This is a genomic window from Isoptericola maris (assembly GCF_048065335.1).
Lineage (GTDB): Bacteria > Actinomycetota > Actinomycetes > Actinomycetales > Cellulomonadaceae > Isoptericola > Isoptericola rhizosphaerae.
In genome coordinates this window covers 165,166-222,187 of the sequence record NZ_JBLUNY010000002.1, presented here as the reverse complement: position 1 = coordinate 222,187, position 57,022 = coordinate 165,166, and the positions used below count along the sequence as shown (strand labels likewise).

Here is a 57,022-nt window from a genome sequence, read left to right as displayed (position 1 = left end):
TGCGCCACGGCCATGACTCCGCCCATGAGGCCCATGTACTTGCCGCGCTCGCGCGGGCTGATGATGTCGGACATCAGTACCGTCGCCAGCGACATCAGGCCGCCGGCCCCGATGCCCTGCAGGGCACGGAAGGTGATCAGCGCCGACATGTCCTGGGAGAACCCGGCCGCCGCCGCGGAGACCACGGTGATCACCAGCGCGACCTGGATGAGGGCCTTGCGGTTCGTGAGGTCCGCCAGCTTGCCCCACAACGGCGTGGAGACGGTCATCGTCAGCAGCATGGCCGTGACGACCCACGTGTAGGAGTGCTGCGAGCCGCCGAGGTCCGCGACGATGCGCGGCAGAGCGGTCGACGTGATCGTGGTGGCGAGCAGCGAGACGAAGACGCCGAGCAGGATGCCGGAGAGTGCCTCGAGCGTCTCGCGGCGGGTCATCGCGGGGTTGTTCTCGGCCGGAGCGTCGAGCGGCGCGGCCGGCCTCTCCGTGGTGCCGGGTGTGCCCGGCGCGGAGCTGGTGGTGTCGGTCATCGAGGCGGGACCTCCTGGGTCACGGAGCTGATGGCGGCCGCGACGTCGCGGATCCGGGTGATGGCGTCGGCGAGGTCGCCCGCGGACCAGTCCGCGAAGGCCTCGTCGACGAAGTCGTCGAAGTAGCGGTCCGACTCCGTGGCGAACGCGCGCCCGGCGTCGGTGAGCTCCAGGGTGCGAGCGCGGCGGTCCGCCCGGTCGACGGTGCGGCGCACGTAGCCTGCGTCGACCAGTGCGCTGACCTGGCGGCTCGCGACGGAGGCGTCGACGCGCAGCGCCTCGGCCACGTCGCAGAGCTGGACCGACCCGCGGTTCCGGATCAGCCGCACGATGCCGAGCCCGGCCCGTGGCCAGTCGAGGTCACGCGCGATCCGACTCGCCGCCGCCCGCTGAGCGCGTGCGAGCGACTCGAGCGCTGAGACGAGTGCTGTCGAGGCACCTTCTGACACGTCGACCCCTTTCATTGCCTCGGGCACCGTAGTGTAGATTGCTTGCACCAAGCAAGTGATCGAGGCGAGTCTGCCCGAGGCAGGACGTCCGCCGCCGAGGTAGTGGAGCGCCCCACCACCTCGGCGGCGGGCGTCAGGTGCGGCGGCGCACCTGTTCGGTCATGTCCTCGAGCTGCTTGCCCTTCGTCTCCGACACCTTGAACCACACGAAGACGAAGGACAACGCGGCGAAGAACCCGTACATGCCGTACGGGACGGCCGGCCCGAACGTCGACAGCATCGGCGGGAAGGTCAGCGTGATCGTGAAGTTCGCCAGCCAGTTCGCCGCCGCGCCGACGCCGAGAGCCGCCGCACGGATCCGGTTCGGGAACATCTCGCCGAGCATCACCCACATCAGCGGGCCCCACGTGGCGCCGAAGAAGACGACGAACGCGTTGGCCGCGATGAGCGCGATGGTCGCCCACGCACCCTCCAACGACAGCGACGACTCCCCGGTCGCCTGGTCCACGACGGCGTTGCCCTGGGTGAACGCCGCCGCCATCAGCAGCAGGGAGACCGCCATGCCCGCGGAGCCGATGAGCAGCATCGGACGCCGGCCCACCTTGTCGATGAGCGCGATGGCGATGAAGGTCACCGCGATGTTCGTCACCGCCGTGATCGTCGAGACGAGGAACGCCTGCGACTCGTCGAAGCCCACCGCCTGCCACAGCGTGGTCGAGTAGTAGAAGATGATGTTGATGCCGACGAACTGCTGGAAGATCGCCAGCAGGATGCCCACCCAGACGATGGACTTCAGGCCGAGGAACCCGGAGCCCTTGAGCGAACCGAGGTGGGCGCTCTCCTCGTCGACGGCGATCGACTTCTCGATCTCGGCGATCCGCTCGTCGACGTCCTCCTGCGGTCCGAGGACCGAGGAGAGCACCCGACGGGCCTCGTCGGTGGCACCTCGCGCGACGAGGTAGCGCGGAGACTCCGGCATCCGCAGCGCCAGCAACCCGTACACGACGGCGGGCACCGCCTCGACGAAGAACATCCAGCGCCAGGCCTCCCACCCCAGCCACAGCTCGTTCGCGGCACCACCGGCCGCGTTCGCCAGGAGCTGGTCGCTCAGCAGGGCGCCGAAGATGCCCACCGTGATGGCGAGCTGCTGCAGGGAGGCCAGGCTGCCGCGGATCGAGGCCGGCGAGATCTCGGCGATGTACGCCGGGGCGATGACCGACGCGATACCGATGCCGATGCCGCCGAGGAAGCGCCAGAGCGACAGGTCCAGCGCGGTCCACGCCAGGGCCGACATCACCGCGGAGAACAGGAACAGGGCGGAACCCAGCAGCATCACCTTGACGCGACCGATGCGGTCCGCGAGCCGGCCGGCGCCCCAGGCACCCAGGGCGCAGCCGAGCAGCGCCACCGCCACGACCAGGCCGGTGACCGTCGCCTCGAGCTCGAACTCACCCTCGATCGCCGACACCGCGCCGTTGATCACCGACGAGTCGAAGCCGAACAGGAAGCCTCCGACGGCGGCGGCGATCGACAGGCTGATCGCCTTGCGGTGCGCTGATCTGGCGCCGGCACCGGTCGGTGCTGCTGAGGTCATCTCAGGTCTCCTCCCACGCCCCGGTCCCGGGGCCTTCTCCTGGTGATGCTAGGAGTGATGCGGTGAGCGGGCACGGCGAGTGCCTTTGGCGACCGCCACAGGAGACGCGGTGCCCACCGACGCCGTCGTAGTACCTGACCGACCTGCGAGACTGGGTCGGTGAACGACCGACGTTTCCGTCGCCCGGCCATGCTCGACCCGCGCGATGCCGACGCCCTGCCGGGCGCGCTCGACCCTGCGCGGCGCGACGAGGTGGCCCACACCACCGCTCGCGCCGTCGTCCACCGCGCCCGCGCCGCCGAGGACCCCGAGGTGGTCGCACGGCTCGTCCGGCTCGTCGAGGACGAAGGCCTCGACGTGGTCGCCGAGCTCTGGTCGGACGCCGCGCCGGCCAGCCTGCCCGGTGCCCTCTGGCGGCTGTACGCGCTGCGCGAGTGGGTGCGGCGCGACCCGCGCACCATCGGCCTGCGCTACCGCCTCGGCGTCGACGTCGCGCCGGTGCAGGAGGTCGTGGCCGGAGTGCCGCGCCCGCCTACGCCGTCGGACCTGCGCGAGCTCGCGGACACGGTGCTGTCCGGGGTCTATGCCGGTGACCTGGCCGTCGCGCTGGAGCGAGCCGCGGCGTTCTGCCGGATCCTGGCGACCGGTGCGGCCTACGACGCCGACGCGCGGGAGGTCGCCGACCCGCAGGCGGCGGCGCGCATGACGAGCGGCGCAGCGGACCTGGTGGGGACCGCCGGCGAGCTCGAGCACGCGGCCGCGCTGTGGCGTGCGGGTTCGCTCGACTGACGGAAGCGGCCGTACGATGGACGGGCGACGTCGGGCCGCGGTAGCCCCGGGCTCCACCTCGAGCCGCTTCGAGCGGCCACGCGCCGAGAGGCGCTCCCGGTCCGGCGTCGCACTTCTGCGTCCGGGCGCGCCCACGCCGGACAGCCGATTTAGCCCGGTCGCGAGCCGGGACCTACTCTGTGACTGACCGAGCGTCCCTCCTCACCGGGAGCCTCACGTGCGCCTGCGCCTCACACCGCGCGACACCACCTTCTTCGACCTGCTGGCCGTGCTGGCCGGACACACCGTCACCGGAGCAACCCTGCTGGCCGAGCTCCTCGGAGCGTCGCGTCGTGAGCGCGAGGAGATCGTGGACCGCCTGACCGAGGCGGAGCACGAGGCCGACGAGGCGACGCACTCCATCATGCGGCGGCTCAACAAGACGTTCGTCACACCCTTCGGCCGGGACGAGATCTACAGCCTCGCCTCCGCGCTGGACGACTGCATGGACGCGATGGACGAGGCGGGGCACCTCATCGTCCTCTACAAGATCGACGAGCTGCCGATGGCCGTCTCCGAGCAGATCCAGGTGCTGCTGCGCTGCGCCGAGCTGACGGCCGACGCCATGCCCCGGCTGCGCAAGCTCGACCAGCTCCCCGAGTACTGGGTCGAGATCAACCGGCTCGAGAACCAGGGCGACAAGCTGCACCGCACGCTGCTCGCCCACCTCTTCGACCGTGTGGCCGACCCGATCCTGCTGATCAAGCTCAAGGAGGTCGTCGACATCCTCGAGGAGGCCACGGACGCCTTCGAGAAGGTCGCGAACCTCGTCGAGACGATCGTCCTCAAGGAGTCGTGAGCGTGGAGGTCGCCCTCGTCGTCGTGGTCGTGGTCGTCGCACTCGGCTTCGCCTGCACGAACGGGTTCCTCGACGCGGCGAACTCGGTCGCGACCTCCATCTCGACCCGGGCGCTCACGCCCCGCATCGCCGTCGCGATGGCGGCGGCGATGAACTTCGTCGGCGCCCTGCTCGGGACCGCCGTCGCCGAGACGATCGCGACGTCGGTCGTGGACCTCGACGGGGCGCCGGCCGTGGACGCGCTCGTCGTGCTGCTGTGCGCGCTGCTGGGCGCCATCGCGTGGAACCTCGTCGCCTGGTGGTTCGGCATGCCGACGTCGTCCACCCACTCGCTCGTGGGCGGCCTGCTCGGGGCCGGTCTCGCCGGCGGCATGGCGGTCCACGGCGAAGAGGTCTTCGACCGGGTGGTGGTCCCCCTGCTCGTGTCGCCCGTCATCGGGTTCGTGGGGGCGTTCGCGCTCATGGTCGCCCTGCTGTGGACGTTCCGGAACGCGGCGCCGTCCCGCGTGAACCGACGCTTCCGGATCGCGCAGACGGCGTCGGCCGCCGCCATGGCGCTCGGGCACGGCCTGCAGGCGGCGCAGAAGACGATGGGCGTCGTCTGGCTGGCGCTCCTCACGGTCGGCGCCGTCAGCCCCGTCGAGGGCATCCCGCTGTGGGTCAAGCTCGCGGCGGCGACCGCGATGGCGGCGGGCACGTACGCCGGCGGCTGGCGCATCATGCGGACCCTCGGACGGCGGATCATCGAGATCGACCCCGCGCGCGGCTTCGTCGCCGAGTCGGTCTCCGCGATCGTGCTGTACGTCAGCGCGATCGTGCTGCACGCCCCGGTGTCCACCACGCACACCATCACCGCCGCGATCGTGGGCGTGGGGTCCACCCGGCGGCTCTCCGCGGTGCGCTGGGGAGTGGCTCGGACGATCGCCGTGTTCTGGCTGCTGACCGCGCCCGCAGCGGGTCTGATGGCCGCCGGGGCCACGTGGCTCGTGCTGGGCTCCGTGGGCTGAGACCGGCTCAGAACACCGGCGGCGCGACCCGTTCGGCCGCGACCACCCGCGGTCCGCGTCGAGTCGTGGCGACGTGCGCGACGAGGGCCTCGCCGGGCTCCAGATACGGGTCCCGCCGGGGCAGGGCGTTGGCCACCGCGCGGCGCGAGTGCTGCCCGAGCACGTCGAGCACCGTCGGGAGCACGGGGCGGTGCGTGCACAGCACCGACGACCGGCCGGACTCCAGCAGGTCGCGGACGGCCCCGGCGACGCGGGCGGGCGAGCGTTCGTGCTGCGCCTCGCCGAGGTTGTCGCTGTACTCGGGACGCACGCCGGACGCCCGCACGTACGGGTCGATCGACGTCGCGCACCGTTCCCAGCGGCTGGAGACCACCGAGTCGACGCCGTAGGCGGCGAGCACCGGGACCAGCGCGGCGGCCTGCGCGTGGCCGACCGGCGTCAGGGGGCGCTCCTGCTCGGCGCCGTACCAGGCCGCGCGGGGCAGCGCCCGGCCGTGCCGGACGATGACGACGGCGTGCGTGGCGAGGTGGTCGTCGTGTGCGGCCTCGACGAGGGCGTCCAGCGGCCCGCGGTCGGTCGCGCGCGTGAGGCGCTCGGCGGCGACGTCGGCGTCGACCCACTCGCAGCGGTCGATCTCGCGCTTGTCCACCGGGGCGACGGGCGCCCGGGCGGCGAGCGGGTGGGCGTCGCGCTCGGAGGCGGCGCGGCGTGCCGCCCAGTAGTGCACGCGCTTCACGCGGCCTTCCGGGGTGAGGTACTGCAGGCCGGGCAGCGGCAGGCCGAGCACCACGGCGCGGCCCGTCTCCTCGGCGACCTCGCGCATCGCCGTCGTGGCGAGGGACTCGCCCTCCTCGTGCTTGCCCTTCGGCCACGACCAGTCGTCGTAGCGGGGCCGGTGCACGAGCTGCACCTGGAGCTTCTTGTGCCGGATGCGCCACACGAGCGCACCGGCGGTCTCGATCACGGGCGCATGCTGCACCGACGTCGCGCCGAGGGGGTCGACGAACGGTGTCGCGGTGCGGAGCCGGCGGGGCGACTGCGGTGCGGCGGCCATCGGGTGGGTCAGCGCGTCCTGGCGGGGCGGCGGCGGTGACGGCGAACGAGCTGCGACTGCAGGTCGACCAGAGGTTCGCCCTCCGGCCCTGTGGCACGCACCCAGGTGTCGTCCTGCTGCAGGTGCCAGGAGGCTGACTCGTCCGACATCGACTCGTCGATCAGCTCGAGGAGCTCGAGGATCTGGCTCTCGTCGCTGATGCGCACCAGCGCCTCGACGCGACGGTCGAGGTTGCGGTGCATGAGGTCGGCCGAGCCGATGAACACCTCCGGCCCGGTCTCCGGCCCCTCGCCGATCGCGGGTCCGGCGGAGTTGGCGAAGGCGAAGATCCGCGAGTGCTCCAGGAACCGGCCCAGGATGGAGCGCACCCGGATGTTCTCGCTCAGCCCGGGGACCCCGGGCCGCAGGGCGCAGATGCCGCGCACCACGAGGTCGACCTTCGCCCCGGCCTGCGACGCCCGGTAGAGCGCGTCGATGGTGGCCTCGTCGACGGCGGAGTTGACCTTCATCTTGACCCACGCCTCGTGGCCGGCGGCGGCGGCTGCGGCCTCGCGGTCGATGCGCTCGATCAGCCCGGACCGTACCGTGCGGGGCGCGACCAGCAGGCGGTGGAACCGGGACCGGGGCGCGTAGCCGGACAGCTGGTTGAACAGGCGGGTGAGGTCCTGGCCGACGTCGGGGTCGCAGGTCAGCAGGCCGTGGTCGGTGTACAGCCGGGCCGTCTTCGGGTGGTAGTTGCCCGTGCCCACGTGGCAGTAGCGGCGCAGCCCGTCGGACTCCTGGCGTACCACCAGCGAGAGCTTGCAGTGGGTCTTGAGGCCGACGATGCCGTAGACGACGTGCACGCCGGCCTGCTCGAGCTTGCGGGCCCAGGAGATGTTCGCCTGCTCGTCGAACCGTGCCTTGATCTCCACCAGCGCGAGCACCTGCTTGCCTGCCTCGGCGGCGTCGATCAGGGCGTCGACGATGGGGGAGTCGCCCGAGGTCCGGTACAGCGTCTGCTTGATCGCCAGGACCTTGGGGTCGGCGGCAGCCTGCTCGAGGAACGTCTGCACGGAGGTGGAGAACGAGTCGTACGGGTGGTGCAGCAGCACGTCGCGCTCGCGGATGGCGGCGAAGACGTCGCCCGGCATCGCGGACTCGACCTCGGCGAGCTGGCGGTGGGTGGTGGGGATGAACGGCGGGTAGTGCAGCTCGGCCCGGTCGATGTCCGCGATGACGTTCAGGCCGGTGAGGTCCAGCGGGCCGTCCAGCTCGTAGACCTCCTCCTCGACGACGCCGAGCTCGCGGACCAGCAGCTCCCGGATGCGCGACGAGATCCCGCCGGCGAGCTCGAGCCGGACCGGCGGGCCGAACCGGCGGCGCAGCAGCTCCTTCTCCATGGCCTGCAGAAGGTTCTCGGCGTCGTCCTCCTCCACCTCCACGTCCTCGTTGCGCGTGACGCGGAAGGTGTGGTGCTCGCGCACCTCCATCCCGGGGAAGAGGTGGTCCAGGTGCTGGGCGATCACTTCCTCGAGCGGCACGAACGACTTCTGCGTGCCGCCGGCCTGCGTCGGTGTGGGCGCGCTCGGGCGGCCGCGGTCGTCGACGGCGATGAAGCGGGGCAGCAGCGGCGGCACCTTGACGCGGGCGAAGTGCTCCTTGCCGGTCAGCGGGTTCATCACCACGACCGCGAGGTTGAGCGAGAGACCCGAGATGTACGGGAACGGGTGCGCCGGGTCGACGGCCAGGGGGGTGAGCACCGGGAAGATGTGCTTGCGGAAGAACTTGTGCAGCCGCTGCTGCTCCTTGTCAAGCAGCTCGTCCCAGTGCACGATCGTGATGCCCTCGGTGGCGAGCGCCGGCTGCACGTCGCTGCGGAACACGGCGGCGTGCCGCTCCATCAGTCGGTGGGCGTTCTCACCGATGCCCTGGAGCACCTCGCGGGGGTTGAGTCCCGAGGCCGCGGTGACGGCGATGCCGGTGGCGATGCGCCGCTTCAGGCCCGCCACCCGGACCATGAAGAACTCGTCGAGGTTCGAGGCGAAGATCGCCAGGAACCGGACCCGCTCGAGCAGGGGCAGCGACGAGTCCTCGGCCAGCTCCAGCACGCGCTCGTTGAAGGCCAACCAGCTGAGCTCGCGGTCGGCGAACCGGTCGGCCGGGAGCTCGATCGGCTCCGGCGGGACGATCTGGACCTGGTCGGTCGTGTCCCCCGAGTCCTCGGCGATGTGCTCGGCGATGTGGGCGGCGAGCTGGGGGTCCATGCGTGGCGGTCCTGCCTTCGCGGTCGTGCGTGTCTCGGAGGTGCTGGCGGTGGCCGCGGCGACGAACCGCCCGCGGGAGTCACGCCGGGCCGTACGCGGGCTGGACGCAGTCATGAGCCCATGTTGGCATCGTTTGACGAACGGTGGGTGACGGAGGACTCAGGCGGGCGCGTACTGGACGTCGATCGCGGCCCGCTCGAAGCCTGCTCGCTCGTAGGTGGCGAGCGCCGCGGGGTTGTCGCCGTCGACGTAGAGCACGGCCCGCGTGCAGCCCACGGCCGCCAGGTGGTGCAGTCCCGCCGCGGTGAGCAGCGCACCGAGGCCGCGGCCCTGCGCGGCCGGGTCGACGCCGACGGCGTAGATCTCGCCGTCACGCGAACCCTCCGGCTGGTCGGTGGGCACCTTCGTCCAGATGGAGCCGGCGAGGTGCCCGTCGGGGCCCTCCAGGAGCCGGAAGCCCTCGGCGTCGAACCACGGCTCGGCGATCCGGGCGTGCAGGTCGTGCACGGTGAGGCGGCCCTGCTCGGGGTGGTCGGCGAAGGCCCGGGCGTTGAGCGCGACCCAGGCGTCGTCGTCGGACCCGGCCCGGAAGTTGCGCAGCCGGTAGCCCTGGGGTGGCGTCGGCACGGCCGGGGCGTCGTCGAGCGGGAGCGCGAGGAAGAGGAGCTCGCGCACGCTCGTGTATCCGCGGGCGGCGGCGAAGGCCTGGGCGGCGGGCAGGTCGCCGTGCGCCCAGACGCGCAACGCCTTGCCCCGCTGGTCGGGTGCGCCGGACCGGTCGGGCAGGCGGGCGTCGCGCTCGGCCGTGCGCAGCAGGACGGAGCCGATGCCGGTGCGGCGGTGGTCGGGGTGGACGACGAGCTCGGCGCTCGCGACGTCGCCGCCACGGTCCACCTGCAGGTAGCCCGTGGTGGCTCCGGTCCGGGTCTGCACCCGGACGTGCGTGAGGTCCGGGTCGTCGTCCCCGAGGCGCAGCAAGGGCTGCTCCGAGAGCGGGGCCACGCCGTCGTGAGCCCCGGCGGCGGCGGCCAGGTCGCGCACGGCGTCCTGCGACGCGGCGGTCAGCGGGAGGATCTCGATCGGGAAGGGGAAGCGCACAAGACCATTGTCCATGCCGGGGCAGGGGGCGGTCAGCCCCCCGCCCCGGTGGACCGGTGTGTCAGTCCTCCGACGGCTTGGCCAGGCCCGCCTGGATGAGGTTCATGACCGAGGAGTCGGCCAGCGTCGTGGCGTCGCCGACCTCGCGGTTCTCCGCCACGTCGCGCAGGAGACGGCGCATGATCTTGCCCGAGCGGGTCTTCGGCAGCTCGGCCACCACGAGGATCCGCTTCGGCTTGGCGATCGGGCCGATCTCCTGGGCGACGTGGTCGCGCAGGGTCTTCTCGATGCGGGCGGACCCCTCGTCCGTGGCCGCCTCGTCGGCGTGCTCGCCTCGCAGGATGACGAACGCGACCACTGCCTGGCCCGACACCTCGTCCGCGGCGCCGACGACGGCTGCCTCCGCGACGAGCTCGTTCGACACGAGGGCGGACTCGATCTCGGTGGTGGACAGCCGGTGCCCCGAGACGTTCATGACGTCGTCGACGCGGCCGAGCAGCCAGATGTCGCCGTCGTCGTCCTTCTTGGCGCCGTCGCCCGCGAAGTAGATGCCGGGGAACCGCGACCAGTAGGTGTCCTTGAACCGCTGCAGGTCGCCCCAGATGCCGCGCAGCATGGCCGGCCAGGGTTCCGAGAGCACGAGGTACCCGCCGCCGCCGTCCGGCACGGGGCGCGCCTCGTCGTCGACGACCGTGGCGGCGATCCCGGGCAGGGGCACCTGGGCAGAGCCGGGCTTGGCCGCGGTGACGCCGGGCAGCGGGGAGATCATGATGGCGCCGGTCTCCGTCTGCCACCAGGTGTCCACGACCGGGGTCTTGTCCGACCCGATGACGCGGCGGTACCACATCCACGCCTCGGGGTTGATGGGTTCGCCCACCGAGCCGAGCACGCGCAGGGAGGAGAGGTCGAACTCCGCGGGGATCTCCTCGCCCCACTTCATGCAGGCGCGGATGGCCGTGGGCGCGGTGTAGAAGATGGAGACGCCGTACTTCTGGATGATCTCCCACCAGCGGCCGCGGTGCGGGGTGTCCGGGGTGCCCTCGTAGATCACCTGGGTGGCGCCGTTGAGCAGCGGGCCGTAGACGATGTACGAGTGGCCGGTGACCCAGCCGATGTCGGCGGTGCACCAGTAGACGTCCGAGTCCGCCTTGAGGTCGAACACGTGCTTGTGCGTGAACGCCGTCTGCGTGAGGTAGCCGCCGGTGGTGTGCAGGATGCCCTTCGGCTTCCCGGTGGTGCCGGAGGTGTACAGGATGAACAGGGGGTGCTCGGCGTCGACCCAGGCGGGCTCGTGGAACGTGTCGGCGGCCTCGACGGCGTCGTGCCACCAGACGTCGCGCCCCTCCGTCCACTCGACGTCCTGCTCGGTGCGTCGCACCACGAGCACGTGCTCGACGGTGGTGGCCGGTTCGCCGTCCTTGGGGGCGAGCGCCGCGTCGACGGCGGGCTTCAGTGCGCTGGGCGCCCCGCGGCGGTGCCCGCCGTCGGCGGTGATGACGAGCTTGGCGCCGGCGTCGGCGATGCGGCTGCGCAGCGCGTCGGCGCTGAACCCGCCGAAGACGACGGAGTGCGCGGCTCCCAGGCGGGCGCACGCGAGCATCGCGACGACGGACTCGACGAGCATCGGCAGGTAGATGACGACGCGGTCGCCGGACTCGACGCCCAGCGCGGCGAGGGCGTTGGCCGCGCGGGACACCTCGCGCTGCAGGTCGGCGTAGGTGATGGTGCGGGTGTCGCCGGGCTCGCCCTCGAAGTGGATGGCGACGCGGTCGCCGAGCCCGGCCTCGACGTGGCGGTCGACGGCGTTGTACGCGGCGTTGAGGGTGCCGTCGGCGAACCACTTCGCGACGGGGGCTTCGGACCAGTCGAGCGTCTGGGTGAAAGGTGTCTTCCAGGAGACGAGCTCGCGGGCCTGCCGGGCCCAGAACTCCACGCCGTCGGCGGCGGCCTCGTCGTACATCGAGGCCTGGGCGTTGGCCTGGTCGGCGAACTCCGGACTCGGCGGGAACGCGCGGGTCTCGTGGAGCAGGTTCTCGAGGCTCGGGCTGGTGGCTTGGCTGTCGGTCACTGGGTTCCTCCGCGTCGTCGCGTTCCGTCCGTGAGGGGCGTCCGAGGGCCGCCCTGTGGGGAGTGTAGACCCGCGTCGTGGTGCAGATCACGCCCCGCGGAGGCAATAGTAAGGGAAGCGGACTTACTGCTCCCGCCGATGCTCCCGCGCCGCTCCCGGGCGAGCGGTCGCTCTGCCCTCCCGAGCGGTCGCAGCCCGTTGCCGAGCGGTCCGACGCACGAGGGCGGCGCCCGGGTTCCTTCCACCGAGCGCCGCTCGCGCCGGACGGTTCGCGGGTAGCAGGCGCGTGGTCCTCGCGTCGTCGTACCGGGTCAAGCCCGCTCGACGAGTCCTCAGTGGACTGTCTGTGCGTGGGTCCCGTGCCCCGTCCTGTGAGCACCATGGAACGCCTGGCTGCGGGTGCCCGCAAGAGGAGCGGGTTGTCCGGTCCGACGGCGCCACCGCCGCCACAGAGCCCAGGTGAGCCCGGCGAGAGCGAGCGTCCCGACGACGGCGAGCACCGGCGTCGGGCGGATCGTGGGACGCAGCGCGACAGGCCTGGTGAAGGTGAGCGTGCCCCAGCCGTTCTGCGCGGCGAGCCGGCGCAGGGTGCGGTCGGGGTTGACGGCGAACCCGTGCCCGACCGCGGCGAGCATCGGGGCGTCCGTGATCGAGTCGGAGTAGGCGTAGCAGCGTTGCAGGTCGTAACCGCGCGCGGCCGCCAGCTCGGTGATGGCCGTGGCCTTGTTCTCCCCGTAGGCGTAGAAGTCGATCTCGCCGGTGAAGCGGCCGTCGGCGACCGCCATCCGGGTCGCCACGACGTGGTCCGCCCCGAGCATCGCCGCGATCGGTTCCACCAGCTCGGTGCCCGACGCCGAGACCACCACGACGTCGTGGCCCATCGCGTGGTGCTCCGCGATGAGGTCGACGGCCTCCGCGTAGACGTAGGGGTCGATGTGCTCGTGGAGCGTCTCGGCGACGATCTGCTCGACCTTGGCGACGTCCCACCCGGTGGCGAGCTCGGACAGGTGCTGGCGCATGCGCTCGGTCTGGGCGGCGTCGGCGCTGCTCGCCATGTACAGGAAGTGCGCGTAGGCGCTGCGCAGCACGTCGCCACGGGTGATGAGCCCGCCCGCGAAGAAGGGGCGGGAGAACGCGGCGGTCGAGCTCGTGGCGATGACGGTCTTGTCCAGGTCGAAGAACGCCGCGACCCGGTGCCCTGCTCGTGACCGCACCCGCCCGTGCGGCGGCGGGGGCGTTCCCGGCGACGAGGTGATCACCCGACAGAGCCTATGGCCTGTGACGCCGATCTCGATGGATCCCCCGGCCTCGAGCCGGGACTGCGTGCACAGGTATTGTGCATTAAAGGCGTGCACACTTATTCTGCACGCATGGATGCGAACCCTGAGCAGCCCTGGTCCCGCCTCGACCTCACCGCCGAGTCCGTCAAGGTCCTGGCCCACCCGCTGCGCTCCCGGCTGCTGAGCGCCCTGCGGCGCGGCGGACCGGCGTCGGCCACGGCGCTCGCCGCCGAGCTCTCGACCAACACGGGCGCCACCAGCTACCACCTGCGCAAGCTCGAGTCCGTCGGGCTCGTGGAGGACACCGGCGCGGGCCGCGGCAAGGAACGCATCTGGCAGGCCGCGACCGAGAGCCACGCCTGGTCCGCCGCGGACTTCGCCGAGGACGAGGACGCCCGCACCGCGCTCGGCTGGCTGGTGCGCGACTACCACCGGCAGTTCGACGTCGCGTACTCCCGCTGGCTCGACGTCGCCGACTCCTGGCCGACGCCCTGGCAGGAGGTCTCCGGGATGGGTGACGCCTGGGTCGAGGTGACGCCCGACCAGGCACGCCAGATGCAGGCCGAGCTCGACGCCGTCGTCGCCCGGTACGTCCGCGCCGGTGCGGACGACCCCAGCGCGCGGCGCCTGCACCTGTACATGACGTCGTTCCCGCTCGAGCCGGACGACGTCCCCGACGCCGAGGGCACCGGCTCATGACGGTGCTCACGCCGTCCGCCGCGCGCCGGGTCTTCCTGCTGCTGAGCGCCACCCGCTGGTTCCCCGTGGGTCTCGTCGTCGCGGCGACGACCCTGCTCCCGGTCGAGCGCGGGCTCACCGTGACGCAGACCCTGACGCTCGCGTCGATCACCGGGATCGTCGTGTTCGCCCTCGAGCTGCCCACCGGTGGCACGGCCGACGCGTTCGGTCGCAAGCCGGTGCTCGTCACCGCCGCAGCGACGCAGGTGGTCGCGGCGACGGCGTTCGCGGTGGCGGGCACCTTCTGGCAGTTCGCGGTCGCGGCCGCCGCCCTGGGCGCCTCCCGTGCGCTGGACTCCGGCCCGCTCGAAGCATGGTTCGTGGACGCCGTGCACGCGACCAGCCCGGGTGCCGACGTCGACCGGACCCTCGCGCGGCACGGCGTCGTCGTCGGCCTGTCCGTCGCGGCCGGCGCGCTCGTCTCGGGCGGCCTCGTGTGGTGGCACCCGGTGACGCTCTGGTCCGCGCTCACGCTGCCGTACGTGGTCTACGCCGGCCTCGCCGTCGTCCACCTCGTGGCGCTGTGCGTCCTGCTCCGGGAGGTCCGCGCGGTGCCCGACGACGGCGCGGGACGTGGGGGAGCGGCCCGCCGGACGCCCGCCGTCGTCGCCGACGGGCTGCGGCTCGCCGCGACCAACCGGGTGCTGCTGGGCCTGCTCCTCGTCGAGGTGTTCTGGTCGACGGCGATGGTCGTCTTCGAGTCCCTGCAGCCGATCCGCCTCGCCGAGCTCGTCGGCAGCGGGGCGCGAGCCGGCGCCATCATGGGCCCGACGGCGTCCGTGGGGTGGGGCGTGTTCGCGCTCGGCGCGGCGCTCGCCGGCCTGGCCTCGAAGCGCGTCGGGGTGGCGCGTGCAGCCATGGCGGCCCGCGTCCTCAACGGGCTCGGCGCGGTGTGGATGGGAGTGGTGGCCGGGCCGGCGGCTCTGGTGGCGGCCTACCTCGTCACCTACGGCCTGCATGGTGCGGCCGGACCCCTGTACAACACGCTGCTGCACCGGGAGGCCGCGTCCCGCAACCGGTCGACCGTGCTCTCCCTGGCCTCGATGACGGCGTTCGCCACCTACGCGGTCGCGTCCCCCGTGCTGGGCTGGACGGCGGACGTCACCTCCACCGGCGCGGCGATGGTGATCGGCGGCGCGGTGAGCGTGCTCGGCGTCTTCTGCTTCCTGCCTGCCCTGCGTCGTGAGCGCGAGCTGCGGCGCGCCGGGAAGGTCGCCGTGAGCGTGTAGCCCGCCTGGAAGCCGCCCCCAGAGCACCGCCTCCACCGCCGGGCTCGTGCAGCCGACGGCACAGCCCCGGCCCGCACCAGGGTGGCGCCATGGACCACGCCACCGAACCACCCGCCGCCGTGCAGCGAGGACCGGCCCGCCTGACCGCCGTCGTCGGCGCGTGCGGCGGTGCCGGGACCAGCGTCCTCGCGGCGGCGCTCGCACGTGCCCTGCGACGGCGGGCCGGTGCTGCCGCCCTCGTGGACCTCGACGTCCCCGGGGCGGGGCTCGACGTGCTGCTCGGCGTCGAGGCCGACCCCGGCGCCCGCTGGCCCGAGCTGGCCGACGCCCGGGGCAGCCTCGACGCCGACGGGCTCGTCGCCGCGCTGCCGCGCTGGCGCGCCGTGCCGCTGCTCTCCGGCAGCCGGGAAGGAGCCGCCCACGGCGTGCCGGAGGACGCCGTGGTGCTGGATGTGGCGACGGCCCTGCTGCGCGCCGGCCACCGGGTGGTGCTCGACCTGCCGCGTCCGTCCGGCTGGGGCGAGGCGAGCCGGTCCCTCGTCACCGCCGCCGACGCCGTGCTCCTCGTCGTCCCGCTCACGGCACCAGCCGTCGCCGGGGCCCTGGCCACCCTCGGGGTGCTCGACGCGCTCGGCGCCGGCCCCGTGCACCTCGTGCCGCGCCGCCCCGCCCCCGGCCGGGTCGACACGGCCGGGGTCGAGCGGGCGCTCGGCCGCCGTGCCGCCGTCACCGTCGGCTGGGACGGTCGCCTGGCCGCGGCCGTCGAACGCGGCGACGGACCCCGCAGCGGCCGTCGCAGCCCGCTGGGCGTCGCCGCCGAACGGCTCGTGGAGGCGCTCGTCCGACCGAACGGCGGACCTTCCGGGACGGCCCCCGCCGCCGCGAGCACCGTGGCCGTCGCATGAGCACCGGAGCGTCGCCCCGCGGGCGGTCCGCCGTGCTCGACCCCACGCTGCTGGACGGTCTGCGCGCACGGCTCGGTGCGGCGCCCGGGGCGGCCGGCCCGCCCGACGACGACGCCGTCGCCGACGCGCTGCGGGCCAGCGGCCGCGTCCTCGGCTCCGACGCGCTCGCCGACCTCACCCGCGCCGCCCGGGCAGAGCTGTCCGGCGCCGGCCCGCTGCAGCCGCTCCTGGAGGAGCCCGGCGTGACCGACGTCCTCGTCAACGGTCCCGACGACGTCTGGGTCGATCGCGGCGACGGGCTGCGGCGCAGCGACGTCCGCCTGCCGGGCGCCGCGGACGTCCGGGCGCTCGCGGTCCGCATGGCCGCCGTCGCCGGCGCCCGGCTCGACGACGCCAGCCCCGTGGTGGACGCACGCCTCCCGGACGGGACCCGCCTGCACGCCGCGGTCGAGCCGATCGCACCGGCGGGTGCCGTGATCGCGCTCCGCGTGCTGCGCCAGGCCGTCCTCGACCTGCCGGCGCTCACCGCCCGTGGTGCTGTGCCCGCCGCCTGGGGCTCGCTCCTGGCCGGTCTGGTCGGCGGTCGCGCGAACCTGCTGGTCACCGGGGGCACCGGAACGGGCAAGACGACCCTGCTCGCCGCGCTGCTCGGCCTGGTGCCGCCGGGCGAACGCCTGGTCACGGTGGAGGAGGCCCGCGAGCTCGCGCCCGTCCACCCCCACGTGGTGGCGCTCGCGGCCCGCCGGGCGAACGTGGAGGGCTCGGGCGAGGTCACCCTGACCGACCTCGTCCACGGTGCACTGCGGATGCGGCCCGACCGGATCGTGCTCGGCGAGTGCCGCGGCGCCGAGGTGCGCGAGCTGCTGCTCGCCCTCAACACCGGGCACGACGGCGGGATGGCCACGGTGCACGCGAACGCGGCCGAGCACGTCCCGGCCCGCCTCGAGGCCCTCGCCGCGCTCGCCGGGATGCCGCGTGCCGCCGTCGCCGCGCAGGCAGCCGCTGCCCTCGACGTGGTGCTGCACCTGCGCCGCCGCCGCGGGGTGCGGCACCTCGCTCAGGTCGCGGTGGTGCGCAGCGCCGCTCCCGGTGAGCTGGAGGTCCGGCCGGTGGCGACGTGGGGCGGTCCGGGTGGAGGCGACCCGGTGCCCGGACCCGGCTGGGACGACCTGCTGAGGCGGTGGGAACCGTGCTGAGCGCGTGGCTGGCCGGCCTGTGCGTGGCGTGCGCGGCATGGTGCGTGGCGGCGCCGGGCGGCCGCCCAGCCACGGCCGTCGTGCATCCTCCCCGCGGACGACGCGTCCGGGGCGGGCGCGGCCCCGCGGGCTGGTGGCGTCGGCTGACGCGGCAGCCAGAGACCGCTCCGGACCAGGTCCGGCTCGCCGTCGCCCAGGTAGGAGCACTGCTGCGCTCCGGAGCATCACCGGCACGCGCCTGGTCGCGGGCGCTCGGGGTGCCGGTCGACGCCGAGGGCGTCCCCGACCGTGAGGCGCTGGCCGCTGCCGTCGGCGGCGCCCGGCCCGCACGCGCCGTCGTCGCCGCCGCCCGGCTCGCCCGCGACGTCGGCGCACCGTTGGGCGGGGTGCTGGAGGCCGTCGGGGCCGCGCTCGTCGCGCAGGCCGAGGCGGACGCGGAACGGGAGGCGTCCCTCGCCGGGCCGCAGGCCACCGCGCGCGTCCTGCTGTGGCTGCCGGCGCTCGGCGTGGTGCTCGGGACAGCCCTCGGAGCCGACCCGCTCGCCACGGCCACCGACGGCGGGCTGGGCACGGCCGCCGTCCTGCTCGGCGTGCTCGCCCTCCTCGCCGGCCGTGCCTGGACCCGGCGGCTGGTGGCCGCGGCCCGGACGGCGGGGGCCGAGCCGTGAACGCCGTGGCCGCGCTCGCCGTCGGCCCCGACCTCGCCGGTCTGAGCCCCGCCGGTCTGAGCCCCGCCGGTCTGAGCCCTGCCGCCGTGGGCGGTCTGGTCGCGCTCGTGGCTTTCGCCGGCCTGTCGCCGTGGCGCTGGGCGGCGCGCGCCGCACGCCGCCGGGTGGCGGGCCTCGTCACACCCGGCGACCGGGCCGCGGACCACGCCGGCCGAGAGGCGGGGCAGGCGTCCGCCGCGCTGGACGTGCCGTGCCTGCTCGAGCTGGTCGCCGCGGCCGTGCGGTCCGGTGCGGGCGTCCCGCGGGCGCTGGAGGCGGTGGGTGCCGCCGTCGGTGGGCCGGACGGCCGTGCCCTCGGACGGGTCGCCGCGGCGCTCCGGCTCGGGGCCGGATGGGACGCGGCATGGACCGGGGCGTGCGACGTCCCCGCCCGATCAGGGCGACAGGACGCGGCGTGGGCCGGGGCGTGCGACGTCCCCGCCCGATCAGGGCGGGACGCGGTCGCTCCACGGCTCGACGTGCTGCGGCGTGCGCTCCGCGGCGCGTGGGCCGAGGGCGCGGCGCCGGGCGAGTCGCTGCGGGCCGCCGGTGCCGAGCACCGGCACGAACGCCAGGCTGCCGCGCGGACGGCTGCCGCGCGCCTGGCCGTCCGGCTCGTCCTGCCCCTCGGCCTGTGCTACCTGCCGGCCTTCGTGCTCGTCGGGCTCGTGCCCGTGCTGCTCGCGCTCGGTGTGGACCTGTTGTCCGGCTGAGCGTGCCCGCCCCGGCCCGACGGCCGGGGCGGAGATCGCCCTCGGTCGGCCGACCGAGGGCACGGAACCGGGCGGGAGCCCGGTGGAGAAGGGAGAACGCATGACCGACACGACGCAGATCGTCGACGACCAGGACCCGGTGGAGCCGACGGGTTCGCCCGACCGACCCGACGCGCCCGACCCTGAGGCCGGCCTCGCCACGGCCGAGTACGCGATCGCGACCATCGCCGCCGTCGGCTTCGCGGGGCTGCTCATCCTGGTGCTCCAGAGCGACTCCGTGCGCGGGATGCTCGAGTCGATCATCAGCTCGGCGCTGTCGGTGTGAGCGCCCGCGACCGGGGAGAACGCGGTTCGGTGACGGCCGAGCTCGCCGTCGGCATGCCGGTGGTCGTCCTGCTCCTCGTCGCGGTGCTCACGCTCGCGGCCGCGTCCACCGCGCAGCTGCGCGCGGCGGACGCGGCCCGGGCCGGGGCCCGTCAGGCCGCCGTGAGCGCGGACCTCGGCGCGGCGCACGCCGCCGTCTCGCAGGTCGCCGGTGCTGACGCCGAGGCCACCGTGACGCGCGACGGCGAGTGGGTCCGTGTGGTGGTCAGCACGTCGGTCGTGGGCGGCTGGTTCGCCGGGGCACCCCTGCGCGCGACCGGCGAGGCGGTCGCCTGGGTCGAACCGTGACGGCTCCGGACGGCGCCCGGACCGTCGGCGGCGAACGAGGCGCCGGCACCGTGCTGGTGCTCGGGCTCGCGGCGGTGGTGCTGCTGCTCGTCACGGCGGTCGCGGCGCTCGGTGCGGCTCAGCAGGCACGCTCCGTGGCACGGTCGGCCGCGGACCTCGGTGCGCTCGCGGGGGCGACCGCGCTGCGCTGGGGCCACGACCCGTGCACGACGGCGGAGCGCGTCGTCTGGCAGAACGACGGACTGGCGGTGGCCTGCGGCGTCGAGGACGGCGGTGTGGTGACGGTCACCGCCGCGAGGGCCGTCGTCGGCTCCGCCGGGTCGTGGGGCGGGCTCGGGACCGCCGAGGCGACGGCGCGGGCCGGGCCCCGTCCGTCAGCTCGGCTCGATGCCGAACCGCTGGGCGCGCTCGGTGATGAGGCGCGCCCGGCCGAGCCGCGGCTTGTCGGAGCCGTCGCGGATGACCGACCCGGACGCCTCGAACTCCGCGAGGAAGTCGAGCGCCCACGCGACGTCGGCAGGGGCGGGGGACAGGACCTCGTTGACCACGGCGGGCTGCTCCAGGTCGAGGCAGAGTCGGCCCGTCATGCCCATGGCGACGGCGTCGCCGGACTGCTCGCGCAGCAGCGGGTGGCTGGAGCCCACGGTCGGGCCGTCCACGGGCCCTGGCAGACCGCCGATGCGGCTGGCGGTCACCAGGCGGGAGCGCGGGTAGGCCATCGCCAGCGGCTCGTTCGCGGCACCGGTGTCGCGCCGGTAGTCGCCGGAGCCGAACGCGAGGCGGAACGTGCCGGGCGCGCGGGCGATGCTCACCGCGTCCTCGATCCCGAGCGCCGACTCCACCAGCGGCACCACGGGCAGGTGCCCGCCGAGCCGCTGCACCGTGTCGACCACCTGGTCGGGGCTCTCGGTCTTGGCGAGCATGACCCCGCACAGGCCGTCGGCGTCACGGAACGCGCGGACGTCGTCGGCCCAGGCGGCGGAACCGCGCTCGTTGATGCGCACCCACGCGCGCCCGCCGCGGGCGAACCAGTCCAGGACGTCGCGTCGGGCCTCGTCCTTGCGGGACTCGTCGACCGCGTCCTCGCAGTCGAGGACGAGCTGGTCGGCGCGCGAGAGCTGTGCGGCGTCGAAGTCGTCGCGGCGCAGCGCGTTGAGCAGCAGCCAGGAGCGGGCGTTGGCGGGATCCACGCGGCGTGCCTCGCGGGTGCGGCGCAGCGCGGTCAGGTCCTCGGTGGTCACGCGACGATCGTAGGCGCTACGAAGCCGTCGCCGGCGTCGACGGCCGGGGTCGGGGCGCGCTCGGCGGGGAACCGTCCGGCGCGTGCCGCAGCAGCGCGTCCAGGACCCGCACGGCCGCTGCCTTGTCCAACGGAGAGTTGTCGTTGCCGCACTTGGGCGACTGGACGCAGGCGGGGCAGCCGGCGGCGCACGGGCAGGCCGCGACGGCGTCCCGGGTGGCGCGCAGCCACCGTTCGCCGAGCTCGTAGCCCCGCTCGGCGAACCCTGCGCCGCCGGGATAGGCGTCGTAGACGAAGACGGTCGCCTCGCCGGTGTCGGGGTGCTGGGCGGTGGAGACCCCGCCCAGGTCCCAGCGGTCGCACGTGGCGAGCAGCGGCAGCAGCCCGATGGCGGCGTGCTCGGCCGCGTGCAGCGCTCCCGGCGTCTCGTCGGCGTCGACCCCGGCGGCCCGCAGCACGTGGTCCGGTACCGACCACCACACGGCGGTGGTGCCGAGCGTCCGGGAGGGCAGGTCCAGGGCCTCGGTGTCGAGCACCTGCATGTCCGGGATGCGGCGGCGCTGGAAGCTCACCACCTGGCTGGTCACCTCCACCGGCCCCAGGCCCCACGTGATGGGGCCCCACTCCCGTCGCTGCGCGGGGCGCGAACCCTCGGGAGCAGGGTGGTCGGGATCGCCGGGTTCCTCGAGGGAGATCTCCATGACGTCGCGCGACCAGGTGCCGTGGTCCACGTCCCGTCGCACCACGAGCGCCACGTGGTCGGCCAGGTCTAGGTGGTCGACCACGTAGGTGACACCCTGGTGGACGTACACCGCGCCGTCGTGCACCTGACCGTCTGCCGACGCGGCGTCGACGGTCCCCAGCAGGCGGCCCGTGGCGGCCTCGACGACCCGGACGGGGCGACCGCCCGACCCGCGCAGGTCCGCCATACCGGCCGCCGGCTGCGCGTGCGTCCAGTACCAGCCGGAGGGGCGGCGACGGAGCAGGCCGCGGGCGACGAGGACGTCGAGCACCTCCCGGGCCCGGGCGGGGTCGCCGAACCGGGCGAGGTCCTCGGTGCGCAACGGCACCTCCTGGGCTGCCGCGCACAGCTGGGGGGCCAGCACGTAGGGGTTCCCCGGGTCGAACACGGTCGCCTCGAGCGGGGCGTCGAACACCGCCTCGGGGTGGGTGACCAGGTACGTGTCCAGCGGGTCCTCGCGCGCGACGAACGCCACGAGCCCGTCGGCACCCGCTCGCCCGGCTCGTCCGGCCTGCTGCCACAGGGACATGCGCGTGCCCGGCCAGCCCGCGACGAGCACCGCGTCGAGGCCGGAGATGTCGACGCCGAGCTCGAGAGCGTTCGTGGTGGCGAGGCCGAGGAGGTCACCCGACCGGATCGCCTGCTCGAGCTCGCGGCGCTCCTCGGGCAGGTAGCCGCCCCGGTACGCGGCGACCCGCCCGGCGAGCCCGGTCGACACGGGGCGCAGGTGGTCCCGCACCTGCTCGGCCACCGACTCCGCGCCACGGCGCGAGCGCGTGAAGGCGAGCGTGCGGGCACCGTGCGAGGCGAGGTCGGCGAGCAGGTCGGCCACCTCCGCGGTGGCGGATCGACGGGGGTGCTCGGCGGCACCCTCGACCGTCAGGACGGCATCGGCCTCGTTCGCCGCGGGATCGAGGGGGTCGGGCAGGGCCCAGGGGTCGTCGTCCGACACCCCGGCCGGGTGGCCGTCCGTCGTCGTGCCGCCCGAGCGCTCGAACGCCGGTCCGGTGATCTCGGGCGGCTGCCAGAGGACGACGGTCCGCCGCCCCGCCGGCGAGCCGTCAGCGCTGACCTCCGTGACGTCGTCGGCCGAGGTCCCGAGCAACCGGGCGACGCTCGCGGCGGGGTCCGCCGTCGTCGCGCTCGCCACGACGAACGTCGGCGCCGTGCCGCCGTAGTGCTCGGCGAGCCGCGCGAGCCGTCGCAGCACGAGGGCGACGTGCGCGCCGAACACGCCGCGGTAGGCGTGGCCCTCGTCGACGACGACGTAGCGCAGCCCGCGCAGCAGGCGGGTCCAGCGGCGGTGCCCCGGCAGCAGGGCGAAGTGCAGGAAGTCGGGGTTGGTGAGGACGACGTCGGCGTGCTCGGTGACCCAGCGGCGCTCCTCGGACGGGGTGTCGCCGTCACAGGTGGTGGCGCGGACGTCGCGGGTGCCGGCGGCGTCGAGCAGGCGGGTCAGCGCGGTGAGCTGGTCCGCGGCGAGGGCCTTGGTGGGGGAGAGGTACAGGACGGTGCTGCGGCGGACCGTCGACTCGATCCGCCCCTGCCCGTCCTGCGTCGCGGCGCGTCCGGCGCGGACGGCGGTCAGTGCGGGCAGCCAGAAGGCCAGGGACTTGCCGGAGCCGGTCGAGCTCGCCAGGGCGACGTTCTCGCCGCGCCACGCGGCGTCGGCCGCGGTGACCTGGTGGGTCCACGGACGCTCGACCCCGAGCGCCTGGTAGCCCTCGACGAGCTGCGGATCGGCCCAGTCGGGCCAGTCGGCGTGCTGCGCCGACCGGGCCGGGAACGTCCGGGCGTGCTTGAGCCGGTCGGACCGTGCCCCCCGAGCGGTGAGCACGTCCAGCAGCGGGTGGTCGGCGGGCGGGCTCTCGGGTGGCACCTCGACAGTGTCGCACCTGAAATTCACCCGCTCCGCTTACCACAAATCGCGCTGACTCGCCGACTGAAGGCCTAGGATCGGACGTCGAAGCATCAGCCGGGCATCGCCGCCGTGTCCCTCTCATCCGTCGGATGAGACATGTCCGGCGTGCGACAACTCCTGCAGGAGCCACCGGTGTACACGGCCGCCGGGCTCCGCCTCGACGAAGGACTCGCATGCGCACGCTCTCGGCCGCCGTTCTCACCGCCGCCCTCGTCATCGCCCCGGCCTCGTTGGCCTGGGCCGGTGGCTCGGACGACCCCACGCCGTACGAGGTGACGGCGGAGGGGATCCAGCTCCCCGAGGGCGACGTGTTCCGGGACAACGGGCACGTCAACGTGAAGGCCTCCAAGAACGGTGCGCAGCTCGGCCAGGCGCACTTCGAGGGTAAGTGCATCGACCGCACGGACGCGGAGTGCGCGGGGACGCGGCACGATGTCGCCCAGTACATCGGCAAGGCGTTCATCCCCTGGTCGGTGCTGGGGGTGCAGGCCGGGGACTGCGTGGGGTGGGTGCAGCTGAGCCACTACAACGAGCACTTCGGCGAGGGCGGCCAGGAGCCCGTCTGCCTCGACACCCCGGCGCCGGTGGTGACGCCGGAGCCCAAGCCGACCCCGACGTTCCCCGACACGCCCCCGACCGAGCCGGGCGAGCCCCTGGAGCCGGTCACGGATCCCACGGAGCCTGCGCCCGCCGGGCCGGACGAGACCGAGCCGTCCTCGCCGGCCGAGACCCCCGAGCCCGGCGGCACCGAGCCCACGGAACCGGCGTCGCCGAGCGAGTCCCCGGCACCGGTCGCGGACGAGGCCGGCGGCCCGGGCGAGGCCGACGGCACGATCGGTCGCCCGCAGGGTGTGGCGGTGACGCCGGGCGTCGCGGACCAGACCGGGGGCGACGCTGACGGGGCGGACGCCGGGTCGGCCGAGCAGGTCCGGGCGCAGTCCGGTGGTGGCGAGCTGCCGCGGACCGGCGCGACCGTCACGGCCGTCCTCGTCGCTGCGGCTGTGCTCGTCCTCGGAGGGATCGGCTTCCTGGCAGTGCGCCGCCGCAACGCCTGATCGGCGCGCCAGGCGCACAGGCACAGGACATAGGCGCAAAGGGCGACAAGAGAAAGATGGCCCTTCTGGGCGATGAGAAAGAATAGTTCATTCTTTGATGAATGGATTGCGCTTTCGCCATGGAAGTCTTGTGAAAGAAGTCCGGCCCAGGCTGTTATCTGTTCGTGATCATCGTTCCCTGGTGTCATGCCCACCACCAGGACCCGGCGGCTCGCTGCTGCCCTCGCGGCGGCCACCGCGGTCACCCTCGTCCCGCTCGCAGGTGCCCCGGCGCACGCCGCCGCAGCTCCGGCGGCCCCCGTCGCGGCACCGGCCGCGCCTCCGGCGACCGCCCCTGCGACCGCAACGCTGAGCGCTGCGCCCGTCTCCGCCGTCGGCCCCCGCGCCGTGGCGGGCCTCGCCGCCGGGTCGAAGGGCACCGTGCGCTGGGTGAAGACCGACCGGGCCAAGGTGACGAAGAAGCGCGACCGGTCGAGCCGCGTGGTGGCCCGCCCGGACGACGGCACGCGGCTGACGGTGCTCGAGCGCCGCACCAGGCTGCTGCAGGTGCGGCTCCCGCACGGCAAGGTCGGCTGGGTCGGCAAGCGGCACGTGACCGCCACGCCGCTGCGAGACGTCGGCGGCAAGCGGTTCACGACCAAGCGGGTCAAGGTCTCCCGGGAGGTCCGTGGGGCGTCCCGCACCGTGACCCGGGCGGCGCTCGGCACGAAGGTCACCAAGCTCGCCCGGACCACGGGCCGCGGCGTCGACCGCGTCAAGGTCAAGCTGCCCGGCGGCAGGACGGGCTGGGTCTCGGCGGACAAGCTGCGGACCCGCGACGTGTGGGGTCAGCTCGCGCGGTGCGAGTCCGGCGGTCGCCCGCAGATCGCCACCGGGAACGGCTACTACGGCATGTACCAGTTCACGGCGCGCACCTGGCGTTCCGTCGGCGGCTCGGGCCTGCCGCACCGGCACGGGGCCCGCGAGCAGACCAAGCGCGCGCAGATCCTGCAGGCCCGCGCGGGCTGGGGCCAGTGGCCGCACTGCACCCGCAAGCTCGGGCTGCGCTGAGGCGGGCCCGGTTCGCCGCTACCGGACGAGGACGGCGCTCATCGCACGCGCCAGGTACCAGGGGTCGACGACGGCGGTCAGCTCGCGGGCGGAGTGCATCGACAGGATCGGTACGCCCACGTCCACGACGCGGATGCCGAGCCGCGTGGCGGTGATCGGCCCGATGGTGGAGCCGCACGGGATGGTGTTGTTCGAGACGAACTCCTGGGTGGGCACTCCGGCGGCCCCGCAGGCCGTCTGCCAGAGCGCGGCCCCGTGGGCGTCCGTCGTGTAGCGCTGGTTGGCGTTGATCTTGAGGATCGGGCCGCCGCCCGCCCGCGGGTGGTTGGCGGGGTCGTGCCGCTCCGGGTAGTTGGGGTGCACGGCGTGGCCGACGTCCGACGAGACGCACAGCGAGGACGCCAGCGCCCGACGGCGGTCCTCGCCCCCGGCGCCGAGCGCGCGCGAGATGCGGCCCAGGACGTCGCTGAGGAACGGCCCGGCGGCGCCGGAGCGCGACTCGGAGCCGATCTCCTCGTGGTCGAACGCGGCCAGCACCGCGACACCGGTGAGGTCCGCGGGCGCGGCGCCGAGCAGCGCCGTGAGCGCCGCGTGCGTGGAGAGCAGGTTGTCCAGCCGGCCGGACGCCCACAGCTCCTCGCGCGCGCCGAAGGCTCGCGGTACCTGGGTGTCGGCGACCACGACGTCGTAGCCGAGGATGTCCGCCGGGTCGACCGCGCCGTCGGGCACCTCGATGCGCGAGGCCAGCTCGGCGAGCACGTCGGCGTCGCTGACCTCGCCCAGGCCGATCACGGGCTGGGTGTGCCGCTGCTTGTCGAGGGTGAGGCCGTCGTTGACCTGCCGGTCGAGGTGGATGGCGAGCTGGGGGATGCGGGCGAACGGCCCGGTGCGCACCAGGTGCTCCGCCCCGTCCCGGGTGACGATGCGGCCGGCAAGCTCGAGCTCGCGGTCCAGCCAGGAGTTGAGCAGGGGTCCGCCGTACACCTCGACGCCGGCCTGCACCCAGCCCTCGCGCCCGGTGGTGGGCCGCGGCTTGAGCTTGAACCCGGGTGAGTCGGTGTGGGTGCCGAGCACCGTGAACGGGGTGGTCGCCTCCGCCGACGGCGGCACGACGAAGGCGATGGCCGAGCCGTCGCGCACGACGACGTAACGTCCGCCCGGTGTGACGTCCCAGGTGTCGGTCTCGGCGAGCGGGACGAACCCGGCGGCCTCGGCGCGGCGGGCGACCTCGGCGGCGGCGTGGTACGACGACGGCGCGGCGGTGACGAACGCGCCGAGGTCCTCGGCGTGGTCGCGAGCCTTCGCGGGCACTGGGGTGTGTGGCGTGGACATGCGCGCATCTTGCCACGCGCCTGCGCGCACTCGCCCGGTTCTGCTCGGCACGAAGTGACCTGTTCGGCAGTCCGTCCTGCCGAACAGGTCCCTTCCTGCCGAACCGAGGCCAGCCCGCCGTCGCCTGCGGGTCAGCAGCCGAGGTTGCCACCCGTCGTCGTGCCGAGGATCTGCGCGAACCGCTGGAACGAGGCGATCCGGCTCTGCACCTGGGCCGGGTTGCCACCGTCGCACTCGAGAGCGCCGTTGATGGAGCGGATCGACTCCCCGAACCCGGCGCCGGTCACGATCGCCTGGTGGCCCGTCATGGTGCCGGGGCCGGACTGGGTGTTCCAGTACCAGAGGCCGGTCTTCCAGGCGACGGCCGGGTCGGTCTCCACCAGGTACGGGTTGTTGAGCAGGTCGATGCCCAGGGCGTCGCCCGCGGCCTTGTAGTTGTAGTTCCAGGAGAGCTGGACCGGGCCCTTGCCGTAGTAGGCCGACTGGCCGGCGGGGCACCCGAACGGCTGCGTGGTGTCGCAGTAGTGCGGGTAGTTGGCCTCGTTGATCTCCTTGACGTAGCGCAGCCCGCCCGTCTCGTGGTCCACGTTGGCGAGGAACGCGGCGGCCTCCCGCTTGGCGATCTCCGGGCCGCCGGCCGAGGCGAAGTCCGGGTACGCCCCGAGCGCGTCGACCAGGCCCTGGTACGTGTAGAAGGAGTTGCGCTGGGGGAACATCTCGTCGAACTGCGCCGCGGAGACCACGAAGTCACCGGGGTCGGTCGGCGGGTCCGTGGGGTCGGGGTCCGGCGTGGAGCCGCCGTCGCAGGCGCCCGCGGAGCGCCAGACGCCCCACTGGCCGGTGGTGCCGGGGGTCTCGCCGCGAGTCCACCACTGGGCGTCCCAGTTCTGGCCGACGTGCGACACGGTGTCGCCGGCGGTGTACACCGTGCCCGCCGACCAGCCGGGCGCGCAGCTCACGGCGGAGGCGGACGCGGCCGGGCCGGCGGTGGTCCACGCCAGCGCGCCGGCGGCGGCGATCGTCAGGGCGGTGAGTGCGGAGAGCGCGCGCCGCCGCGCCGCGCCGCCGCGGAGGTTCAGGACTGTCGACCGGGTCATGTCGAACCTTTCGTCAGAGGTGCTAACAGATTCGAGTCTGAAGCGCCGGCCCCACGATGGACAACACCCGTACGTCCGTCACCGGGCGTTGTGGAGAACCCTTACGCGAGCAGGTCGCCGAGCCGCTCGAGCGCCTCGCGGCCGACCACGTCGCGCGCCAGGAGGGGCACCTCTCGCATGGGCACGTCGGGCAGCTCGGTCCGCAGCGTGGCCAGGTGCGACGCCTCCGCGGCGTGGCGGGCGGCGAGCAGCTCGCCGGCGTCGGCGGGCGAGCGCTTGTTGACCACGAGCCCGCCCACCGCGACACCGAGCCCGGTGAGCCGCCGCGTCAGCTCGACCGTCTCCAGCACGGGCAGCCGCTCGGCGGCCAGCACCACGACGAACGTGCAGGCCTCATGGTCCGTGAGCACGTCGCGCAGGTGCGCGAACCGCTCCCGTCGCCGCGTCAGCACCGAGCGGATCTCGGCGTCGCGCCGCGCGGTGGCCTCGCCCCGACCGCCCAGCATCTGGGCGGCGGCGCCCAGCCGGTCGGATCGGTCCCGGCGCCGCAGCAGGCCGTCCGTCCACGCCCCCATGGTCTCCGGCAAGGAGAGCAGCCGGGCGGTGTGCCCCGACGGCGCGGTGTCGAGGACCACCAGGTCGTAGTCGGCCGTGCCCCGCTGCACGAGGTCGGCCACCCGCTCCAGGATCGCCGCCTCGTGCATGCCGGGCGCGTCATGAGCCAGGTCGAGGTGCCGGTCGACCTCACCGCCGAGGTGCTCGGGCATGAGCCGGCGCAACGTGGCACGGACCGCGGACAGGTGTGCCGCCGTCGTCCGCTCCGGGTCGATCTCGACCCCGTCGAGGTGGCCGGGCGCCTCGTCGGCGAGGCGCGCGACGTCGTCGCCCACCGTGCGCTGCCACAGGTGGCCGAGGTTGTGGGCCGGGTCGGTCGAGACGACCAGCACCCGGCGGCCCGCCCGGGCCTGGGCCAGCGCGACCGCCGAGGCGACCGACGTCTTGCCCACCCCGCCCTTGCCACCCACGAGGACCACCCGGCGTCGGGCGGCCAGGCCGTGCAGGTCTAGCAGCACGACACGTGGTCCAGGGGCGATCGGTCCAGACCGAGCCGGGTGTGCCACTCGTGGACGCGATCAGCCACCAGGGGCAGCAGCTCGACCGTGTAGTACGACGCGGGGTTGGGCACCCCGAGCGCCTCGGCGAGCACGACCAGCGTGAACAGGTCGTCCTCGTCCCGCCGGGCGCGAGCCATCGTGCGCCGGTACGGGGCCTCGTAGAACTCGCGCAGCCCTGCTGACAGGGAGGTCAGGGCGCTCAGGGTGCCCGCCATCACGCCTCCTTCGACGGCTTCCCACCGCTCGCGCTCGCCGCACCGGTGCCCGCGGCGGAGGTGCCGGTGGGCACCGGCTCGTCGGACTCCGGGTCGAACGAGCCCTTCCGTGCGGCGTTCATCGCGGCGGCGGCCTCGACGGAGACCCACAGCGACGCCACGAGGATGATGACGTCGAGCACCAGGAGGAGCCAGCTCTGGTCCGCCCAGAACGTCCCGAGCTGCACGACCAGCGCGTAGATCGACATCACCAGGACGAAGACCAGCGGGATCAGCACCGGCAAAGGGTTGCGCTTCTTGCGCAGCAGGATGACCGCCACCACCGCGAGCGTCAGGGACGCCAGGAGCTGGTTCGTGGTGCCGAAGAGCGGCCAGATGAGCAGCCCGCCGTCACCCTCGCCGCCGGAGCTGAAGACCAGCCCCATCGCGACCACGAGCACGACGACGGTCCCCACGCCCTTGTTGACCCGGACGCCTGCGAGCTCGCCCGCCTCCTGGACGACGAACCGCTGCAGGCGCACCCCGGTGTCCATCGTCGTGGCGGCGAACAGCACGGCCATCGTCGCCAGGATGGTCGCCGACAACGAGGCCGGGATGCCGAGCCCGGCGTTGACGATCGCGGCACCGCCGTCGACGAACGCGCCGACGCCGTTGACGGCGAACGACGAGTAGACCGCCTCCCAGTCCGCCACGGTCCGGAAGCCCGCGGTCGTGGCGATGATCGCGCCGAGCGCCAACATGCCCTCGCCGACCGCGCCGAAGTAGCCGACGAACCGGCCGTCGGTCTCCTTGTCGAGCTGCTTGGACGACGTGCCGGACGAGACCATGCCGTGGAAGCCGGAGATCGCACCGCAGGCGATCGTCACGAACAGCAGCGGCACGAGGCTCGGCGTGTCCGCCGGGACGTTCTCGTTGAACGCGGGGGCGACGACCGCCGGGGTCGAGAACAGCACGGCGCCGTACAGGATGCCCAGACCGATGAAGAGCTGGACGCCGTTGATGTAGTCGCGGGGCTGCAGCAGCACCCACACCGGCAGCAGCGACGCGATGCCCGCGTACACGAACAGGGCAACGATCCAGAACGTGGCCGGCGACATGCCGAGGATCGGGTCGGGCAGGACCACGGGGAACCGGTCGCCGACGAGGATCAGCGAGTACAGGGCGACGACGCCGATGACGGTGGTGACCAGCAGGTTGATCTTCCAGCGGTAGATCATCTGGCCGATGACGGCCGCCACGGCGATAGCGCCCCAGACCGGGATGACCGAGGTGGGCGTGGCGATGAGCAGGTTCTTGATCACCACGGCGAAGGCCGCGATGACCATCAGCAGCAGCAGGAAGATGACCACGAGGAACAGGCCGCGCCCGCGGGCACCGATGTAGCGCCCGGACAGCATGCCCATCGAGCGCCCCTTGTTGCGGACCGACGCCCACAGCGCGCCCATGTCGTGCATGCCCGCGAAGAAGACGGTGCCCAGCGTGACCCAGAGGAACGCCGGCACCCAGCCCCAGATGACCGCGATGGCGGGCCCGACGATCGGCGCGGCACCGGCGACCGAGGTGAAGTGGTGACCCCAGAGCACGAACTTGTTGGTCGGCACGTAGTCGACGCCGTCGCGCATCTCGTGGGACGGCGTGCGGTAGGCCTCGTCCAGCCTGTAGACGCGCTTGGCCAGGAACTTCGAGTAGAGGAAGTACCCGGCGAGGACCATGGCGAGGCCCACCACCATCAGCACCAAGGAGTTCACGCTGCGCTCCGATCCAGTCGTCGTTGACCTTGTGCCGGGAGTCTACGGCGCGGTGCCCAGGAGTCCAGACGCCGTCGCCAGGTGCCCAAGGCACGTGTCGGTTCGTGACAGTCATCACGTGTGAGTAGACTCACGCGCATCCCGCCGTCAACGGCGACGGCGGGGTATCCAACAGACGCTCGGCCCAGGTCGACGACCGGGGGCGCGGTTGGCACACGTCGAGGAGGACGGATGCTCACACTCGGGTCCGACAGCATCACGATCGTCGCGGTCATCGCGGTGATCGCCCTGGCAGCGCTCGTGTGCGCAGCGGTGCTCCGGCGGCAGGTGCTCGCCGCACGCGGCGGCACGGACAAGATGCAGGACATCGCCCAGGCGGTCCAGGAAGGTGCTTCCGCCTACCTCAGCCGGCAGTTCCGGACACTCGCGCTCTTCGCCGTCGTGGTGTTCGCACTGCTCTTCCTGCTGCCGGGCGACGGCGGCGTGCGTGTCGGGCGGTCGGTCGCGTTCCTCGTAGGGGCCGGCTTCTCCGCGGCGATCGGCTACCTCGGGATGTCGCTCGCCGTCCGGGCCAACGTCCGCGTCGCCGCGGCCGCCACCCGCCCCGACGGGCGTCGGACGGGCGCCCGCATCGCGTTCCGCACCGGTGGCGTCGTCGGGATGTCCGTCGTCGGGCTCGGTCTGCTCGGCGCCGCCGTGGTCGTGCTCGTCTACCGGTCCGACGCCCCCGCCGTGCTGGAGGGCTTCGGGTTCGGCGCCGCGCTGCTCGCGATGTTCATGCGCGTCGGCGGCGGCATCTTCACCAAGGCGGCCGACGTCGGCGCCGACCTGGTCGGCAAGGTCGAGCAGGGCATCCCGGAGGACGACCCGCGCAACGCCGCGACCATCGCCGACAACGTGGGCGACAACGTCGGCGACTGCGCGGGCATGGCCGCCGACCTCTTCGAGTCCTACGCCGTGACCCTCGTCGCTGCCCTGATCCTCGGCAAGGCCGTCATGGGTGAGCAGGGGCTCGTGTTCCCGCTCGTCGTCACCGCGGTGGGCGCGTTCGTCGCCCTCCTGGGCGTCGCGATCACCCGCGTGCGGGCGAACGAGTCCGGCCTGACCGCCATCAACCGCGGCTTCTACGTCTCCGCCGTCGTCGGCGCTGCCCTCGCGGCCGTCGCGGCGTTCCTGTACCTGCCGAGCTCGTTCGACGGGATGGGCGGCACCGCCGACCTCACCGGCGTGACCTCGGACCCGCGGGTCGTCGCGTCGCTCGCCGTGCTCATCGGCATCGTGCTGGCCGGCATCATCCTGTGGATCACCGGCTACTTCACCGGGACGGAGTCCAAGCCGACCAAGCACGTCGCGGCCACGTCCCGCACCGGTGCGGCCACCGTGGTGCTGTCCGGGATCGGCGTCGGGTTCGAGTCCGCCGTGTACACCGCCGGCGTCATCGCCGCCGCGATCTGCGGCGTCTTCCTGCTCGCCGGCGGCTCCATCTGGCTGTCGCTGTTCCTCGTGGCGCTCGCGGGCTGCGGCCTGCTGACCACGGTCGGCGTGATCGTCGCCATGGACACGTTCGGTCCCGTGAGCGACAACGCGCAGGGCATCGCCGAGATGTCCGGCGACGTCGACGAGGAAGGCGCCCAGATCCTCACGGACCTCGACGCCGTCGGCAACACCACCAAGGCCATCACCAAGGGCATCGCGATCGCGACGGCGGTGCTCGCGGCGACCGCGCTGTTCGGCTCCTACGCGGACGCGGTCGAGACGGCGGTCGCGGAGGTCACGACGGTCGGCAGCGGCCTGGTGGGCGCGATGCTGAGCTACGAGATCATCTCCCCGATCACGCTGGTCGGCGTGATCCTGGGTGCGGCCACGGTGTTCCTGTTCTCGGGACTCGCGATCGACGCGGTGACCCGGGCGGCCGGAGCCATCGTCTACGAGGTGCGCCGCCAGTTCCGCGAGCACCCCGGGATCATGACGTACGACGAGCGGCCCGAGTACGGCAAGGTCGTGGACATCTGCACCAAGGACTCCCTGCGAGAGCTCGCCACCCCGGGCCTGCTCGCGGCCTTCGCGCCGATCGCGGTGGGCTTCGGGCTCGGTGTCGGCCCGCTGGCCGGGTTCCTCGCCGGCACCATCGGCGCCGGCGTGCTCATGGCGATCTTCCTGGCCAACTCCGGTGGCGCCTGGGACAACGCGAAGAAGATCGTGGAGGACGGCGCGCACGGCGGCAAGGGCTCGGAGGCGCACGAGGCCACGATCATCGGCGACACCGTGGGCGACCCGTTCAAGGACACCGCCGGGCCGGCGATCAACCCGCTGATCAAGGTGATGAACCTGGTCTCGCTCCTCATCGCTCCCGCGGTGGTCATGCTCTCGGTGCCCGCTGACGCCAACCACGTGCTGCGCATCGTCATCGCCCTGGTGGCTGCCGGCATCGCGATGGGCGCCGTCGTGCTCTCCCGCCTGCGCGCGGCCCGTGTGGACCGTGAGCAGGAGGACGAGGTGCGCGCCGTCGCCGCACGCTGACCGCGCGTCGTATCGAGGATCTCTGGCGTCACAGGACGGCGAGGGTCACCACCACGATGGTGAGGGTCACCAGCAGCAGCGCGGCGTCCGCGACCGTGAACCGCAAGTGCGCGAGCCGGAGTCGACGTCCCGGATCGTCCGAGCCTGTGAGCGAGAAACCGCGGGTCTCGAGGGCCTCGACGGTCGTCCGGGTGCGCTGGGCGGTGTTGAGGATGAGCGGGTAGAACGCCTGGACGGCGATCCTCCCGACCCGGGCCGCCGTCCGCCACCCCAGGAACCCGTGCCCGCAGTGCGGTGCCCCGCGCATCCGATGGCCGTCGACGATGGTCTGGAACTCGTCGATGAGCATCGGCACCATCCGGTAGCCGTAGCTGACGCCGAAGCCGAGCACTGCTGGTGCGCGCAGGGCCTGCAGCCCGTCGGACAGCTTCTCCGGGTCGAGGGACACGAACGCGGCCATGGAGACCAAAGAGATCGCGCCGAGCTTGAGGGAGATCTGGACGAGCCCGTCGACCGCCGCCGGGCTCCCGCCGAGGACGAGCACCAGCACCAGCACGTAGGCGGCCTGGCCGAGCAGGCCCAGGCTGAACAGTCCTAGCAGGAGCGGCCCGATCCGTGCGGCCAGCGCGCAGGCGAGCGACAGCACGAAGAACACGGCCAGTGCGGGGGTCGAGTACGTCAGCCAGGGTGCCAGCGCGCACACGAGGTACCACCCCAGGACGGCGCGGGGGTCGCGGCCGGCGAGGAATCCGCCTCGGGTGGCGTACGCGACGCGCACCAGCTCGAGCTTGACCCACTCGACCGTCACGCGGTCGAACCCGGACCGCGAGGAGTTCTTGCGGCCGGTGGTCCTCGGATCGCGGCGACCGTCCGCACCGGTGGTCCGTGGCGGGGTCGTGACGACGGAGGTCATGCGAGCTCCTCGATGGTTCGGACCTGACGGACCAGCTCGTCGACGGTCAGGGGCAGCTCCGGCAGCGCCAGCGCGGCGCCCACCTGGGCGACCTGTGGCGAGACGAGGCGCGCCCGCTCGAGCACGTCGGGGGACGAGAACAACGTCCTGGGGTCGGTGTCGGCGATGACCTGGCCGTGGTCGAGCACGACGACGCGGCTCGCCCACTCGGCGACGAGGTGCATGTCGTGCGTGGCCACCACCGTGCAGCGGATGTGGTCGCTGAGTGCCTCGAGCATGCCGATGACGTCGTCGCGCGAGCGGAGGTCGAGACTGGACGTCGGCTCGTCCAGCAGCAGGAGCCGAGGACGCATCGCCAGGCCGATGGCGAGCGTGGAACGTCGCTGCTGGCCGCCCGAGAGCAGGCGTCCGTCCCGGTCGGCGAGCCGCGTGAGGTCCACCCGGTCCAGCACCCGCTCGACCAGGGCGTCGGCGTCGGGCAGGCCACGCCCGTGCGGATGCATCGCGACGTCGGCGCGCACCGAGTCCTGCAGGAACATCTCCTCCGGCCGCTGCATCAGGTAGCAGACGGTGTCGGCGAGAGTGGCGGCCGAGACCGACCGTGTGTCGCGGCCGTCGACCTCGACTGCTCCGGCCCGGGGGACCGCCAGGCCCGCCAGGACGGAGAGCAGCGTCGACTTGCCCGCACCGTTCGACCCGACGAGAGCCACGCGGTCGCCGTCGTGGAGGTCGAGGTCGAGGCCCTGGAGCACGGTGTGACGGTCGCCGGAGACCGTGCGGTAGCCGTGCTCGACCCCCACCATCCGAGCCACGAGAGCACCACGCCGACGGGCACGCGGCATCGCACCCGACGGCGCGGGCTCGGCGACCGCCGACGCGTCCGGCGCGGCTCGGACGACCGACCGCAGCAGGTCGACGCACTCGTCGACGGTGATCGGCACGGGGCGCTCCCCGCGGTCGACCTCCGCGACGAGGGCGCGGCCCAGAGCGACCACGGGGGGATCGGGGACGTGCGCGTCGGCGAGGTCCTCGCGGCGCGCGAGAGCCTCGCGGACCGGCAGGTGCCAGCGCACCCGTCCGCCGGACATGAGCACGACGCTGCGCGCGTACCGGGCGATGAGCTCGGCGTGGTGCTCGATGACGACGACCGTGATCCCCTGCTCCTGGTTGAGCCGCGTCAGGTGGTCGTACACGACGGCTGCCCGCCGGGGGTCCACCTCGGCGGCGGGCTCGTCCACCACGAGGACGGACGGGGCGAGGGCCAGCGCCCCGGCCAGCGCCGTGAGGTGCTGCTGCCCGCCGGAGAGCTGCCAGGTGTGGGTCTCCGCGATGTCGCTGAGGCCGAGGTCGGCGAGCGCCCGGTCGGTCCGGTCGGCCCAGTCCTCGTGCCCGAAGTTCAGGGGACCGAAAGACACGTCGCCGCGCACGGTGGGCCGCACCAGCTGGTTGCCGAAGTCCTGGAACACGTAGCCGACGTCGTGCGCGATCTCGCCCACGCTGCGCCGGGCGGTGCTGCGCCCGTGAACCCGGACCCGGCCGGTGATGTCGCCGTTCCAGAAGTGGGGGACCAGGCCGTTGAAGGCCTTGCACAGCGTGGTCTTGCCCGAGCCGTTGCCGCCGACCACGGCGACGAAGTCACCGGGTTCGATCGTCAGGTCGACGTCGTGCAGGGAGTCCTGCGCGGCCCCGGGGTAGCGGAAGGTGAGCCCGCGCACCTCGATCGCCGGGGCGTCGGTCCGTCGGTCGGCCGGTGCGGTGGTCGCCACCGTGGTCGGCGCGGGCATCAGAAGCTCGCCTCGTCGTCCTCGACGGAGGTGCTCGTCGACGTGCTGGTGGCGCGGGCCCGGCGTGCCCGCAGGACGGCGACGACGACGAAGATCCCGAAGCCGACGGCGAGGGCGATCGCGCCGGCGACCCACATCCATGCCTCGCCGAACTGGTCGACGAAGTCCGGTTCGAACGCCCCGAGGGTGGAGAGCCCGTCCTCGCGGCCGACGAACTCCTCCCACGTGGCGAACAGCGCGATCGCGCCGGCGGCAAGGACAGCCAGGACGGCGACCGGCCAGAACTGCATCCCGGCGGGTCCGGTCAGTCGTGGCGGATGCTCGGGGTCGCGGGGGCGCAGCCCCATGACGGGCTCGATCTTCCCGTAGAGACGGGGCGTCAGCCACAGGGCGGGCAGCGCGCCGAACAGGATGCCGGAGAACACGAGCGTCACGACGATGTCGAGACCTTCGGCGAGCAGGAACGCCCCCAGCAGCCCGTCGGCCTCCTCGAGAGTCTCGGGGTCGATGCCGATGACCACCTTGAGGATGTCGACGACGCCGCCGCTCACCTTGTCGACGAGCACCATGACGATCGGCGCGAGCGCGACCTGCACCCGGCTGAGCGGGTTGCGCACGAGGCAGCCGGCGACGTAGATCGCCAGGGCCGTCTGGAGGAAGCCTTCGAGCTCGCTGAGGCCCCCGAAGTCGCCGAGCAGCATGTCGGAGAAGACGAGCTCGCCGAGCGGCGCGCCGAGCGCCACCCACAGCGGTGAGAGGAGGGCCGCGAGCACGACGGCGATGAAGGCGAAGTAGGAGACGCCGAGCTCGAGGGGGCCGACCTGGACCTCGGGGACGACGTTGGCGACGATGTCGCCCACGCCGTACAGCGTCATGGAGAGGACCAGGATCATGAGCTTCTGCGGGCCGGAGAGGTGCTCGGACCGCGGCAGGACGCTGCGGGGCTTGTCGGCCGTGGCGGCGACGTTGCTGGACATGGGTGCCTTCCTCGAAAGTTCGTCTCGGGTCTTCCAGGGCGTCCGGCGGGTGCCGGCGATCAGAGAGCGGCCGGGGGCCGGGTCACGCGTGACCGGAGCAGGACGGTGACAGCGGACATGTCGGGGACGAGATGGTCGGGTCGGAGCGGGTCGTCGGCTTCGAGCGCGTCGAGCACCTCGTCGGCCGTCGAGCCGCCGCGCACCAGCACGACGGTCCCGACGCCGACGGACCGGGCGGCGGCGACGTCACGGTGCGGCTTGTCGCCGACGAACACGGCGCGGGAGGCGTCGGCGTCCAGCGCGGCGAGCGCCGTGCGAACCGTGACCGGGTCGGGCTTTCGCCGTCCGAGCTCGTCGGAGTAGACGTGCGCACCGACGAGCTCGTCGAGCCCCGCCTCGATGAGCTCTGAGCGCACTGCCCGCCCGCACACGGTGTTGGACACGACGGCGACGGGCACGCCCGCGTCGCGGGCGGCGAGCAGCAGGTCCGGGACCCCGGGACGCACCGTGGGGACGGACTTGGTGCTCGCGTATCCGACCATGAGCGCGTGGGCCTCGGCGCGCAGCCAGTGCCGCACGCCCGGTCCGTGGTGGTCGAGCAGCGGCCCGACGAGCTCGACCCAGAACGTCGGGGCGTCGACCTCCGGGACGAAGCCCACGCCGTCGGGCACGCTGCCCTGCTCCTCGGCGTGGTCCTTCCAGGACCGGTGCGCCACGCGAGCACGGTCCAGGACCTCGAGGGCCTCCTCGGTGCCCGTCGGGTAGCCGGCGGAGCTCAGACCGGCCGCTAGGCGCACGGCGAACGTGCGGCGGACGCCGTCGTCGGGCCGGGAGACGGCGATGACTCCGCCGTGATCGAGCAGGAGCGCGCTGACGGGGACCGGAGCGGGGACGAGCGGTGCTGAGGCTGGCGACGCCGAGGGCCGCGCCGAGGGCGTCGACGGCCGGGACTCCACGAGCAGGTCGACGAGTCCCTGGGGGTCCTGCAGCACCAGGTCGGGCTCTTCGGAGACGGGGAACGGCGGCCGGTCGGTGTGGTGGTCGCGGGTGAGGACGACGGCGCCGGCACCGGCGCGACGCCCGGCGACGACATCGCGGTCGAGCGTGTCGCCCACGTACCAGCAGTGCTCGGGCGTGGTGCGCAGCGCCCGGGCAGCGAGCTCGATCATGCCGGGGTGAGGTTTGCGGATCCCGACCTCGTCCGAGTACACCTGCACGGCGAACGCCGCGTCGAGGCCCTGCTCCGCGAGGATCGCGCGGTGCGCCCGGCCCGAGTGGGCGTTGGAGACGATGGCGACGAGGACTCCGAGTCGCCGGGCGGTGGCCAGGAGCTCGCGGACGCCGGGTCGCACGGCATGGTCCGTCAACGTGCGGGTCATCGTCTCCTGGAGCTGGCCGGCCGATCCGGCGAGAACCTCGCGCTCAGCCCTCGGCAGGGGGGATCCGTAGAACTCGCGCCAGATGGTGCGATGGTCCAGCTCGGTGGGCTCCAGCCGACGCGAGGAGGCGTTCTTCCAGTCCTCGAGAGCTTTCCTGCCGCCCTGCAGCACCGGCAGGAGCTCTGCCGCGGAGCGCCGGTGCCCGGCGCGATCGAGCATCGCGGCGACGTGCTCGGCCATGGTCTCGAGCCCGCCGGGACGCTTGCTCGTGGTGAGCACCACGCCACCGAAGTCGAGCAGGAGCGCTGCCGGGCGGGTGCGCAGTGCGGCGAGGGCTTCGGGGCTGGTGCCGGGCAGGGTGTCGGGACTTGCAGCGATCGTCACGGCGGTGACGTTAGGGACGGGCGGCGACCGGACGACGTCGCGCTGGTGGCGTCGTGGTGAACGACGGCGGAACGTCTGGAACGTTCCAGGACGGATCGAGATCTGTCAGCGCGTCGGTTTCGCGCCGTCGTCGCCAGGTCGGCAGGATGACCACGTGTCTTCGTCGCGACCTCGCCCCACCCTGCTCGACGTCGCCGCTGCCGCCGGAGTCTCGAAGTCACTCGTCTCACTGGCCCTGCGGGGTGACCCGGGCGTCTCCGCACGCACGCGAGAACGCATCTTCGTCGTCGCCGACCAGGTCGGCTACCGGCCGTCGCTCACGGCCCGCACCCTCAAGCAGGGGCGGTCCATGCTGCTCGGCGCCGTGATCTCGAGCCTCGACAACCCGTACCACACCGAGATCGTCGCGTCGGTGGAGCGGGCGGCCGAGGACGTGGGCCTCTCGGTGGTCCTGGCTCACGGGTCGAAGGACCGGGGCCGGCTCGCCGACCGCGTCCAGCAGCTCCTCGACCTCGGCGTCGACGGCCTCGCCGTCGTCTCGTCGTGGGTGCCCGAGCAGGTGCTCGCGGCCGCTGCACGACGAGCGCCGGTGGTCATGGTCGGTCGCACCGCAGCCCCCGTGCCCGGCATCGACTCCGTGAACAACGACGACGAGCAGGGTGCGGCCCTCGTGGTCCAGCATCTCGTCACGCGGGGGCACATCCGCATCGCGCACGTGACGTCGTCCGTCCGTCCGGCCGGCCTGGCCAGGTGCCGTGGCTACGAGGCGGCGATGCGGAGGGCCGGGCTCGGCGGCCACGTCCGGGTCGCAAGACCTGACCGGGCCGCGCTCGACGCGCTGCTCGACGAGGGCACCACGGCGATCTTTGCCCGGAACGACGTCGAGGCGGTGGATGTCCTCGACCACGCGCTCGACGCCGGGCTGCGGGTGCCGGCCGACCTCGCCGTCGTCGGCTACGACGACACGATGCTCGCTCGCCGGGCACGGCCTTCGCTGACCAGCGTGCAGCAGCAGCGGGAGGTCATGGGCGCGCAGGCGGTGGCGCTCCTCGGGCAGCGGCTCGCGGGGCGTACCGCCGACGTCCACGAGGTCCTGGAGGCGCGCCTCGTGGTGCGTGCCTCGAGCTGACGGACCAGTCGGGAACGACGAGATCCCCGCTTCCGGGGTGCCTGTGCGGCACCCCGGAAGCGGGGATCAAGGGGTCGGTCAGTCCGTCAGGCGGTGGTGCAGGTCGCCGTCGGGGCCGAGGTGTTGCCGTTGGAGTACAGCGTGATGCCGAAGCTGTCTCCGTTGCCGTTCGGTGTGGCGGTCAGCGTTCCGGTGGAGCCGGAGACGTCGGCGTTCCAGGAGTTCTGGAGCGACTGGCCGGAACCGAGGTTGATCGTCACGGTCCAGTCGTCGGCGTCGGCGACCTCGAAGGTCGTGTTGAACCGGTCGCCCCACTCGTCGGTCTTCGTCACCGAGACCGTGCAGTCGTCGGCCGCCGGGGTGTCGCCGTCGCTGGACGAGCAGCTGGCGGTCGGCGTGGAGGTGTTGCCGTTCGAGTACAGAGTGATCCCGAAGGCGTTGCCGTTGCCGTTGGGCGTGGCGGTCAGCGTTCCGCTGGTGCCGGAGACGTCGGCGTTCCAGGAATTCTGGAGGGACTGGCCGGATCCGGTGTTGATGGTCACGACCCAGTCGTCCGCGCCGGAGACCTCGAAGGTGGTGTTGAACCGGTCGCCCCAGGACTCGCCGGAGGAGACGGTGACCGTGCAGGAGCCGTCGCCCGGGTCACCGGGGTCACCGGGGTCACCGGGGTCGCCCGGGTTGCCGGCGCCGTTGTCGCCCTCGTACGCGTTGCCGTCACCGCTGTTGAGCTGGTCCAGCACGTAGTTGTAGGCCTGCTTCTTGTTGCCGTTGCCGTCGAACAGCAGCGGGGTGCCCTGCGCACGCCACGAGTCGGTGTCCCGCACGCCCCACACGGTGATACCGGCGCAGCGAGTGACCGCCATGCAGGCCTGGGTCACGCCGCGGAACTGCTCCGCCTGCGAGGTGCCGGAACCCTCGATGTCGAGCTCGGTGATCTGCACGTCGACGCCGAGGTCGGCGAAGTTCTGCAGGGTCTCGTGGTAGTTGCTGGGCACCGGGTTGCCCGAGTTGAAGTGGGCCTGGAAGCCGACGCAGTCGATCGGCACGCCACGGGACTTGAAGTCCGCGACCATGTTGTACACGGCCTGGGTCTTGGCGTGGTTCCAGTCGTCGGTGTTGTAGTCGTTGTAGCAGAGCCGCGCGTTGGGGTCCGCCTCGCGGGCCGCGTAGAAGGCCGCCTCGATCCAGTCGTTACCGGTGCGCTGCAGGTTGGAGTCGCGGCGGGCGCCGGACGAGCCGTCCGCGAACGCCTCGTTCACGACGTCCCACGAGTGGATCTTGCCCTCGAAGTGCTCGGCCACCCTGGTGACGTGGTTGAGCATCGCGTTGCGGAGCTGCTGGCCCTCCATGTTCTGCATCCAGCCGGGCTGCTGCGAGTGCCACGCCAGCGTGTGGCCGCGCACCTGCTTGCCGTTGCTGATCGCCCAGTCCACCATCTGGTCGGCGGTGCTGAAGTTGAACTGGTTCTGCTGCGGCTCGAGCGCGTCGAGCTTCATCTCGTTCTCGGCCGAGATCATGTCGAACTCGGTGTTGGCGATGTTCATGTACTGCTGGTCGTTCATCCGGCTGGCCGCGATCGCGACGCCGTAGTAGCGGTTGGACTCGTCGGCGGCCTCGTGCAGCGTGGAGCCGGCGGCCTGTGCGGCGCCGATGCCGATGCCGGTCGACATCACCATGGCGGCGAGGGTGGCGAGTGCCCCTGTCCGCCGTGCGGCCTTGGCTCGCGAGGATGGTGCTCGGGTCATCATTGATCCTGTTCTCCCGGGACGAGCCTCCGTTGGCCCGCCGTGCGAAAAGGTTTTCGATGACAACGTTAGTGGCCATGGTCGATCTTGGCAATCGTTTTCGACGATCGGTCGTCCAGGCGCCCGGCGACAGTTGCCGCAGGAATACCTGCTGATCAGGGGCTCGTGCACCCGCTGAGTCAGTGTCTCAGCTATCTCGACACGGGCGCCGGGCGACCGTGCGGAGCCGCGCGGTCACCGCATTGAATCCTTATAGCGTGATGACTGCTCGGCGGCGCGTCGGGAGACCTCTTGCGCGCCGTCCGCCCCGGGTCTCCTCAGAGCCCGGTGCGCCCGTCGATGCACTCCCGCAGCAGGTCCGCGTGACCCATGTGGCGGGCGTACTCCTCCACCATGTGGATGATGACGTCACGCACCTCGACGGTGCCGCCGTCGAACGGCACCTCGCGGCCGAGCTCCTCGTGGACCATCTGCTCGTCGGCGGCGTCCACGGCGGCGTGCCACGCCTCCCAGGCGTCGTCGGCGCACTCCTCGGTGGGGTAGACCTCGTCGAAGTCGACGTCCACGGCGCGCGGGCGCTCGAACGGCCCGGGCGCCGAGGTGCCCTGGAGCACCCGCGTGAACCAGTGGTGCTCAGCGTTCGCGAGGTGGCGCACGAGGCCCAGCAGGGACAGGTTCGACGGCGGCACGCTCCGCCGGGAGAGCTGCTCGGCGTCCAGACCCTCGCACTTCATGACGAGGGTCATGCGGTACCGGCAGAGGTACTCCCAGAGGGTCTCCTTCTCACCGACCGGGTCGATGCCGGTCGCCCGCGGATCCTGCTCAGGGGGGACCCACATGCCCGTCATGGTTGCGCTCACTCGCACAATCTGGCCGTCGGGGGGTGCCCGGGTCAAGGGCGGGAAGACAACGATCTGGACACCTTCGGAGCGTCATTGGGTAGCCTTCGCCAACATGAGGCGGAGCAGAGCGGACGACGAGGCGCTGCCGCCCGCCGACGGTTCTTCCGTCGCCGCTGGTCAGGTCGGTTTCCCGTTCGGTCCGGTGGCGGCGGGCGGGGCAGGTTCATCGACCCCGCCCTGGGCGAGCTCCGCCGTCCCGACCGACGTCCCGGCGCTCGACGACGTCCTCGACGGCACGACGGACGTCGCCGGGACGTTCCGCGACAAGGACCGCAAGACCCGCAGGAAGAAGCAGTCCCGCCGCACGTCCCGGTCGCGCAAGCCGTCGGGTGCAGACCCGGTCGTCGGCGCCGCACCCGCCGCGACGCATGCCGCCCCGCCGGACGCCCCGGCGTCGGACGCCCGACTGTCGGGCACCCCCGCGCCGGACGCGCCGGACGCGGCTCCGGACCCGGCGCCGTCCCGCCGGTCCCGCTCCTCTCGCCGCCCCGCGACCCGTCGAGGCGGCGAGCCGGCCGGGGGTGCCGCCGTCGTGCAGGACGTCACGACCCGCGCCCGCTCCGCGGCCATCTCGCTGCCGCGCCGGAAGGCCACGGGCTTCTTCGCGCGCAGGCCCACGCTCTTCGTCGCGACGGGCGTGGCGCTCGTGGCGGGGATCGGAGCCGCCGCCGGTGTCGACCTGATCCGTGGCGACGCGCAGGCCAGCTCCGACGTCGCGACCGCCGCCGTCGTGTCCCCGGAGGTGTGCGCGTCCGCCCAGGTCGCGTGGTCGCGTGCCGCGTCCGCGCAGGTCCAGATGGATGCGGAGTCGCCGAAGTCGCTGCGCACGGGGTTCGTCGGCGCGCGGGACAACCTGAGCAAGGTCGACCCTCCCGGCGCGGTCATCACCGACTGGGCCACCGTGCTGACGTACGTGACGGCGGCAGCCGACGCGGCGCAGGCCGCCGAGGACGACGAGGTCGAGGAGGCCGTCGCCGGTGCGCTGCAGCAGCACGACACCGAGGCGATGACCGCCGCGTCCCAGCGCATCACGGAGTACCTGGGCGCTGACTGCGCCGCTTCCGCGGTTCCTGACGCGCCCTGACGGCGCCCTGGCTCGTCCCCACGCGCGCCGACGCCCCGACGCGCACCGACTCGTCCGGACTCGTCCGATCTGCCGCGTGAGACGCCTCACCGGACGCCACCGCGATTTCCCGCGCGGACGACGGATAGGCCACCATGGTGGGATGCTGCCGCTCCGTCCGCGCACCCGCCGCACCGTCGTCGCCCTCGTGGTCGCGATGTCCGCCGGGACGGTCGCGGGCGCCTGCGACTCCTCCGAGGGGTCGCCGCAGGCGGCCTCCGAGCCGGCCCCCGCCATCTCGATCGAGTCCGACCTCTCGATGGGCGGAGGCGACGGCGCGTCCCCCTCCCCGTCGGTCGACGAGGAGTGCGTGGCGCTCCAGGAGGCCTGGGCCGAGACCAACCGCGCTCTGGCCGGGGTCGACGAGGAGCACCCGCGCCTGCTGGTCGCGGGGTTCCGCGAGGCGCACCGCTCCATCAGCTCGGTGGAGGACACGGCGGAGGTGCCCGGCTGGGACGGGATGACCGCCTACCTCGACAAGGCGGTCGGCGCGTTCGAGGACATCGACGCCGACGACGACCAGGCGGTCGCCTCGGCGATGACCCTGGCCGTCTCCGACGTGGACACGGCCCGGGCCACCACCGCGCACGCCTCGGTGACCGAGTACCTCGACGCCGGGTGCCGCGGATGACCTCTGCGCCCGCGCCGTCCGGGGACACCGGGCAGGTGGAGGCGCTGCGGTCGGCGCTGGAGACCTCCGGCTTCACCGTCGACGGCGTCGAGGACCTGCTGGGCGACGTCGCGTCGGCCGCGCTGCACCGAGAGCAGCCGCTGCCCGCCCGCCGCGTCGTGGCCGGGCTCCACGACGCGCGGGCGACGCTCACCTCGCTCTTCCTGCTCGGCGACGACGTCTCGCGGGCCGCGCTGGACGGCGCGCTGCCCGGGGTCGGGGCCGACGGCGCCGCACGGCTCGGGCTGGTCCGAGCGGCCGGCCAGGGCTCGGCCGATCCCGTCCGCGCCGTCGTCGACCTGCGCCCGTACGCCGCCACCGACGCGAGCGGGCCGGTCGCCTGGTGGCTCGCCAGCGATCTCGGCGAGGCGGTGACGGGACGCCGGCTCGCCGGTGACCACGTGCTGGGCGCCGGTGGTGCGGCGCTGACGCTGGCCCAGGTCACGGTGCGCGAGCAGGTCGGGCGGGTGCTGGACCTCGGCACGGGCTGCGGCATCCAGGCGCTGCACGCCGCTCGGCACGCGGACTCGGTCGTCGGCACGGACATCTCGCACCGTGCCCTGGCCTTCGCCCGCTTCAACGCGGCCCTGAACGTGCCCGGCGCCGACCTGACGCTGCGGCGCGGCTCGATGCTGGAGCCGGTCGCCGACGACCGGTTCGACCTGGTCGTCTCCAACCCGCCGTTCGTCATCACGCCGCGCACAGGCGCGCCGGGCGCCACCGTGGCCGAGGCGCTCGGCGACTTCGAGTACCGCGACGGCGGGCGGTCGGGCGACGACCTCGTGCGGGACCTCGTCACCGGTGTCGGGTCCGTCCTCGCCCCGGGCGGTGTGGCCCAGATGCTCGTGAACTGGGAGCACCGCCGCGGCGAGCCCTGGACGGAGCGCGTGGGTGCCTGGCTGGACGACTCCGGGCTGGACGGCTGGGTCATCGAGCGCGAGGTGCTCGACCCGGCGGAGTACGCCGAGACGTGGATCCGCGACGGGGGCACCACGGCCGCCCGGGAGCCGGGAGCCTGGACGGCGGCCTACGGCGCCTGGCTGGACGACTTCGCCTCCCGCGACGTCGAGGCCGTCGGCTTCGGCATCGTCACGCTGCGCCGGCCGGTGGCAGCGGCCGACGGCGGCACGGACGCCGGGCGCGTCACCTTGCGGCGGCTGGAGGAGCACCACGGGTCGCTGCGGCAGCCGCTCGGCGGGCACCTCGCGGCCTCGCTGGCCGCGCACGACTGGCTGGAGCGCCACGACGACCAGGCGCTGGCCGGCCAGCGCCTGGTCGTGGCGGGCGACGTCACCGAGGAGCGGTACCTCTCACCGGGTGCCACCGACCCGAACGTCATCGTGGTGCGGCAGGGCGACGGGCTGGGCCGCGGCGTGCAGGCCTCGACCGGCCTGGCGGCCTTCGTGGGCGTGTGCGACGGCGAGCTGACGGTCGGTCAGACCGTGGGTGCGCTGGCAGCGCTGCTGGACGTGCCGCCGTCGGACCTCGCGGCGGACCTGCTGCCCGCGGTGCGCGGGATGGTCCGCGACGGGTTCCTCGCCCCGGCCTGAGCGGCTGCTCGCCCGGGCTCAGGCCGGCGTGAGGTAGGGGTCGGCCCACGCGCTGATGATGCGGCCCGCGCGCTGCGCCTGACCCGGCTTGGTCAGCAGGTGGTTCGAGCCCTCCAGCGAGACGAAGCTGCGGGGGTGTCGCGCGGCGCGGAAGATCTCGCTCGCGTTGTCGATCCCGACCATGTTGTCGGTGGGGGAGTGCATGACGAGAAGCGGCAGCCCGAGCTGCGGGATGCGGTGCTCGAGGTCGGCCTCGCGGACGTCCTCGACCATGCCGCGCTTGAGATTGAGGCGCTTGCCGCCGACCTGCCAGACGGCGTTGCCGCTCTCGAGGACCTCGTCGACCAGCTCGTCGTAGTGGTGCTCGGCGTGGCTCGGGTCGAACGGCGCGCACGCGGTGACCACCGCCCGTGCGTCGGGGATCTCCGGCGCTGCCGCGATGGCGGCGGCGCCGCCCCAGGAGTGGCCCGCCACGAGGCTCACCGGCGTCCCGCGGGCGGCCATGAGCTCGGCCGCGAGCACCGTGTCCGCGACCTTCACCGTGAACGACCCGTCGCCCCAGTCTCCCTCGGAGTCGCCCAGCCCCAGGTTGTCGTAGCGCAGCATGCCGATGCCCTCGGACGCGAGCTGCTTGCAGATCCGTGCCGCTGCGGGGGAGTCCTTGCCCAGCGTGAAGCCGTGGACGAACAGTCCCCAGCCGCGCATCTCGCCCTCTGGCTCGTCGATGATCCCGGCCAGCCGGGGCCCGGTGCTGGACGCGAACGTCACGCGTTCCGCCATCGTGGTTCCTCTCGTCGGTACTGTGGGGAACAGTGTGCACACTGCCCGTGCCTGGAGCGCACCACGGCCGGTCCGGGGCCGATGTGACCAACGGGTCATCCCACGAATGCTCTGGCGGAGATATCTTCTCGGTATGGAGATCGACCTCCGGCACCTGAGGCTGGTGACCGTCGTCGCCGAGCAGGGCAGCGTCACGAAGGCGTCCGCTGCCCTCGGCATGGCGCAGCCGGCCCTGTCCGCACAGCTCAACCGCATCGACCAGGCCCTCGGCGGGCCCGTGTTCGTGCGCGACCGGCACGGGACGCGCACCACCCCGCTGGGCGAGCTCGTGCTGCGGCACGCGCGCGTCCTGCTGCCGGCCATGGAGGCCTTCCACGACGACGTACGCCGGCACGTGCTCGCCCGGCCCGACGCCGCCACGTCCCTGCGCGTGGGGACGGTCTCGACCGTCCTGGGCGGGATCTTCCTCAACCGCCTGCGCGCCGACCTCGCCGGGGTGAACGTCACGTCCTTCACGTCCTGGTCGGCGGACGCGGCGGCGGTGCGGCTGGCCGACGGCACGCTCGACATCGCGCTGGTCGGTGCGTGCGGCGACGCCGTCCTGCCGACGGAGGGTGGGGTGGAGTGGACGCGGCTGCGCACCGACCCGGTGTTCGTGCTGCTGCCGGAGGACCACCGCCTCGCCGGCGACGACGAGGTGCCGCTGGGCGAGCTCGCGCAGGAGAACTGGCTGTCCGCCCCCGGCGACGGATGCTTCGAGCGGTGCTTCGTCGCCGCCTGCGCGCGCTCGGGGTTCACACCCCGGGAGGTCAGCGAGACCGAGCGCGCCTCCGCGGTCGAGCAGGTCAAGGGCGGGCACGCGATCGCGCTCGTGCAGCCGCTGCTGCTCGACCTGCCGGGTGTCCGGGCGGTCGCCCTCGAGGGCGAGCCGCTGCGCTGGACGCAGTACGTCGCCTGGCGAGGCGACGCCGGGGAACGTTTCGACGTGGACCGTGTCCGGGCGGCCGCCGTCTACGCCCACGCGGAGGCCGTGCGCCGCACTCCGGCGTACGAGCGATACGTGATCGCGCAGGGCTCGGCCCTGTAGCCGTGCCTTTCGCCCGGGGCGGCCGGGGCGCTACGGTTCCTGCGTGTCGCGTCGACGGAGACCCCGCAGCGGCCTGCGTCAGCTCGGTGCGCTCCTGGCCACCTTTGCCGTGGGCCTGGTCCTCGTGCTCGCGACGGCGCTGGTCGCGCCGGGAGCCCTCCGGATCAGCGACGACCTGGGTGGCGGCGCCCCGACGGTCATGGCGGTTGAGGCATCGCTGGAGCGCCCGGAGGCCGGGACCGATGGGGACGACGGCGGTGCACCGGACGGCAGTGGCGGCCCGGCCGGCGGAGCGGGTTCCGCGGTCGGCGAGGTCGCGACCGACGGCGAGGGCTTCGTGGACGAGGACTCGGCGGACGGTGAGGACGCTGACTCGGACTCGGACTCCGACGCTGACGACGCCGAGGACGCGCCGTCGGACGCCGGCGCACCACCTGCTGACGGGGACGGTGCCGACGGGGACGGCGCCGACGGGGAGGACGCTGGCGGGGACGGCGCCGACCAGGGCGCCGACGGTGACGCCGACGGCGGGGCCGAGGTCAAGGCGGCCGGCAAGGCTGCCGGTGCCCGGACGGCCGCGAGCGAGGCCGACGGCGTCCTGGGGCTCGTCAACGCGGAGCGTGCTGCGGCGGGCTGTGGCGCCCTGCGCGCGGACTCTGCCCTGGACGCCCTGGCACTGGCCCACTCGCGGGACATGGCCGCCCGGGGATTCTTCGACCACGTGACACCCGACGGGCGGAGCCCGTGGGACCGTGCCGACGCCGCCGGGGTGGCGGGGCTCGGCGCGGAGAACATCGCTCGCGGGCAGGCGGACGCCCGGGCCGTCGTCGCGGCGTGGATGGCCAGCCCTGGGCACCGCGCCAACATCCTGAACTGCGACCTCACCCGGCACGGCCTGGGGATGGAGCCCGGCGCGGGCGGCCCGTGGTGGACCCAGGTGTTCGGACGCTGAGCGGAGCCCGACGCGCTGTGCCACCCGGTCCCGCAGGATGGTCATCATGAACACTGCCCGATCGATCGTCCTGTTCCTGGGAGCCGCACTGTTCGAGATCGGCGGCGCCTGGCTCGTGTGGCAAGGGTTCCGCGAGCACCGCGGATGGTTGTGGATCGGCGCGGGCGTGATCGCCCTGGGTCTGTACGGGTTCTTCGCGAGCCTCCAGCCCGACGCGCACTTCGGCCGCATCCTGGCCGCGTACGGCGGCGTGTTCGTGGCGGGCTCGCTGGTCTGGGGCATGGTGGTCGACGGCTTCCGGCCCGACCGCTGGGACGTCACGGGGGCACTGATCTGCCTCGTCGGGGTGGCCGTCATCATGTACGCCCCGCGGCCGGCGTAGGGAGGTTCAGCCGTTGGAGCTCTTGGACACCTCGGTGGCTGCCCGGATGCCGACGCGGGCGCCGTAGAGCACGAACCCGAGCATCGCGAGGCCTCCCAGGAGCACCCCGGCCGCCAGCAGGGGAGTGGAGAGCGGGAGGAGCGCGAACACCGCGCTCGCCATCGAGGCGAACCCGGCGAGTCGTGTCGGTCGCTCGGCCCGGACGTGAGCCGCCAGCCAGGCTTCGTCGCTCGCCATCGTGCTCGGGACGCGGATCCCCGCGAGCTGGTTCCGCTTGAGGCGTCCCGACGCGGCGGCATGAGCCGACCAGACGAGGAGCACGCCGGAGGCCAGCATGACGACGAACAGCAGGATCCTCACGCCCAGGTCTCCCATCGTGAACGACCGTACCCGGCGTGGGCCACACCGACGGCGGGGAGAAGCGTGATCGTTCTCCACAGGGTATAGAACGCGTGTTCGAATCCTGCTAGGTTCGACACATGACGACGCAGCCCGCCAGCCCACCGAGCACCACGGCCACCGCCGTGGTGCGGCGGGCGTCCGCACCGGCGGACGTCGAGCTGTCACGGCTCGACGAGCTCCTCGACTCCCTGGCCGAGGTCCAGTCCGCGATCGGCGCCCTGGAGGGCCGCCGGGCGGTCCTGCTCGCCGAGGCAGCCCAGGTCGCCGAGCGCGCGGAGTCCCGTCTCGTGGACGACGGCGGTGCTGCGGCGCGCGCGACGTCCTCGCGTCGTCAGGAGCTCGCCCGCCGGGCGGTGGTCGCCGAGGTCGCGACCGTGCTGCACGTCGGTGAGCACGCTGCGGGCACGCTGTGCGACCACGCCGCTGCTCTGCGCACGAAGGCGCCGCGCACGCTCGCGCTGTTGTCGGCGGGGCGTTGCTCCTGGGCGCACGCCTCCCGCGTCGCCCGGCACGTCGCCGACCTGGACGACGCGGACGCGCGGCGCGTGGAGGAGGCCGTCGCCCCGGCGCTCGTGGCCAGCACACCGGGTCAGGTCGATGCCCGTGCCCGCCGCGCGCGGGAGGACGTCCACCCGGAGCCGGTCGAGGTGCGGCACGCCCGGGCCGCCGAGTCGCGCGGGGTCTACCTCGACGACGGTCGTGACGGGATGGCCTGGCTCTCGGCGCACCTGCCCGCGGTCGTGGCGCACGCCGCGTACGACAGGCTGCACCGTGCCGCGACGAGCCTGCGTGGCGAGGACGGCTCTCGTGGACGAAGCCACGGGATGGCCGACGCGTTCGCTGCGCTGCTGCTCGACGACGGCACGCTCGACCGCACCTGCCTGCCGCTCGCGCCTCCGCCGGCCGAGCGATGGTGGTCGGGATCCTCGCCGTCGCAGTCTCCGCCCCAGCAGGATTCCGTGGAGCGCGCGTCCCCGCGGCCGCGGTCCGAGCCCGGTGCCTCTGGGGAGCCTGTGACGCCCGGGGAGCCTGTGGCGTCTGCTGAGCCTTTGACGCCTGGAGCGGTCGGGGAGCTCGCGGTGTCCGGTGGGCTCGCGGTGTCCGGTGGGCCCGCGGTGTCCACGATTCCGTCGTTGGCCGCTCTTGCGCGGTCGATCCGGCCCCGCGTGACGGTGACCGTGCCGGTGCTGACCCTGCTGGGTGTGGCCGACATCCCGGCGGAGCTCGACGGGCACGGCCCGATCGGAGCCGACATCGCCCGCGAGCTGGCCGAGCTGGCGCCGTCGCTGCGCCGCGTGCTCACCCACCCCGAGACCGGGCTCGCGCTGTCGGTCGGGCGGGAGTCCTACACGGTGCCGTCCGGGCTGAGGGCGGCACTTGCCCGGCGCGACGCGACCTGCCGGTTCCCCGGTTGCGGTGTCGCCGCCGATCGCGCCGACCTCGATCACACCACCGACTGGGCCGACGGCGGAACCACCAGTGCGGACAATCTTGCTCACCTGTGCCGCAAGCATCATGTGCTCAAGCACCAGACGGGCTGGTCCGTACGCCGCGCCAGAGCTGTCCACGCCGACGGATCGGCCAGTGATCCACCCGGACTGGGCGGGACGCTGGAGTGGACGTCGCCGACGGGCAGACGGCACGTGACCCGGCCGGACGGGCGACCACCTGCCAGCATCCATCGCGTGCTGCCCGGGCCAGCGATCCCGCGGGAGCAGGAGCGTCCGATCCCGCCGGAGCCGGGACCTATGCTCCCGCCGGACCTTGGCGAGCCCCCGTTCTGAGCCCCGCGGTCCCGAGAGCAACGACCCAGATGCACGAAGGTCCTGAGCGGCGGCTCTGCGCACCGTCGTCCCACGCGATGCCGACCCTGCCCGCGTTCAGCGGGACAGTGCCGCCAGCAGGCGGAATGCCGCCAGGGCCGCGCTCCGGCCGTGGTTGGTCAGGACGACGACGGCGTCGCCGGTGGCGGGCTGCAGGCACAGCGCGGAGCGGAACCCGCCGGTGCCGCCGCTGTGCCAGATCACCTGGTCGCGCCCGCGGCGTCGCTCGGCCTCCGTCGCGCTGCGCTGCCAGGCGAGCCCGATGCGGGGACCGTGCTCGGCCACGGCGAACCGCAGCGCCTCGCCGAGCTCGCCGGGTGGTGGGTCGAGGTGCCACCGTGCCCAGGTGAGGAGGTCGTCGGCCGTCGAGTGCAGCGCCCCGGCGCCGGGCAGCGCATCGAGGTTCCAGGCCGCGGCGGGCGTGCGCCGTCGGTGATGCCCGACGGCGGTACGAGCGGCTTGCTCGGCCGTCGCCGCGTCACTGGTGCCGGTGTCGGTGAGGCCGAGCGGGCCGGTGACGTCGCGGGCGACGAGCTCGGCATAGGTCAGCCCGGCGTGCCGCGCCAGGGCGATGCCGAGCAGACCGAAGCCGCTGTTCGAGTAGGCCTGCCGCCCGGTGCCGGGAGTGCGGCGGAGCCGGCCGGAGCGGATCGCGGCGAGGAGCGCCTCTTCCGAGTGGTTCCGGTAAGGATCCAGGCCGCGGTAGGCGTCGAGGGTGCCGCGCAGCATCGAGATGTGGACGCGCGGCAGGCCCGAGGTGTGGGTGGCGAGGTGCCGCAGGGTGACCGGTGTGCCGCCGCGCCCCAAGGGCGCGACCTCCGGGACGAGATCACCGACGGGCGTCTCCAGGTCCAGGCCCCCGGCGGTCACGGCACGGGCCAGCGCCAGAGCGGTGAAGGTCTTGGTGATCGAGCCGATCTCGAACCTCGTCCGCGCGTCCGGGGTGCCGCCGTCGGGCAGCGAGGTGCGGCCGGTGCCGCGTACCGTCGTCGTGCCGTCGGCCGCGAGGTGTCCGACGACGACGCCGACGCGCCGCCGGCCGAGGCGGTTCGCGGTGAGGTCGAGGATCTCGTCGGCGCCGGGCACGGCTCCACGATAGGGCCCGGGGACCGCGCACGGCTCGCCCGCGGACCGCACGGCTCGTCCACCGGTCCGCCACACGGAGCGGATACTGTGACCTGCGTGAACGGTGACACTCGTGAGCTCCCGGCAGCGGAGCCCCCAGCGGGCGCCGCACCGGTCGCGCCTGCCCCCGCGCGGGTGCGGCCCGCTCCCGCGGGCGGAGGCCGCACCCCGGTCGCGTCCGTGACGGCTCCCGCGCCGCGTGGCCGGCCAGGGACGCAGGCGGCGGCCGTGGCGGTCGGCCTGCTCGCCGCGGTCGCCTTCTGGCTCACCTACCGGGTGTTCGTCACGACGGTTCCTGGGCAACGGCTCGACGAGCTCGCCTTCTTCGGCGCGGCCTACGGTCAGGGCCGGCTCTGGCAGGTGGCCGAGCCGGTGCTCGACGTGGTCTCCGTCGCGTTCGTCGTGGGCGGCATCGGCGCGGCCATGGTCGTGGCACTGGTCCGACGGCGGTGGGTGCTCGCCCTGCAGGTGGCCGTGCTGGTCGGTGGGGCGAACCTCACGACGCAGGTGCTCAAGCACCAGCTGCTCACCCGCCCGGACCTCCTGCCCGGCTGGAACGGGGAGAACACGCTGCCCAGCGGGCACACGACGGTCGCGGCGAGCGTGTCCGTGGCGATACTCCTCGCCACGCCCCGGGCGTGGCGCCCGGTCGTCACGGTGCTCGGGGCGGCGTACACGGGGGCCACGGGGGTGTCGACGCTCGTCGGGCAGTGGCACCGGCCGTCCGACGTCGTCGCCGCGCTGTTCGTCGTGCTGGCGTGGGGAGCGCTGGTCTGCGCCGTGACGCCCGCCGGCTCGCTCGACGTCGCGCCACGCCGCCGTCGCCTCCCGGCCGGGCTGCCGCGGCCGAACGCCTTCGCGTCGCCGGGGTCGTCCGTCCTCGTCGGGCTGCTGCTCCTGGGTGCGGCGATCACCGGCGGGATCGCGCTGGCCGCGGGCGTGCGGCTCGTCGGGGCGGGCACCGTGCCGATCGCCGAGGACGTCACGGCCTATGCGGCCGGGGTGCTGGGGGTGCTGGCCGCCACGGCGGCCACCTTCGCGCTCCTGCTGCTGGTGCGCCAGGCGACGGCCCGCCCCGCCGACGTAGCAGCGGGTCCGGCGAGGTAGCAGCGGGCCCGGCGAGGTAGCAGCGGGCCCGGCCGTGCGCGGTCACAGTCGCGTAACGACGCTGCCTTCCTCTTGTCACCATACGGCGCGGTCGGCTTATGCTGTGACCGTTCACAGCATCGAGCGTCCCCACGGCGCGCAGGAGGATCCCCAGCGACATGGCAGTCACCGGCACCTGGCCCACGGGTCGCACCCTCGGCTACGGGGGTGACTACAACCCGGAGCAGTGGCCCCGCGAGACGTGGGACGAGGACGTGCGCCTGATGCGCGAGGCGGGCGTCAACTACGTCAGCGTCGGGATCTTCTCCTGGGTGCTGCTCGAGCCGCGCGAGGGCGAGTACGACTTCGCCTGGATGGACGAGCTTCTCGACCTGCTGCACGCGAACGGCATCATGGTCGACCTCGCCACCCCCACCGCCGCCCCGCCGGCCTGGTTCTACGCGACCTACCCCGACGCACGGGTGGTCACCCACGACGGCCTCGCCCTCGGGCCAGGCTCCCGCGGGGCGGCCTCGCCGTCGCACCCCGCGTACCAGACCGCCGCACGCAACATCGCGAGCCGGATCGCCGAGCGCTATGCCGACCACCCCGCCGTCGTCATGTGGCACGTCCACAACGAGTACGGCGCACCGGTCGGCGAGGACTTCTCCGACGCCGCGGTCGCCGCCTGGCGCGAGTGGCTCCGCGGCCGGTACGGCACGCTCGACGCGCTCAACGAGGCGTGGGGCACCCGGTTCTGGGGCCAGGTCTACGGCGAGTGGGAGCACGTCACCGCGCCGGGCCCGACGCCGTCGACCGTCAACCAGGCGCAGAAGCTCGACTACGCGCGGTTCACCGACCACCAGCTCCGCGCGCTGTTCACGGCGGAGCGCGACGCGATCCGCGAGCACTCCGACAAGCCGGTGACCACCAACTTCATGGCCGCCGAGTGCCCCACCACCGACCTGTGGGCCTGGGCGCGCGAGGTCGACGTCGTCTCCAACGACCACTACCTCACCGCTGCCGACCCGCGCGGCCACGTGGGCCTCGCCCTCGCCGCGGACCTCACGCGTTCGGTCGCCGGTGGCAAGCCGTGGATCCTCATGGAGCACTCCAGCTCCGCGGTGAACTGGCAGCCCCGCAACATCGCCAAGCGGCCGGGCGAGATGGCTCGCAACTCCCTCGCCCACGTGGCGCGGGGTGCCGACGTCGTCGGCTTCTTCCAGTGGCGCGCCTCCCGGTACGGTGCCGAGAAGTTCCACTCGGCGATGCTGCCGCACGCCGGCACCGGCTCGCGCGTGTGGCGCGAGGTGGTCGAGCTCGGGCGTCAGGTGGGGGCGCTGGCCGAGCTGCAGGGGTCCACGGTCTCGGCGGACGTCGCGCTGCTGTGGGACACGGAGTCGTTCTGGGCGCAGGACCAGGAGTGGCGCCCCTCGGTCGACGTGCGGCACAAGGAACGGGTGCGCGCGTACTACGAGCGCCTGTGGCGCGACGGCCTCACGGTCGACCTCGCGCACCCCGGCCAGGACCTGTCGGGCTACCGGATGGTCGTGGCCCCGGCGTCGTACCTGCTCACGGCGGAGGACGCCGCGAACCTGACGCGCTACGTGGCCGACGGCGGCACGCTGGTCGTGTCCTTCTTCTCCGGCATCGTGGACGCGCACGACGCCGTCCACCCCGGTGGGTACGCCGCGCCCCTGCGCGAGGTTCTCGGCCTGGGCGTCGACGAGTTCCTGCCGCTGCGCGAGGGCGAGGAGGTGACGCTCGCGTGGTCGCCGGGCGACGCCGCCGAGGCGCGCACCCTCGCTGCTGACGTGTGGGCCGAGGACCTGGCGCTCGACACGGCCGAGATCGTGGCGCGGCACCTCGACGGACCGGCGGCGGGCACCGCGGCGATCACCCGCAACGCGCACGGTGCCGGCCATGCCTGGTACGTCTCGACGCGCCTCGGGATCGAGGACCTCGCCCCGGTGCTGCGCGCGGCCTACGCCGACGCCGGCATCACGCCTCCGGAGGTGGCCGAGGACGTCGAGGTCGTCGTCCGTCGGGGCGCCGAGGCGGACTACGTCGTGGCGATCAACCACACCGACGCCCCGGCCACTCTGCCGGGCGTCGCGGGCACCGAGCTGCTGGCCGGCGTGCCGGCCGGTCCAGAGCTCAAGATCCCCGCCGGCGGCGTCGCCGTCGTCCGGACCGCTCCTCGTGACGGAGGAGGTCCGGACCGCTGAACCCCCGCCGGGACCGGCTCGAGCCGGTCCCGGCCACCACCTCGAGAACCTGGGCGCCGCTCAGGTCGCAACGTCGCGATCCTCCTCCTGCGGAAGGCATCGCGGCCCCGTCCGGAAGGAAGAGCCATGCGCAAGACCACCTTGTCGGTCGCCGCGGTCGCGGCCGTCACCCTGCTCGCCACCGCGTGCAGCGGCGGCACCGAGCCCGCCGAGACCGAGACGTCCGAGCCCGCGGCCACCGAGGCCGCCCCGGAGGCGACCGGGAACCTCGTCATCTGGGTCGACGAGAACCGGCAGCCCGCCGTCGAGGCGGCGGCCGAGAGCTTCACCGCCGAGACCGGCGTCGAGATCGAGACGGTGGTGAAGAACTTCGAGGACATCCGGGCGGACTTCCTCGCCCAGGTCCCCACCGGTGAGGGCCCCGACCTCACCATCGGCGCGCACGACTGGCTGGGCTCGTTCATCGTCAACGGCGTCGTGGACACCGTCGACCTCGGCGGTCGCGAGGGTGAGTTCGAGGACGTCGCGGTCGAGGCCATGACCTATGACGGCCAGCTCTACGGCCTGCCCTACGCCCTGGAGTCGGTGGGACTCGTCCGCAACACCGAGCTCGCGCCGGACCCGGTGCCGGAGACCTTCGACGAGATGATCGCGCAGGGCCGGGACGCCGGGACCGACCTGCCGTTCGTCATCAACACCGGCGGGGCCGACGGTGACGGCTACGCCTACTACGCCTTCCAGACGTCGTTCGGCGCACCCGTCTTCACCCAGGAGGACGACGGCTCGTACACGACCGAGATCGGCATGGGTGGCGACGAGGGGTACGCCTTCGCCGAGTGGCTGGGCGAGAACGGGCAGGCCGGCGAAGGGGTGTTCAGCACCGACTGGACGCCCGACATCGCCGAGCAGGAGTTCGCCGACGGCAACGCCCCCTACACGGTCGCCGGGCCGTGGTCCATCGCTATGTTCACCGACGCGGGCATCGACGTCGCCGTGGAGCCGATCCCCTCCGCGGGCGGCGAGACGGCCGCTCCGTTCGTGGGCGTGCAGGGCTTCTACCTCTCGGCCCGGAGCGAGAACAAGCTGGTCGCCACGCAGTTCCTGACGAACTACATGGCCACGCCCGAGGCGATGCAGGCCCTGTACGACGCCGACCCGCGCCTGCCCGCGTTCGCCGAGACGGCCGAGGCCGTCGCCGAGGACCCGGTGGTCGCCGGATTCCTGGCCGCGGCGCAGAACGGCGCCCCCATGCCGTCGATCCCCGAGATGGGCGATGTGTGGGAGCACTGGAACGCTGCCGAGGCGGCGATCATCGCGGGTGACGCGGAGCCGCAGGAGGCGTGGGACAAGATGCTCGCCGACCTCGACGCGACGCTCACCAACTGACCCCCGGCCGTACAGGATGTCGAGCCCCGGCCCAACCGGCATCACCGGCCCGGCCAACACTAAGCCCCAA

At 73.4% G+C, this 57,022-nt stretch carries 49 protein-coding genes and 1 pseudogene (1 of these 50 cut by a window edge); 26 read left to right on the top strand and 24 right to left on the bottom strand.

The genetic code is table 11. The features are described 5' to 3' along the window. The 3 genes from ACH5HR_RS05140 to ACH5HR_RS05130 all read right to left on the bottom strand — a co-directional run. On the bottom strand, positions 1-527 hold the 5' end (the start) of the coding sequence (locus ACH5HR_RS05140) for an MDR family MFS transporter (RefSeq protein WP_416476599.1). The gene continues 1,111 nt to the left of window position 1, outside the view; only the first 527 of its 1,638 coding nucleotides appear in the window; the start codon lies at positions 525-527; its stop codon lies off the left edge, out of view. Continuing rightward, a complete protein-coding gene (locus ACH5HR_RS05135) occupies positions 524-976 on the bottom strand; it encodes a MarR family winged helix-turn-helix transcriptional regulator (RefSeq protein ID WP_416476598.1) in 453 nt (150 codons plus the stop codon). Before ACH5HR_RS05135 ends, ACH5HR_RS05140 begins: the two co-directional genes overlap by 4 nt. Positions 977-1,109: 133 nt before the next feature. Beyond that, the gene (locus ACH5HR_RS05130) at positions 1,110-2,570 is read right to left on the bottom strand and encodes a sugar porter family MFS transporter (RefSeq protein WP_416476597.1); all 1,461 of its coding nucleotides are present in this window, start codon (positions 2,568-2,570) and stop codon (positions 1,110-1,112) included. Between the two features lie 189 nt (positions 2,571-2,759). On the opposite strand from ACH5HR_RS05130, the gene ACH5HR_RS05125 reads away from it, so the two are divergent. The 3 genes from ACH5HR_RS05125 (at position 2,760) to ACH5HR_RS05115 (ending at position 5,204) form a co-directional block, all read left to right on the top strand. After that, the gene (locus tag ACH5HR_RS05125) at positions 2,760-3,359 is read left to right on the top strand and encodes a hypothetical protein (protein WP_402373942.1); all 600 of its coding nucleotides are present in this window, start codon (positions 2,760-2,762) and stop codon (positions 3,357-3,359) included. Between the two features lie 217 nt (positions 3,360-3,576). Then, positions 3,577-4,197, top strand: coding sequence for a DUF47 domain-containing protein (locus ACH5HR_RS05120; protein ID WP_402373690.1), 621 nt, complete (start codon positions 3,577-3,579; stop codon positions 4,195-4,197). A gap of 2 nt (positions 4,198-4,199) precedes the next feature. Further along, positions 4,200-5,204, top strand: coding sequence for an inorganic phosphate transporter (locus tag ACH5HR_RS05115; protein ID WP_402373693.1), 1,005 nt, complete (start codon positions 4,200-4,202; stop codon positions 5,202-5,204). Between the two features lie 7 nt (positions 5,205-5,211). On the opposite strand, the gene ACH5HR_RS05110 is transcribed toward ACH5HR_RS05115, so the two are convergent. The 5 genes from ACH5HR_RS05110 to ACH5HR_RS05090 all read right to left on the bottom strand — a co-directional run bounded on the left by ACH5HR_RS05110 (position 5,212) and on the right by ACH5HR_RS05090 (position 12,929). After that, positions 5,212-6,168 (bottom strand): NUDIX domain-containing protein, encoded by a 957-nt coding sequence (locus ACH5HR_RS05110; protein ID WP_416476596.1) that lies wholly within the window; start codon positions 6,166-6,168, stop codon positions 5,212-5,214. A gap of 98 nt (positions 6,169-6,266) precedes the next feature. Beyond that, the gene (locus ACH5HR_RS05105; protein ID WP_402373944.1) at positions 6,267-8,504 is read right to left on the bottom strand and encodes an RNA degradosome polyphosphate kinase; all 2,238 of its coding nucleotides are present in this window, start codon (positions 8,502-8,504) and stop codon (positions 6,267-6,269) included. Positions 8,505-8,663: 159 nt separating this feature from the next. After that, the gene (gene mshD / locus ACH5HR_RS05100; protein WP_416476595.1) at positions 8,664-9,602 is read right to left on the bottom strand and encodes a mycothiol synthase; all 939 of its coding nucleotides are present in this window, start codon (positions 9,600-9,602) and stop codon (positions 8,664-8,666) included. A gap of 61 nt (positions 9,603-9,663) precedes the next feature. Then, positions 9,664-11,670 (bottom strand): acetate--CoA ligase, encoded by a 2,007-nt coding sequence (gene acs / locus ACH5HR_RS05095; RefSeq protein WP_416476594.1) that lies wholly within the window; start codon positions 11,668-11,670, stop codon positions 9,664-9,666. Positions 11,671-12,002: 332 nt separating this feature from the next. Next, positions 12,003-12,929: an HAD family hydrolase gene (locus ACH5HR_RS05090; RefSeq protein WP_416476593.1), complete on the bottom strand. Its 927-nt coding sequence runs from the start codon at positions 12,927-12,929 to the stop codon at positions 12,003-12,005. A gap of 111 nt (positions 12,930-13,040) precedes the next feature. On the opposite strand from ACH5HR_RS05090, the gene ACH5HR_RS05085 reads away from it, so the two are divergent. The 9 genes and pseudogenes from ACH5HR_RS05085 to ACH5HR_RS05045 all read left to right on the top strand — a co-directional run. Beyond that, a complete protein-coding gene (locus ACH5HR_RS05085) occupies positions 13,041-13,649 on the top strand; it encodes an ArsR/SmtB family transcription factor (RefSeq protein WP_416476592.1) in 609 nt (202 codons plus the stop codon). Next, on the top strand, positions 13,646-14,917 hold the full coding sequence (locus ACH5HR_RS05080) for an MFS transporter (protein WP_416476591.1): 1,272 nt from the start codon (positions 13,646-13,648) through the stop codon (positions 14,915-14,917). Before ACH5HR_RS05085 ends, ACH5HR_RS05080 begins: the two co-directional genes overlap by 4 nt. A gap of 89 nt (positions 14,918-15,006) precedes the next feature. Beyond that, complete coding sequence (locus tag ACH5HR_RS05075; protein WP_416476590.1) at positions 15,007-15,822, top strand: CpaE-like family protein; 816 nt, start codon at positions 15,007-15,009, stop codon at positions 15,820-15,822. Further along, positions 15,819-17,018, top strand: a complete 1,200-nt coding sequence (locus ACH5HR_RS05070) for a TadA family conjugal transfer-associated ATPase (protein WP_402373714.1) — start codon at positions 15,819-15,821, stop codon at positions 17,016-17,018. Before ACH5HR_RS05075 ends, ACH5HR_RS05070 begins: the two co-directional genes overlap by 4 nt. Further along, positions 17,003-17,686, top strand: coding sequence for a hypothetical protein (locus ACH5HR_RS05065; RefSeq protein WP_416476589.1), 684 nt, complete (start codon positions 17,003-17,005; stop codon positions 17,684-17,686). The genes ACH5HR_RS05070 and ACH5HR_RS05065 overlap by 16 nt, the downstream gene beginning before the upstream one ends. Continuing rightward, entirely contained in the window at positions 17,683-18,438 is a 756-nt protein-coding gene (locus ACH5HR_RS05060; RefSeq protein ID WP_416476588.1) for a type II secretion system F family protein, read from the top strand. The genes ACH5HR_RS05065 and ACH5HR_RS05060 overlap by 4 nt, the downstream gene beginning before the upstream one ends. Positions 18,439-18,538: 100 nt before the next feature. Continuing rightward, a complete protein-coding gene (locus ACH5HR_RS05055; protein ID WP_416476587.1) occupies positions 18,539-18,763 on the top strand; it encodes a DUF4244 domain-containing protein in 225 nt (74 codons plus the stop codon). Further along, positions 18,760-19,110 carry a TadE family type IV pilus minor pilin gene (locus tag ACH5HR_RS05050; RefSeq protein ID WP_402373723.1) on the top strand — a complete coding sequence of 117 codons (351 nt, stop codon included), beginning with the start codon at positions 18,760-18,762 and terminating at the stop codon, positions 19,108-19,110. The genes ACH5HR_RS05055 and ACH5HR_RS05050 overlap by 4 nt, the downstream gene beginning before the upstream one ends. Continuing rightward, positions 19,011-19,466, top strand: a pseudogene (locus tag ACH5HR_RS05045) (Rv3654c family TadE-like protein); the annotation flags it as partial. The gene ACH5HR_RS05050 and the pseudogene ACH5HR_RS05045, both read left to right, overlap by 100 nt. 18 nt (positions 19,467-19,484) lie before the next feature. Here the strand turns inward: ACH5HR_RS05045 and ACH5HR_RS05040 are convergent. Beyond that, the gene (locus ACH5HR_RS05040; RefSeq protein WP_402373726.1) at positions 19,485-20,351 is read right to left on the bottom strand and encodes an HpcH/HpaI aldolase/citrate lyase family protein; all 867 of its coding nucleotides are present in this window, start codon (positions 20,349-20,351) and stop codon (positions 19,485-19,487) included. A gap of 16 nt (positions 20,352-20,367) precedes the next feature. After that, positions 20,368-22,971, bottom strand: coding sequence for a DNA 3'-5' helicase SftH (gene sftH, locus ACH5HR_RS05035; protein WP_416476586.1), 2,604 nt, complete (start codon positions 22,969-22,971; stop codon positions 20,368-20,370). Between the two features lie 215 nt (positions 22,972-23,186). Between sftH and ACH5HR_RS05030 the strand changes: the two genes are divergently transcribed. Together ACH5HR_RS05030 and ACH5HR_RS05025 are read left to right on the top strand one after the other, a co-directional pair. Further along, positions 23,187-24,068 carry an LPXTG cell wall anchor domain-containing protein gene (locus tag ACH5HR_RS05030; RefSeq protein ID WP_416476585.1) on the top strand — a complete coding sequence of 294 codons (882 nt, stop codon included), beginning with the start codon at positions 23,187-23,189 and terminating at the stop codon, positions 24,066-24,068. Between the two features lie 186 nt (positions 24,069-24,254). After that, positions 24,255-25,118, top strand: coding sequence for a transglycosylase family protein (locus tag ACH5HR_RS05025; RefSeq protein WP_416476584.1), 864 nt, complete (start codon positions 24,255-24,257; stop codon positions 25,116-25,118). 18 nt (positions 25,119-25,136) lie between these two features. On the opposite strand, the gene ACH5HR_RS05020 is transcribed toward ACH5HR_RS05025, so the two are convergent. The 5 genes from ACH5HR_RS05020 to ACH5HR_RS05000 all read right to left on the bottom strand — a co-directional run bounded on the left by ACH5HR_RS05020 (position 25,137) and on the right by ACH5HR_RS05000 (position 30,625). Next, positions 25,137-26,450 (bottom strand): M18 family aminopeptidase, encoded by a 1,314-nt coding sequence (locus tag ACH5HR_RS05020; RefSeq protein WP_402373734.1) that lies wholly within the window; start codon positions 26,448-26,450, stop codon positions 25,137-25,139. Positions 26,451-26,581: 131 nt separating this feature from the next. Next, on the bottom strand, positions 26,582-27,547 hold the full coding sequence (locus ACH5HR_RS05015) for a glycoside hydrolase family 19 protein (RefSeq protein ID WP_416476583.1): 966 nt from the start codon (positions 27,545-27,547) through the stop codon (positions 26,582-26,584). Between the two features lie 101 nt (positions 27,548-27,648). Further along, positions 27,649-28,620, bottom strand: coding sequence for an ArsA family ATPase (locus ACH5HR_RS05010; RefSeq protein ID WP_416476582.1), 972 nt, complete (start codon positions 28,618-28,620; stop codon positions 27,649-27,651). Next, positions 28,611-28,877, bottom strand: coding sequence for a cory-CC-star protein (locus tag ACH5HR_RS05005; RefSeq protein WP_402373741.1), 267 nt, complete (start codon positions 28,875-28,877; stop codon positions 28,611-28,613). The genes ACH5HR_RS05010 and ACH5HR_RS05005 overlap by 10 nt, the downstream gene beginning before the upstream one ends. Then, entirely contained in the window at positions 28,877-30,625 is a 1,749-nt protein-coding gene (locus ACH5HR_RS05000; protein ID WP_416476581.1) for a carbon starvation CstA family protein, read from the bottom strand. Before ACH5HR_RS05000 ends, ACH5HR_RS05005 begins: the two co-directional genes overlap by 1 nt. 231 nt (positions 30,626-30,856) lie before the next feature. Here ACH5HR_RS05000 and ACH5HR_RS04995 point away from each other — a divergent pair, with 231 nt between their 5' ends. Continuing rightward, on the top strand, positions 30,857-33,145 hold the full coding sequence (locus ACH5HR_RS04995) for a sodium-translocating pyrophosphatase (protein WP_416476579.1): 2,289 nt from the start codon (positions 30,857-30,859) through the stop codon (positions 33,143-33,145). Positions 33,146-33,173: 28 nt separating this feature from the next. Here ACH5HR_RS04995 and ACH5HR_RS04990 read toward each other — a convergent pair whose 3' ends face one another. Genes ACH5HR_RS04990 through ACH5HR_RS04975 form a run of 4 tightly spaced genes read right to left on the bottom strand, consistent with a single transcriptional unit; the run spans position 33,174 to position 38,582 of the window. Then, positions 33,174-34,058 carry an energy-coupling factor transporter transmembrane component T family protein gene (locus ACH5HR_RS04990; RefSeq protein WP_416476578.1) on the bottom strand — a complete coding sequence of 295 codons (885 nt, stop codon included), beginning with the start codon at positions 34,056-34,058 and terminating at the stop codon, positions 33,174-33,176. After that, positions 34,055-35,842: an ABC transporter ATP-binding protein gene (locus tag ACH5HR_RS04985; RefSeq protein WP_416476577.1), complete on the bottom strand. Its 1,788-nt coding sequence runs from the start codon at positions 35,840-35,842 to the stop codon at positions 34,055-34,057. Before ACH5HR_RS04985 ends, ACH5HR_RS04990 begins: the two co-directional genes overlap by 4 nt. Then, positions 35,842-36,819, bottom strand: coding sequence for a DUF8171 family membrane protein (locus ACH5HR_RS04980; RefSeq protein WP_416476576.1), 978 nt, complete (start codon positions 36,817-36,819; stop codon positions 35,842-35,844). The genes ACH5HR_RS04985 and ACH5HR_RS04980 overlap by 1 nt, the downstream gene beginning before the upstream one ends. Positions 36,820-36,878: 59 nt before the next feature. After that, a complete protein-coding gene (locus ACH5HR_RS04975; protein ID WP_416476575.1) occupies positions 36,879-38,582 on the bottom strand; it encodes an HAD family hydrolase in 1,704 nt (567 codons plus the stop codon). Between the two features lie 154 nt (positions 38,583-38,736). On the opposite strand from ACH5HR_RS04975, the gene ACH5HR_RS04970 reads away from it, so the two are divergent. Next, the gene (locus ACH5HR_RS04970; protein ID WP_416476574.1) at positions 38,737-39,711 is read left to right on the top strand and encodes a LacI family DNA-binding transcriptional regulator; all 975 of its coding nucleotides are present in this window, start codon (positions 38,737-38,739) and stop codon (positions 39,709-39,711) included. 86 nt (positions 39,712-39,797) lie between these two features. On the opposite strand, the gene ACH5HR_RS04965 is transcribed toward ACH5HR_RS04970, so the two are convergent. Next, on the bottom strand, positions 39,798-41,387 hold the full coding sequence (locus ACH5HR_RS04965) for a glycoside hydrolase family 10 protein (RefSeq protein ID WP_416476573.1): 1,590 nt from the start codon (positions 41,385-41,387) through the stop codon (positions 39,798-39,800). A gap of 386 nt (positions 41,388-41,773) precedes the next feature. Further along, positions 41,774-42,304, bottom strand: coding sequence for a DinB family protein (locus ACH5HR_RS04960; protein ID WP_416476904.1), 531 nt, complete (start codon positions 42,302-42,304; stop codon positions 41,774-41,776). A 106-nt stretch (positions 42,305-42,410) separates the two neighbouring features. Between ACH5HR_RS04960 and ACH5HR_RS04955 the strand changes: the two genes are divergently transcribed. From ACH5HR_RS04955 to ACH5HR_RS04945, 3 genes are all read left to right on the top strand, one after another. Further along, positions 42,411-43,442, top strand: a complete 1,032-nt coding sequence (locus tag ACH5HR_RS04955; RefSeq protein ID WP_416476572.1) for a hypothetical protein — start codon at positions 42,411-42,413, stop codon at positions 43,440-43,442. A 142-nt stretch (positions 43,443-43,584) separates the two neighbouring features. Then, positions 43,585-44,112 carry a hypothetical protein gene (locus ACH5HR_RS04950; protein WP_416476571.1) on the top strand — a complete coding sequence of 176 codons (528 nt, stop codon included), beginning with the start codon at positions 43,585-43,587 and terminating at the stop codon, positions 44,110-44,112. Continuing rightward, positions 44,109-45,701: a DUF7059 domain-containing protein gene (locus ACH5HR_RS04945; protein ID WP_402373772.1), complete on the top strand. Its 1,593-nt coding sequence runs from the start codon at positions 44,109-44,111 to the stop codon at positions 45,699-45,701. Before ACH5HR_RS04950 ends, ACH5HR_RS04945 begins: the two co-directional genes overlap by 4 nt. A gap of 18 nt (positions 45,702-45,719) precedes the next feature. On the opposite strand, the gene ACH5HR_RS04940 is transcribed toward ACH5HR_RS04945, so the two are convergent. Further along, positions 45,720-46,481 carry an alpha/beta hydrolase family protein gene (locus ACH5HR_RS04940; protein ID WP_416476570.1) on the bottom strand — a complete coding sequence of 254 codons (762 nt, stop codon included), beginning with the start codon at positions 46,479-46,481 and terminating at the stop codon, positions 45,720-45,722. Positions 46,482-46,614: 133 nt separating this feature from the next. Here ACH5HR_RS04940 and ACH5HR_RS04935 point away from each other — a divergent pair, with 133 nt between their 5' ends. From ACH5HR_RS04935 to ACH5HR_RS04925, 3 genes are read left to right on the top strand one after another with little or no spacing between them, the layout of a single operon-like run. Beyond that, entirely contained in the window at positions 46,615-47,568 is a 954-nt protein-coding gene (locus ACH5HR_RS04935; RefSeq protein ID WP_416476569.1) for a LysR family transcriptional regulator, read from the top strand. Between the two features lie 43 nt (positions 47,569-47,611). Further along, on the top strand, positions 47,612-48,520 hold the full coding sequence (locus ACH5HR_RS04930) for a CAP domain-containing protein (RefSeq protein ID WP_416476568.1): 909 nt from the start codon (positions 47,612-47,614) through the stop codon (positions 48,518-48,520). A 46-nt stretch (positions 48,521-48,566) separates the two neighbouring features. Further along, complete coding sequence (locus tag ACH5HR_RS04925) at positions 48,567-48,902, top strand: YnfA family protein (protein WP_416476567.1); 336 nt, start codon at positions 48,567-48,569, stop codon at positions 48,900-48,902. A 6-nt stretch (positions 48,903-48,908) separates the two neighbouring features. Here ACH5HR_RS04925 and ACH5HR_RS04920 read toward each other — a convergent pair whose 3' ends face one another. Next, on the bottom strand, positions 48,909-49,277 hold the full coding sequence (locus tag ACH5HR_RS04920) for an SdpI family protein (RefSeq protein WP_416476566.1): 369 nt from the start codon (positions 49,275-49,277) through the stop codon (positions 48,909-48,911). A 104-nt stretch (positions 49,278-49,381) separates the two neighbouring features. Here ACH5HR_RS04920 and ACH5HR_RS04915 point away from each other — a divergent pair, with 104 nt between their 5' ends. Then, positions 49,382-51,088: an HNH endonuclease signature motif containing protein gene (locus tag ACH5HR_RS04915; protein WP_402373786.1), complete on the top strand. Its 1,707-nt coding sequence runs from the start codon at positions 49,382-49,384 to the stop codon at positions 51,086-51,088. 96 nt (positions 51,089-51,184) lie between these two features. Here ACH5HR_RS04915 and ACH5HR_RS04910 read toward each other — a convergent pair whose 3' ends face one another. Next, positions 51,185-52,213, bottom strand: a complete 1,029-nt coding sequence (locus ACH5HR_RS04910) for a serine hydrolase domain-containing protein (protein WP_416476565.1) — start codon at positions 52,211-52,213, stop codon at positions 51,185-51,187. 96 nt (positions 52,214-52,309) lie between these two features. Here ACH5HR_RS04910 and ACH5HR_RS04905 point away from each other — a divergent pair, with 96 nt between their 5' ends. The 3 genes from ACH5HR_RS04905 to ACH5HR_RS04895 all read left to right on the top strand — a co-directional run bounded on the left by ACH5HR_RS04905 (position 52,310) and on the right by ACH5HR_RS04895 (position 56,952). Then, on the top strand, positions 52,310-53,359 hold the full coding sequence (locus tag ACH5HR_RS04905) for a phosphatase PAP2 family protein (RefSeq protein WP_416476564.1): 1,050 nt from the start codon (positions 52,310-52,312) through the stop codon (positions 53,357-53,359). Between the two features lie 158 nt (positions 53,360-53,517). Beyond that, the gene (locus ACH5HR_RS04900) at positions 53,518-55,566 is read left to right on the top strand and encodes a beta-galactosidase (RefSeq protein ID WP_416476563.1); all 2,049 of its coding nucleotides are present in this window, start codon (positions 53,518-53,520) and stop codon (positions 55,564-55,566) included. Positions 55,567-55,692: 126 nt separating this feature from the next. Further along, positions 55,693-56,952 (top strand): sugar ABC transporter substrate-binding protein, encoded by a 1,260-nt coding sequence (locus ACH5HR_RS04895; RefSeq protein WP_402373795.1) that lies wholly within the window; start codon positions 55,693-55,695, stop codon positions 56,950-56,952. The last annotated feature ends 70 nt before the right edge of the window (positions 56,953-57,022 follow it).

Coding starts and splice junctions, on each gene's coding strand:
- ACH5HR_RS05130 (WP_416476597.1), bottom strand. CDS start 2,570: ATGACCTCAGCAGCACCGACCGGTGCCGGCGCCAGATCAGCGCACCGC.
- ACH5HR_RS05125 (WP_402373942.1), top strand. CDS start 2,760: ATGCTCGACCCGCGCGATGCCGACGCCCTGCCGGGCGCGCTCGACCCT.
- ACH5HR_RS05105 (WP_402373944.1), bottom strand. CDS start 8,504: ATGGACCCCCAGCTCGCCGCCCACATCGCCGAGCACATCGCCGAGGAC.
- ACH5HR_RS05085 (WP_416476592.1), top strand. CDS start 13,041: ATGGATGCGAACCCTGAGCAGCCCTGGTCCCGCCTCGACCTCACCGCC.
- ACH5HR_RS05080 (WP_416476591.1), top strand. CDS start 13,646: ATGACGGTGCTCACGCCGTCCGCCGCGCGCCGGGTCTTCCTGCTGCTG.
- ACH5HR_RS05075 (WP_416476590.1), top strand. CDS start 15,007: ATGGACCACGCCACCGAACCACCCGCCGCCGTGCAGCGAGGACCGGCC.
- ACH5HR_RS05070 (WP_402373714.1), top strand. CDS start 15,819: ATGAGCACCGGAGCGTCGCCCCGCGGGCGGTCCGCCGTGCTCGACCCC.
- ACH5HR_RS05055 (WP_416476587.1), top strand. CDS start 18,539: ATGACCGACACGACGCAGATCGTCGACGACCAGGACCCGGTGGAGCCG.
- ACH5HR_RS05030 (WP_416476585.1), top strand. CDS start 23,187: ATGCGCACGCTCTCGGCCGCCGTTCTCACCGCCGCCCTCGTCATCGCC.
- ACH5HR_RS05025 (WP_416476584.1), top strand. CDS start 24,255: ATGCCCACCACCAGGACCCGGCGGCTCGCTGCTGCCCTCGCGGCGGCC.
- ACH5HR_RS05020 (WP_402373734.1), bottom strand. CDS start 26,450: ATGTCCACGCCACACACCCCAGTGCCCGCGAAGGCTCGCGACCACGCC.
- ACH5HR_RS05015 (WP_416476583.1), bottom strand. CDS start 27,547: ATGACCCGGTCGACAGTCCTGAACCTCCGCGGCGGCGCGGCGCGGCGG.
- ACH5HR_RS05005 (WP_402373741.1), bottom strand. CDS start 28,877: ATGGCGGGCACCCTGAGCGCCCTGACCTCCCTGTCAGCAGGGCTGCGC.
- ACH5HR_RS04995 (WP_416476579.1), top strand. CDS start 30,857: ATGCTCACACTCGGGTCCGACAGCATCACGATCGTCGCGGTCATCGCG.
- ACH5HR_RS04990 (WP_416476578.1), bottom strand. CDS start 34,058: ATGACCTCCGTCGTCACGACCCCGCCACGGACCACCGGTGCGGACGGT.
- ACH5HR_RS04985 (WP_416476577.1), bottom strand. CDS start 35,842: ATGCCCGCGCCGACCACGGTGGCGACCACCGCACCGGCCGACCGACGG.
- ACH5HR_RS04980 (WP_416476576.1), bottom strand. CDS start 36,819: ATGTCCAGCAACGTCGCCGCCACGGCCGACAAGCCCCGCAGCGTCCTG.
- ACH5HR_RS04965 (WP_416476573.1), bottom strand. CDS start 41,387: ATGGTGATGTCGACCGGCATCGGCATCGGCGCCGCACAGGCCGCCGGC.
- ACH5HR_RS04960 (WP_416476904.1), bottom strand. CDS start 42,304: ATGACGGGCATGTGGGTCCCCCCTGAGCAGGATCCGCGGGCGACCGGC.
- ACH5HR_RS04955 (WP_416476572.1), top strand. CDS start 42,411: ATGAGGCGGAGCAGAGCGGACGACGAGGCGCTGCCGCCCGCCGACGGT.
- ACH5HR_RS04950 (WP_416476571.1), top strand. CDS start 43,585: ATGCTGCCGCTCCGTCCGCGCACCCGCCGCACCGTCGTCGCCCTCGTG.
- ACH5HR_RS04945 (WP_402373772.1), top strand. CDS start 44,109: ATGACCTCTGCGCCCGCGCCGTCCGGGGACACCGGGCAGGTGGAGGCG.
- ACH5HR_RS04940 (WP_416476570.1), bottom strand. CDS start 46,481: ATGGCGGAACGCGTGACGTTCGCGTCCAGCACCGGGCCCCGGCTGGCC.
- ACH5HR_RS04935 (WP_416476569.1), top strand. CDS start 46,615: ATGGAGATCGACCTCCGGCACCTGAGGCTGGTGACCGTCGTCGCCGAG.
- ACH5HR_RS04925 (WP_416476567.1), top strand. CDS start 48,567: ATGAACACTGCCCGATCGATCGTCCTGTTCCTGGGAGCCGCACTGTTC.
- ACH5HR_RS04920 (WP_416476566.1), bottom strand. CDS start 49,277: ATGGGAGACCTGGGCGTGAGGATCCTGCTGTTCGTCGTCATGCTGGCC.
- ACH5HR_RS04915 (WP_402373786.1), top strand. CDS start 49,382: ATGACGACGCAGCCCGCCAGCCCACCGAGCACCACGGCCACCGCCGTG.
- ACH5HR_RS04900 (WP_416476563.1), top strand. CDS start 53,518: ATGGCAGTCACCGGCACCTGGCCCACGGGTCGCACCCTCGGCTACGGG.
- ACH5HR_RS04895 (WP_402373795.1), top strand. CDS start 55,693: ATGCGCAAGACCACCTTGTCGGTCGCCGCGGTCGCGGCCGTCACCCTG.